The sequence below is a fragment of the Acidovorax sp. IB03 genome, from assembly GCF_016406015.1.
Taxonomy (GTDB): Bacteria; Pseudomonadota; Gammaproteobacteria; order Burkholderiales; family Burkholderiaceae_C; genus Acidovorax; species Acidovorax temperans.
On record NZ_JAEFCH010000004.1, the window covers coordinates 18,003 to 72,548 of the forward strand.

General features: G+C 63.6%; 62 protein-coding genes, 1 tRNA gene and 2 pseudogenes (1 of these 65 cut by a window edge). 46 read left to right on the forward strand and 19 right to left on the reverse strand.

Features of this window, described 5'->3' with window-relative positions; genetic code table 11:
* Positions 1 to 316 (forward strand): annotated as a pseudogene (locus tag IHV84_RS03240) (hypothetical protein); the annotation flags it as partial.
* Between the two features lie 136 nt (positions 317 to 452).
* On the opposite strand, the gene IHV84_RS03245 reads toward IHV84_RS03240, so the two are convergent.
* From IHV84_RS03245 to IHV84_RS03300, 13 genes and pseudogenes are all read right to left on the reverse strand, one after another.
* Positions 453 to 1,349, reverse strand: coding sequence for a carbohydrate kinase family protein (locus IHV84_RS03245; RefSeq protein WP_198845787.1), 897 nt, complete (start codon positions 1,347 to 1,349; stop codon positions 453 to 455).
* Between the two features lie 25 nt (positions 1,350 to 1,374).
* Positions 1,375 to 2,412 carry a DUF3426 domain-containing protein gene (locus tag IHV84_RS20285; protein WP_370541182.1) on the reverse strand — a complete coding sequence of 346 codons (1,038 nt, stop codon included), beginning with the start codon at positions 2,410 to 2,412 and terminating at the stop codon, positions 1,375 to 1,377.
* Positions 2,413 to 2,886: 474 nt separating this feature from the next.
* Positions 2,887 to 2,991, reverse strand: a pseudogene (locus IHV84_RS20590) (zinc-ribbon domain-containing protein); the annotation flags it as partial.
* 52 nt (positions 2,992 to 3,043) lie between these two features.
* Entirely contained in the window at positions 3,044 to 3,946 is a 903-nt protein-coding gene (prmA, locus tag IHV84_RS03255) for a 50S ribosomal protein L11 methyltransferase (protein ID WP_198845789.1), read from the reverse strand.
* A 227-nt stretch (positions 3,947 to 4,173) separates the two neighbouring features.
* On the reverse strand, positions 4,174 to 5,523 hold the full coding sequence (gene accC, locus IHV84_RS03260; RefSeq protein WP_044401556.1) for an acetyl-CoA carboxylase biotin carboxylase subunit: 1,350 nt from the start codon (positions 5,521 to 5,523) through the stop codon (positions 4,174 to 4,176).
* 7 nt (positions 5,524 to 5,530) lie between these two features.
* Positions 5,531 to 5,983, reverse strand: a complete 453-nt coding sequence (accB, locus tag IHV84_RS03265; protein ID WP_066782614.1) for an acetyl-CoA carboxylase biotin carboxyl carrier protein — start codon at positions 5,981 to 5,983, stop codon at positions 5,531 to 5,533.
* A 146-nt stretch (positions 5,984 to 6,129) separates the two neighbouring features.
* Positions 6,130 to 6,720 carry a TlpA disulfide reductase family protein gene (locus IHV84_RS03270; RefSeq protein WP_198845790.1) on the reverse strand — a complete coding sequence of 197 codons (591 nt, stop codon included), beginning with the start codon at positions 6,718 to 6,720 and terminating at the stop codon, positions 6,130 to 6,132.
* Positions 6,717 to 7,319 carry a hypothetical protein gene (locus IHV84_RS03275; protein WP_198845791.1) on the reverse strand — a complete coding sequence of 201 codons (603 nt, stop codon included), beginning with the start codon at positions 7,317 to 7,319 and terminating at the stop codon, positions 6,717 to 6,719. The genes IHV84_RS03270 and IHV84_RS03275 overlap by 4 nt, the downstream gene beginning before the upstream one ends.
* 208 nt (positions 7,320 to 7,527) lie before the next feature.
* Positions 7,528 to 8,529 carry a tripartite tricarboxylate transporter substrate binding protein gene (locus IHV84_RS03280; protein ID WP_198845792.1) on the reverse strand — a complete coding sequence of 334 codons (1,002 nt, stop codon included), beginning with the start codon at positions 8,527 to 8,529 and terminating at the stop codon, positions 7,528 to 7,530.
* A 193-nt stretch (positions 8,530 to 8,722) separates the two neighbouring features.
* Positions 8,723 to 9,457: an SDR family NAD(P)-dependent oxidoreductase gene (locus tag IHV84_RS03285; protein WP_370541173.1), complete on the reverse strand. Its 735-nt coding sequence runs from the start codon at positions 9,455 to 9,457 to the stop codon at positions 8,723 to 8,725.
* Between the two features lie 2 nt (positions 9,458 to 9,459).
* Positions 9,460 to 10,689 (reverse strand): 3-oxoadipyl-CoA thiolase, encoded by a 1,230-nt coding sequence (gene pcaF / locus IHV84_RS03290; protein ID WP_198845794.1) that lies wholly within the window; start codon positions 10,687 to 10,689, stop codon positions 9,460 to 9,462.
* A 35-nt stretch (positions 10,690 to 10,724) separates the two neighbouring features.
* Entirely contained in the window at positions 10,725 to 11,375 is a 651-nt protein-coding gene (locus IHV84_RS03295) for a 3-oxoacid CoA-transferase subunit B (protein WP_198845795.1), read from the reverse strand.
* A gap of 29 nt (positions 11,376 to 11,404) precedes the next feature.
* Positions 11,405 to 12,121, reverse strand: a complete 717-nt coding sequence (locus tag IHV84_RS03300; protein WP_066782606.1) for a 3-oxoacid CoA-transferase subunit A — start codon at positions 12,119 to 12,121, stop codon at positions 11,405 to 11,407.
* A gap of 131 nt (positions 12,122 to 12,252) precedes the next feature.
* Here IHV84_RS03300 and IHV84_RS03305 point away from each other — a divergent pair, with 131 nt between their 5' ends.
* The 4 genes from IHV84_RS03305 (at position 12,253) to IHV84_RS03320 (ending at position 15,598) form a co-directional block, all read left to right on the forward strand.
* Positions 12,253 to 13,080 carry an IclR family transcriptional regulator C-terminal domain-containing protein gene (locus tag IHV84_RS03305; protein WP_198845796.1) on the forward strand — a complete coding sequence of 276 codons (828 nt, stop codon included), beginning with the start codon at positions 12,253 to 12,255 and terminating at the stop codon, positions 13,078 to 13,080.
* 62 nt (positions 13,081 to 13,142) lie between these two features.
* Positions 13,143 to 13,577 (forward strand): DUF1841 family protein, encoded by a 435-nt coding sequence (locus tag IHV84_RS03310; protein ID WP_044401590.1) that lies wholly within the window; start codon positions 13,143 to 13,145, stop codon positions 13,575 to 13,577.
* Positions 13,578 to 13,770: 193 nt separating this feature from the next.
* Complete coding sequence (locus tag IHV84_RS03315; RefSeq protein ID WP_198845797.1) at positions 13,771 to 14,253, forward strand: DUF3429 domain-containing protein; 483 nt, start codon at positions 13,771 to 13,773, stop codon at positions 14,251 to 14,253.
* The gene (locus IHV84_RS03320; protein ID WP_198845798.1) at positions 14,246 to 15,598 is read left to right on the forward strand and encodes an AarF/ABC1/UbiB kinase family protein; all 1,353 of its coding nucleotides are present in this window, start codon (positions 14,246 to 14,248) and stop codon (positions 15,596 to 15,598) included. Before IHV84_RS03315 ends, IHV84_RS03320 begins: the two co-directional genes overlap by 8 nt.
* Before the next feature lie 91 nt (positions 15,599 to 15,689).
* Here IHV84_RS03320 and IHV84_RS03325 read toward each other — a convergent pair whose 3' ends face one another.
* The gene (locus IHV84_RS03325; protein WP_044401599.1) at positions 15,690 to 16,355 is read right to left on the reverse strand and encodes a cytochrome c; all 666 of its coding nucleotides are present in this window, start codon (positions 16,353 to 16,355) and stop codon (positions 15,690 to 15,692) included.
* A gap of 111 nt (positions 16,356 to 16,466) precedes the next feature.
* Between IHV84_RS03325 and IHV84_RS03330 the strand changes: the two genes are divergently transcribed.
* The 8 genes from IHV84_RS03330 to IHV84_RS03365 all read left to right on the forward strand — a co-directional run bounded on the left by IHV84_RS03330 (position 16,467) and on the right by IHV84_RS03365 (position 26,720).
* On the forward strand, positions 16,467 to 17,321 hold the full coding sequence (locus IHV84_RS03330) for a MoxR family ATPase (protein WP_044401602.1): 855 nt from the start codon (positions 16,467 to 16,469) through the stop codon (positions 17,319 to 17,321).
* Positions 17,322 to 17,564 carry a hypothetical protein gene (locus IHV84_RS03335; protein ID WP_044401604.1) on the forward strand — a complete coding sequence of 81 codons (243 nt, stop codon included), beginning with the start codon at positions 17,322 to 17,324 and terminating at the stop codon, positions 17,562 to 17,564. It begins immediately after the preceding gene.
* A 4-nt stretch (positions 17,565 to 17,568) separates the two neighbouring features.
* Positions 17,569 to 18,168 carry a GNAT family N-acetyltransferase gene (locus IHV84_RS03340; RefSeq protein WP_198845799.1) on the forward strand — a complete coding sequence of 200 codons (600 nt, stop codon included), beginning with the start codon at positions 17,569 to 17,571 and terminating at the stop codon, positions 18,166 to 18,168.
* A 21-nt stretch (positions 18,169 to 18,189) separates the two neighbouring features.
* Positions 18,190 to 19,377, forward strand: coding sequence for a VWA domain-containing protein (locus IHV84_RS03345; RefSeq protein ID WP_142081789.1), 1,188 nt, complete (start codon positions 18,190 to 18,192; stop codon positions 19,375 to 19,377).
* Positions 19,378 to 19,611: 234 nt separating this feature from the next.
* A complete protein-coding gene (locus IHV84_RS03350) occupies positions 19,612 to 21,417 on the forward strand; it encodes an autotransporter assembly complex family protein (protein WP_233099682.1) in 1,806 nt (601 codons plus the stop codon).
* Positions 21,417 to 25,865: a translocation/assembly module TamB domain-containing protein gene (locus tag IHV84_RS03355; protein ID WP_198845801.1), complete on the forward strand. Its 4,449-nt coding sequence runs from the start codon at positions 21,417 to 21,419 to the stop codon at positions 25,863 to 25,865. The genes IHV84_RS03350 and IHV84_RS03355 overlap by 1 nt, the downstream gene beginning before the upstream one ends.
* Before the next feature lie 54 nt (positions 25,866 to 25,919).
* Positions 25,920 to 25,994 (forward strand) — tRNA-Arg (locus IHV84_RS03360).
* A 486-nt stretch (positions 25,995 to 26,480) separates the two neighbouring features.
* Entirely contained in the window at positions 26,481 to 26,720 is a 240-nt protein-coding gene (locus tag IHV84_RS03365; protein WP_198845802.1) for a hypothetical protein, read from the forward strand.
* Between the two features lie 46 nt (positions 26,721 to 26,766).
* Here the strand turns inward: IHV84_RS03365 and IHV84_RS03370 are convergent, their stop codons facing one another.
* Entirely contained in the window at positions 26,767 to 27,804 is a 1,038-nt protein-coding gene (locus tag IHV84_RS03370; RefSeq protein WP_233099683.1) for a phage portal protein, read from the reverse strand.
* A 50-nt stretch (positions 27,805 to 27,854) separates the two neighbouring features.
* On the reverse strand, positions 27,855 to 29,648 hold the full coding sequence (locus IHV84_RS03375) for a terminase ATPase subunit family protein (RefSeq protein ID WP_233099684.1): 1,794 nt from the start codon (positions 29,646 to 29,648) through the stop codon (positions 27,855 to 27,857).
* 156 nt (positions 29,649 to 29,804) lie between these two features.
* Between IHV84_RS03375 and IHV84_RS03380 the strand changes: the two genes are divergently transcribed.
* From IHV84_RS03380 to IHV84_RS03540, 33 genes are all read left to right on the forward strand, one after another.
* Positions 29,805 to 30,632: a GPO family capsid scaffolding protein gene (locus IHV84_RS03380; RefSeq protein WP_198845805.1), complete on the forward strand. Its 828-nt coding sequence runs from the start codon at positions 29,805 to 29,807 to the stop codon at positions 30,630 to 30,632.
* 61 nt (positions 30,633 to 30,693) lie between these two features.
* On the forward strand, positions 30,694 to 31,704 hold the full coding sequence (locus IHV84_RS03385; RefSeq protein ID WP_198845806.1) for a phage major capsid protein, P2 family: 1,011 nt from the start codon (positions 30,694 to 30,696) through the stop codon (positions 31,702 to 31,704).
* A gap of 17 nt (positions 31,705 to 31,721) precedes the next feature.
* Complete coding sequence (gene gpM, locus IHV84_RS03390; RefSeq protein ID WP_198845807.1) at positions 31,722 to 32,423, forward strand: phage terminase small subunit; 702 nt, start codon at positions 31,722 to 31,724, stop codon at positions 32,421 to 32,423.
* Between the two features lie 108 nt (positions 32,424 to 32,531).
* Positions 32,532 to 32,996: a head completion/stabilization protein gene (locus IHV84_RS03395; protein ID WP_198845808.1), complete on the forward strand. Its 465-nt coding sequence runs from the start codon at positions 32,532 to 32,534 to the stop codon at positions 32,994 to 32,996.
* Positions 32,996 to 33,205, forward strand: coding sequence for a tail protein X (locus IHV84_RS03400; RefSeq protein WP_198845809.1), 210 nt, complete (start codon positions 32,996 to 32,998; stop codon positions 33,203 to 33,205). The genes IHV84_RS03395 and IHV84_RS03400 overlap by 1 nt, the downstream gene beginning before the upstream one ends.
* Positions 33,206 to 33,207: 2 nt before the next feature.
* Complete coding sequence (locus IHV84_RS03405) at positions 33,208 to 33,435, forward strand: hypothetical protein (RefSeq protein WP_233099685.1); 228 nt, start codon at positions 33,208 to 33,210, stop codon at positions 33,433 to 33,435.
* Positions 33,432 to 33,998, forward strand: a complete 567-nt coding sequence (locus IHV84_RS03410) for a lysozyme (protein ID WP_198845810.1) — start codon at positions 33,432 to 33,434, stop codon at positions 33,996 to 33,998. The genes IHV84_RS03405 and IHV84_RS03410 overlap by 4 nt, the downstream gene beginning before the upstream one ends.
* 101 nt (positions 33,999 to 34,099) lie before the next feature.
* Positions 34,100 to 34,252 (forward strand): hypothetical protein, encoded by a 153-nt coding sequence (locus IHV84_RS03415; protein ID WP_198845811.1) that lies wholly within the window; start codon positions 34,100 to 34,102, stop codon positions 34,250 to 34,252.
* A 71-nt stretch (positions 34,253 to 34,323) separates the two neighbouring features.
* Positions 34,324 to 34,803 (forward strand): DUF2514 family protein, encoded by a 480-nt coding sequence (locus IHV84_RS03420; RefSeq protein ID WP_233099696.1) that lies wholly within the window; start codon positions 34,324 to 34,326, stop codon positions 34,801 to 34,803.
* On the forward strand, positions 34,787 to 35,278 hold the full coding sequence (locus IHV84_RS03425; RefSeq protein WP_198845813.1) for a phage tail protein: 492 nt from the start codon (positions 34,787 to 34,789) through the stop codon (positions 35,276 to 35,278). Before IHV84_RS03420 ends, IHV84_RS03425 begins: the two co-directional genes overlap by 17 nt.
* 1 nt (position 35,279) lies before the next feature.
* Entirely contained in the window at positions 35,280 to 35,744 is a 465-nt protein-coding gene (locus tag IHV84_RS03430) for a phage virion morphogenesis protein (protein ID WP_198845814.1), read from the forward strand.
* 55 nt (positions 35,745 to 35,799) lie between these two features.
* Positions 35,800 to 36,267 carry a phage baseplate assembly protein V gene (locus IHV84_RS03435; protein WP_370541174.1) on the forward strand — a complete coding sequence of 156 codons (468 nt, stop codon included), beginning with the start codon at positions 35,800 to 35,802 and terminating at the stop codon, positions 36,265 to 36,267.
* Positions 36,264 to 36,686: a hypothetical protein gene (locus tag IHV84_RS03440; protein WP_198845815.1), complete on the forward strand. Its 423-nt coding sequence runs from the start codon at positions 36,264 to 36,266 to the stop codon at positions 36,684 to 36,686. Before IHV84_RS03435 ends, IHV84_RS03440 begins: the two co-directional genes overlap by 4 nt.
* Positions 36,674 to 36,958, forward strand: a complete 285-nt coding sequence (locus tag IHV84_RS03445; protein WP_198845816.1) for a PaaR repeat-containing protein — start codon at positions 36,674 to 36,676, stop codon at positions 36,956 to 36,958. The genes IHV84_RS03440 and IHV84_RS03445 overlap by 13 nt, the downstream gene beginning before the upstream one ends.
* A 10-nt stretch (positions 36,959 to 36,968) precedes the next feature.
* The gene (locus tag IHV84_RS03450; protein WP_233099686.1) at positions 36,969 to 37,313 is read left to right on the forward strand and encodes a GPW/gp25 family protein; all 345 of its coding nucleotides are present in this window, start codon (positions 36,969 to 36,971) and stop codon (positions 37,311 to 37,313) included.
* Complete coding sequence (locus IHV84_RS03455; RefSeq protein ID WP_198845818.1) at positions 37,310 to 38,245, forward strand: baseplate J/gp47 family protein; 936 nt, start codon at positions 37,310 to 37,312, stop codon at positions 38,243 to 38,245. The genes IHV84_RS03450 and IHV84_RS03455 overlap by 4 nt, the downstream gene beginning before the upstream one ends.
* Complete coding sequence (locus IHV84_RS03460; RefSeq protein WP_198845819.1) at positions 38,238 to 39,449, forward strand: phage tail protein I; 1,212 nt, start codon at positions 38,238 to 38,240, stop codon at positions 39,447 to 39,449. Before IHV84_RS03455 ends, IHV84_RS03460 begins: the two co-directional genes overlap by 8 nt.
* A 10-nt stretch (positions 39,450 to 39,459) precedes the next feature.
* Complete coding sequence (locus IHV84_RS03465) at positions 39,460 to 41,628, forward strand: hypothetical protein (RefSeq protein ID WP_198845820.1); 2,169 nt, start codon at positions 39,460 to 39,462, stop codon at positions 41,626 to 41,628.
* 11 nt (positions 41,629 to 41,639) lie between these two features.
* Complete coding sequence (locus IHV84_RS03470) at positions 41,640 to 41,804, forward strand: hypothetical protein (protein ID WP_198845821.1); 165 nt, start codon at positions 41,640 to 41,642, stop codon at positions 41,802 to 41,804.
* Positions 41,788 to 42,480, forward strand: a complete 693-nt coding sequence (locus tag IHV84_RS03475; RefSeq protein WP_198845822.1) for a hypothetical protein — start codon at positions 41,788 to 41,790, stop codon at positions 42,478 to 42,480. Before IHV84_RS03470 ends, IHV84_RS03475 begins: the two co-directional genes overlap by 17 nt.
* Complete coding sequence (locus IHV84_RS03480; protein WP_198845823.1) at positions 42,477 to 44,006, forward strand: sialidase family protein; 1,530 nt, start codon at positions 42,477 to 42,479, stop codon at positions 44,004 to 44,006. The genes IHV84_RS03475 and IHV84_RS03480 overlap by 4 nt, the downstream gene beginning before the upstream one ends.
* Positions 44,007 to 44,016: 10 nt before the next feature.
* Positions 44,017 to 44,580 carry a hypothetical protein gene (locus tag IHV84_RS03485; protein ID WP_198845824.1) on the forward strand — a complete coding sequence of 188 codons (564 nt, stop codon included), beginning with the start codon at positions 44,017 to 44,019 and terminating at the stop codon, positions 44,578 to 44,580.
* Between the two features lie 52 nt (positions 44,581 to 44,632).
* Entirely contained in the window at positions 44,633 to 45,829 is a 1,197-nt protein-coding gene (locus tag IHV84_RS03490) for a phage tail sheath protein (RefSeq protein WP_198845825.1), read from the forward strand.
* Between the two features lie 37 nt (positions 45,830 to 45,866).
* Positions 45,867 to 46,376 carry a phage major tail tube protein gene (locus IHV84_RS03495; protein ID WP_198845826.1) on the forward strand — a complete coding sequence of 170 codons (510 nt, stop codon included), beginning with the start codon at positions 45,867 to 45,869 and terminating at the stop codon, positions 46,374 to 46,376.
* Between the two features lie 78 nt (positions 46,377 to 46,454).
* Positions 46,455 to 46,829, forward strand: coding sequence for a phage tail assembly protein (locus tag IHV84_RS03500; protein WP_198845827.1), 375 nt, complete (start codon positions 46,455 to 46,457; stop codon positions 46,827 to 46,829).
* Between the two features lie 8 nt (positions 46,830 to 46,837).
* Positions 46,838 to 46,954: a GpE family phage tail protein gene (locus IHV84_RS03505; protein WP_198845828.1), complete on the forward strand. Its 117-nt coding sequence runs from the start codon at positions 46,838 to 46,840 to the stop codon at positions 46,952 to 46,954.
* A 54-nt stretch (positions 46,955 to 47,008) separates the two neighbouring features.
* The gene (locus IHV84_RS03510; RefSeq protein ID WP_198845829.1) at positions 47,009 to 47,173 is read left to right on the forward strand and encodes a hypothetical protein; all 165 of its coding nucleotides are present in this window, start codon (positions 47,009 to 47,011) and stop codon (positions 47,171 to 47,173) included.
* A 42-nt stretch (positions 47,174 to 47,215) separates the two neighbouring features.
* The gene (locus tag IHV84_RS03515; protein WP_198845830.1) at positions 47,216 to 49,888 is read left to right on the forward strand and encodes a phage tail tape measure protein; all 2,673 of its coding nucleotides are present in this window, start codon (positions 47,216 to 47,218) and stop codon (positions 49,886 to 49,888) included.
* A gap of 14 nt (positions 49,889 to 49,902) precedes the next feature.
* A complete protein-coding gene (locus IHV84_RS03520; RefSeq protein WP_198845831.1) occupies positions 49,903 to 50,346 on the forward strand; it encodes a phage tail protein in 444 nt (147 codons plus the stop codon).
* A complete protein-coding gene (locus IHV84_RS03525) occupies positions 50,343 to 51,344 on the forward strand; it encodes a phage late control D family protein (protein WP_198845832.1) in 1,002 nt (333 codons plus the stop codon). Before IHV84_RS03520 ends, IHV84_RS03525 begins: the two co-directional genes overlap by 4 nt.
* Positions 51,345 to 51,407: 63 nt before the next feature.
* Positions 51,408 to 52,127, forward strand: coding sequence for a hypothetical protein (locus IHV84_RS03530; RefSeq protein ID WP_198845833.1), 720 nt, complete (start codon positions 51,408 to 51,410; stop codon positions 52,125 to 52,127).
* On the forward strand, positions 52,124 to 52,708 hold the full coding sequence (locus IHV84_RS03535; protein ID WP_198845834.1) for a hypothetical protein: 585 nt from the start codon (positions 52,124 to 52,126) through the stop codon (positions 52,706 to 52,708). Before IHV84_RS03530 ends, IHV84_RS03535 begins: the two co-directional genes overlap by 4 nt.
* Position 52,709: 1 nt before the next feature.
* Positions 52,710 to 53,369: a hypothetical protein gene (locus IHV84_RS03540; protein ID WP_198845835.1), complete on the forward strand. Its 660-nt coding sequence runs from the start codon at positions 52,710 to 52,712 to the stop codon at positions 53,367 to 53,369.
* An 8-nt stretch (positions 53,370 to 53,377) separates the two neighbouring features.
* Here IHV84_RS03540 and IHV84_RS20720 read toward each other — a convergent pair whose 3' ends face one another.
* The 3 genes from IHV84_RS20720 to IHV84_RS03555 all read right to left on the reverse strand — a co-directional run.
* Positions 53,378 to 53,569, reverse strand: coding sequence for a DUF1496 domain-containing protein (locus IHV84_RS20720; RefSeq protein ID WP_198845836.1), 192 nt, complete (start codon positions 53,567 to 53,569; stop codon positions 53,378 to 53,380).
* 209 nt (positions 53,570 to 53,778) lie between these two features.
* Entirely contained in the window at positions 53,779 to 54,318 is a 540-nt protein-coding gene (locus tag IHV84_RS03550; RefSeq protein ID WP_198845837.1) for a zinc ribbon domain-containing protein, read from the reverse strand.
* 25 nt (positions 54,319 to 54,343) lie between these two features.
* Positions 54,344 to 54,546 carry the end of a helix-turn-helix domain-containing protein gene (locus IHV84_RS03555; RefSeq protein ID WP_198845838.1) on the reverse strand. 247 nt of this gene lie beyond the right edge of the window, so the window shows 203 of its 450 coding nt (coding positions 248-450); its start codon lies off the right edge, out of view; the stop codon is at positions 54,344 to 54,346.

Below are 54,546 nucleotides of genomic sequence, written 5' to 3' on the forward strand. Positions count from 1 at the left end.
TCCAGCCAAGAAGGCTGCTGCTCCAGCCAAGAAGGCTGCTGCTCCAGCCAAGAAGGCCGCTGCTCCAGCGAAGAAGGCTGCTGCTCCAGCGAAGAAGGCTGCTGCTCCAGCCAAGAAGGCCGCTGCTCCAGCCAAGAAGGCCGCTGCCCCAGCGAAGAAAGCTGCTGCTCCAGCGAAGAAGGCTGCTGCTCCAGCCAAGAAGGCCGCTGCTGCAAAGAAAGTGGTGAAGGCTCCTACAGCCCCTGCCGCTCCCGCTGCTCAGACCACGCTGAACCCCCAGGCTGCCTGGCCGTTTCCTACAGGCACCAAGCCCTGAGGAAGCCCAGCTTTCCAAGCCCAACCCGGTGCCCTGCACCGGGTTTTTTTATGCCTGTACGGGGAGAGCCTTGAGCACAGTGTCGAAGGCCCGCCCTGGATGGCAGGCCAAGCCTCTCAGTCCCATCACGCTCCTATCACGCGGGGGTGAAATCCAGGACATAGTTCTGTGGGCCGCGCTGCGCAATCTTCAGTGCACCCACCTTGTTGCCCAGCTCAGCACACCGCGCCAAAGGCCAGCCCTGCTCCAGACCAAACAACATGGCCCCACGCCAAGCGTCACCGCAGCCTGTTGGGTCCACCACAGCCGCTGGCTGCACAGCTTGCACTCGCTCACGCTCACCATTCACCCACACATCACAACCTTCACCGCCCAAAGTCACTACCAGGCCCTTCACCTTGCGCGAGATGTCTGCCAGGCTCAAGCCGGTGCGGTCGCACAGCATCTTGCCTTCGTAGTCGTTCACCGTCACCCAGGTGGCTTGCTCAATGAATTGGGTCAACTCAGCGCCATTGAACATGGGCAAGCCCTGGCCCGGATCGAACACGAAAGGGATGCCAGCCGCCACGAACTGCGCTGCATGTTCCAGCATGGCATCGCGCCCATCTGGCGAGATGATGCCCAGCTTGATATCAGGATGGGGTTCGATGCGGGTGATGTGCGCCTGCATCATGGCCCCTGGGTGGAACGCCGTGATCTGGTTGTTGTCACGGTCGGTCATGATCATGGCCTGCGCCGTGTAAGTGCCGTCCACCTGCTTCACATAGCGGTCACTGATAGCCAGCGCAGCCAGGCGCTGCAGGTACTCGCCACCATCTGTTCCCAGCGTGGCCATAGGCAGGGGCTCGCCACCCAGCAACTTGAGGCTGTAGGCGATGTTGCCTGCGCAGCCACCAAAATCACGGCGCAACGATGGCACCAGAAAGGACACGTTGAGGATGTGCAATTGATCCGGGAGGATCTGCTCGGCAAACCGCCCCTCAAAATTCATGATGGTGTCGAACGCCAGAGAACCACAGATAAGAGCGGCCATAAAAAAGCAATCAATAAAAGAAGAATCAGGGATAAAACGCCAGCAGGCGATAGCCCGCCACGCGAGCGCCGCCAGTGGTCACCAGCACCGACACGGAAGCACTCCATTCGCCGCCCGCGGCAAGTTCCTGCGGAGCGCCCATTTCAGCAGGCAGCAATACACGGCGCAAAACGGGTTGGTCCTGCGCATCGGTCAGCGTCAACTCCACCGCCGGCATCTCCAGCGCCACGGTGGAACGGCTCTTCATCGTGACGGCGAGCACATAGCTGTCGCCCCGCGCCTTGTTGAAGGAAGAGCTGTCGATGACCACCTCTGCAATTTGCCGCAGAGGCGCCAGTTCACACCCCAGCGGCTCGCATAAGGCCAGCAAGAGGGGGCGAAGCTGTGGTGCCACAGCAGCCAGGCGGTTGCGCTCATGCACAGCCACCTGCGCTGCGAGTGCAGTCGCCAACCCCAAGCCCAGCACAACCAGTCCACTGCGCACCAGGGGCTTGCGCCAAAACGCCCGTCGGCGGGCTGCTTTGACGAAGCTGACATCCTCCGCCGCGTCAGGCTCCTCATCGTCTTCGGCCTCGCTGCTTTGGTCTGCGCGCGGATCTGGTGTTGCCAGCTTCGCTTCCTTCACACCAGTGGCTTCGTCGATCGAAGGAAACTCCACCGATGGCAAAGAGGGCATTACAGACTCGTCGGCATCGGCCAGAGACTGCACTTCGGCAGCAGGAAGTGCGGGCAAGGATGCCAGAACATCCATGCCATCAGCAGTCATGCCCTCCACGCCGCCGTCGGTCACCACATCTGCCGGCAGCGGCTGGGTAGACGCTGCCTGCTCTGTACTGGTCGCGGTATCACCGTCCACCTGCGAAGCGGTTGGCAAAGGCTGTGCATCAGACTCCAACGTCAGCGGAGTGTCTGCAAAGTCTTCAGCGTAGGGCAGCTCGTACCCTCCGGGCTGCGGCACCGGTGCTGCAGGCGTCTGCGCCACGGCTTCCGAAGAAACCGCCAAGGGATGCGTCGCACGAAGAGGCTCCTGCAGCACCAGCTCCAGCATGTCTGGCGACAACACCCGGCTTTCCTGCCGCCCTGCAAACTCGGGCGGAGGTGGCGAAAGTGGCGATGGAGGGGGGGGGGCAACCGGAGCCTTGGGCGGCACACTCGGGGCATCTGCCCCCTTCCAGGCAAAGGTAGCAGCAGGCTCAAAAATGGGAGGCGGCTCTGTACCGACCAGTGGAGGCTCCGCAGTTAGGAGGGCAGGCGGTACGGGATCGGGCACCGACAAGACTTCGGCGGGGGGAGCGAAAGGTGCCTCAGCCAAAACCCCGGCACCCAACGGGGCTGGCGCAATCCCTGACGGCGCGTCAGGCTCCACAATAACCCGAGAGAAAGCTTTTTGGACAGGCGCCGGAGGAGCCCCCCATGCGCGCAAAGAATCATCCGCCCGCGCCACTGGCATAGGCGGTGGTCGCACGTCGGTCAGCGATACGTCGGGCAAAAGCGCTGGTGGGGATGCGGGCACGAGCGATTCGGACGCATCAAACACCTCGGCGCAGTGACCGCAGCGCACCCATCCATCAGAAATGCGCAACTGGTCCGCGACCACCTTGAATTGGGTCGAACAGGCAGGGCAGCGTGTGATCTGGCTCATCTGCAATGGATTGTAGAGCGCAGGCCCCACGGCCCGCGGGGCCTCGCAAGGCTCAACGGCTGGCGGTCATCAAAATCCAGCCGTCTTCCGAATCGGCCACTTGCAGTGGCAGCCAAGGTGCGTAGGCCTCCTTCAGCTCATCTGCCTGCCGCTCCAGAATGCCGGCCAGCACCAGGTGCCCGCCAGCCGCTACATGGCTGCACAGCAAGGGGGCCAGCACGCGCAGTGGCGTCGCCAGGATGTTGGCCAGCACCGTCTGGTATTCACCCTGGGCCTTGTCGGGCAGGCCCGCCTTGAGCTGCACGCCATTGGCCTGCGCGTTTTGAATGGTGGACTCCACCGCTGCGGGGTCGATATCCACCGCATCAATATCCACCGCACCGAACTTGGCCGCGCCAATCGCCAGAATGCCCGAGCCGCAGCCGTAGTCCAGCACACGCCCGAGGGCGCTGGAGCCATCGGCGGCCACCGTGCCGTTGCGAGCAATCCAGCGCAGGCACATACGGGTCGTGGGGTGCGTGCCAGTGCCAAAGGCCAGGCCTGGGTCCAGGCGAATGCTGCGCACAGCCTGCGGTGGCAACTCATGCCAGGTCGGCACGATCCAGAAATCGGGGGTGATGTCCACTGGCGCAAATTGCGATTGGGTCAGCCGCACCCAGTCTTGCTCAGGCACTTCGGTCACACCCAGCACCTGGCAGCCTTCAAAAAAGTCTTGCACGGTCAGCAGTTGCTGCGCCTCTTGGGCAGCATCGGCCGTGGGGAACAGCGCCACCACGCGACTGCGCTGCCATCCATCCTTGGGCGGGGGCATGCCGGGCTCGCCAAACAGGGCCTGCTCGGCATCGGTCTGCGCATCGGCGTCTTCCACCGAGACGCTCAAGGCGTCCAGCGCATCCAGCGCGTCGCTCACCGCTTCAATGCGGTCTTCAGGGCACATCAGGCTCAGCTCAAACATGAAAAACGCCTCTTTGCAAAAATGAAATGCTGGCACCCGTTTCCGGGAGCCAGCATGTGAACCCACTGTGGCCGCACCAGCCCAAGACTGGAATCAGCCTAACAAACACCCAACGCCCGCAGCCCCCCGCAAGCCACCGCCGCGCTGGCGGTGTCTCCCTTCCCGAATGGCGCAGCCATTCGAGAAAAGGGGGAAGGCGCGAAGCGCCTCAGGGGTTTGTACGCAGCCTAGCGTTTGTGTTGCGACAGCCACTCTTCCAGATAGTGGATGTTGGTGCCGCCCGCCATGAACTTGGCATCCACCATCAGCTCGCGGTGCAGCGGCACATTGGTGTTGATGCCTTCGATCACCGTCTCGGACAGCGCCGTGCGCATGCGGGCCAGGGCCTGCTCGCGCGTGTCGCCGTGCACAATGATCTTGCCGATCATCGAGTCGTAGTTGGGCGGCACGAAGTAGTTGGTGTAAGCGTGCGAATCCACACGCACACCGGGGCCGCCTGGCGCGTGCCAGGTGGTGATGCGACCGGGTGACGGAATGAACTTGTAAGGGTCTTCCGCATTCACCCGGCACTCGATGGCGTGGCCACGGATCTCGATCTGGCGCTGGGTGAAGGGCAGCTTTTCGCCAGCCGCCACCATGATCTGCGTCTTCACGATGTCCACGCCCGTGATCAACTCGGTCACAGGGTGCTCCACCTGCACGCGGGTGTTCATTTCAATGAAATAGAACTCGCCGTTTTCGTACAGAAACTCGAACGTGCCCGCACCGCGGTAGCCGATCTTCTTGCAGGCCGCAACGCAGCGCTCGCCGATCTTCTCGATCAGCTTGCGCGGAATGCCGGGCGCTGGCGCCTCTTCGATGACCTTCTGGTGGCGGCGCTGCATGGAGCAGTCGCGCTCGCCCAGGTACACCGCGTTGCGGTGCTTGTCGGCCAGCACCTGAATTTCGATATGGCGAGGGTTCTGGAGGAATTTCTCCATGTACACCGCAGGATTGCCAAACGCGGCACCCGCTTCGGCCTTGGTCATCTGCACCGCATTGACCAGCGCCGCCTCGGTGTGCACCACGCGCATGCCGCGGCCACCGCCGCCGCCAGCGGCCTTGATGATGACCGGATAGCCGATGGCCTTGGCGATGCGGCGGATCTGCACCGGATCGTCGGGCAACTCGCCTTCAGAGCCAGGCACGCAGGGCACGCCGGCACGGATCATGGCCTGCTTGGCCGACACCTTGTCGCCCATGATGCGGATGGACTCGGGCGTGGGGCCAATGAACTGGAACCCGCTCTTTTCCACGCGCTCGGCGAAGTCGGCGTTTTCGCTCAAGAACCCATAGCCAGGGTGGATAGCTTCAGCATCGGTCACCTCGGCGGCCGAGATGATGGCCGGCATGTTGAGGTAGCTCAGGGGCGACGGGGCGGGCCCGATGCACACGGCCTCTTCGGCCAGCTTGACGTATTTCGCATCGCGGTCGGCTTCGGAATAGACCATGACGGCCTTGACTCCCAGCTCGCGGCATGCGCGTTGGATACGCAGAGCGATCTCTCCGCGGTTCGCAACCAGAATTTTCTTGAACATGAGCGCCTTATTCGATGACGAACAGCGGCTGTCCGTATTCCACGGCCTGGCCGTTTTCGCCCAGGATACGGGTCACGGTGCCCGACTTGTCGGCCTCGATCTCGTTGAGGATCTTCATGGCCTCGATGATGCAGAGGGTCTCGCCTTCTTTGACCTGGCTGCCCACTTCCACGAAGGGCTTGGCGCCGGGGCTGGACGAACGGTAGAACGTGCCCACCATGGGCGACTTGACCACATGGCCCGTGGGGGCTGCGGCGGCAGGGCTGGGCAGCTCGGCCACAGGGGCCGCAACGGGCGCTGGCGCCACGGGGGCTTGCATGGGCGCTGCCACATATTGCTGAACCACGGCGCCGCCGCTCTTGACGATACGGACTTTGCCTTCGGCCTCGGTGATTTCGAGTTCGGAAACGTTTGACTCGGAGACGAGGTCGATCAAGGTTTTGAGTTTTCGCAGATCCATGGAAGCTCCAACGGCTATAAAACTAAATAGGGCGCGAATTTACTCTAATTTCGGACTACCTCAGCGATTGAGAGGTAATTTTCATCAACATCGAGGCTGACGGAGCGTCATCAAACGCTGAAAAAAGCCCCATGAAGGGGCTTGGCTTACCGCAGATGGACCCATTGCTTAAGGTCATCGGGCGTCACTTGCCCCATTTTACGATGCAGCACCCGGCCCCCCTGCCCCAGCACCACGGTGAAAGGCAGGCCGCCGGTGAGGTTACCCAAAGACCGGCCCAGCTCCGTGCCACCCAGGCCCGCCAGCCCCACAGGAAAGTCCAGCGGCAGCCGGTCCAGAAACTTGCGCACCGACGAAGGCTGGTCGATCGCCAGGCCCACCACCTGCCAGCCCTTGGACGCGTTTTCCCGGTAAAACGCGTTCAGCATGGGCAACTCTTCCACGCAGGGCGGGCACCAGGTGGCCCAAAAATTCAGCAGCACAGGGCGGCCCTGCAGGGCTTTCATGGCCAGCGGGGCACCGCCTGTGGGGGTGTCAAACTCCATGCTCCACAAAGCTGCCTCGGCACCATCCTGCATGGCGTGGGGCTGAAAACGCCACCAAGCCAACCCTGCCCCGCCCAGCGCGGCAGCGCCGGCCACGGCGCCGTAAAGCCAGCGCCTGCGCGATGTGGGGGCAGGCTGGGCGGCGGGTTCAGCAACGCTGGCGCTGCGGGAAACGTCGGGCGGCAAACTCATGGGGCAGTCTCTTCCAGAACACGGCGCACGGCCGTCACATCGCCACGGGGAGTGCGCCCCTTGGCATCGGGTTTCAAGGCGCCGCGCAAATCATCCAGGTCGTAAATCATCAGGTGCACGCCGATCATCTCCTGGAGCTCAGGGCACTTGCTGCCCAGACTCAGGGCCTCGACCGATTCGCCATGAAAACCCGTCACCGTGCGCGGCTCGTAGTCCACATGGTGGTCGATCAGGGCGATCTCTGCCGACTTGGGGTCATCGCAGAACAGCTGGATATAGATATCAGACAGGCGCGTGGCCGTGCCGTGCCATACCGAGCCCGCCAGGTGCGGCCGAAACTCGGCCATGCGCACCATCCACACCAGCGCGAGCTGGCGCAGGGCGCGCAGCTCGCGCGGCTGGGTATCGGCACAAAAAATATCGAGGTATTCGCGCACCGCGTCTTCCACCTGGTCGTTGTCAGGCAGCGGGGTGCGGGCGGGCAGGCCCATTTCGCGCACGGCGCGGCGCTTGGCGGGGCCCCATTCGAGCCCCTCTTCCACAACGATGCGGGCCGTGGTGGCGGCAAGTTCGGCAGTCAGGGGGTTGGAAACAGGCATGGAGGAACCCTCGCGGCGTCGGCAGCCGACATTGTCGCGTGAACGCAAACAGGCACCGCCCGCGCGCCCGCATGGCACCGAGGGTTTCTCAGGCTCTCAGCGTTTGCTATTTTTATGATAGCTGCTGGCGCTTACCCAGTAAGCGCTAGCATGCTTTTTTCCTTATACCCAGGCATTCACATGGGTCACGCCCGGCAGGCGGGGGAAATCAGTCCAGGCTGGCGCCGGACTCTTTCACCACCTTGCCCCACTTCACGCTTTCGGCCTGGATGAAGGCAGCGAACTGCTCGGGCGTTTCGCTGTGGACCTCGGCGCCCTGCTCGTTGATCTTCTTCTTCACATCAGGCTGGGCCAGCACCTTGACGATGGCGGCGTTCAGCTTGGCCAGCACGGGTGCGGGCGTGCCTGCGGGGGCAAGCATGCCAAACCACGACGTGGCCTCGTAACCGGGCACGCCGGCTTCGGCGATGGTGGGCACGTTGGGCAGCTCGGGCGAGCGCTTGACCGTGGTCACCGCCAGGGGCACCAGGCTGCCGCTGCGCACATGCTGGATGGCCGATGGCATGTTGTCAAACATGATGTCGATCTGGTTGCCCAGCAGGTCCGTCACCGCAGGGGCGCTGCCCTTGTAGGGAGCGTGCTGCATATCCACCTTGGCCAGGCTCTTGAACAGCTCGCCCGACAAGTGGATGGAGCTGCCGTTGCCCGAAGAACCAAAGTTCACTTTGCCGGGGTTGGCCTTGGCGTAGGCGATGAGGTCCTTCACGCTCTTGTAGGGCTGGGCGGGGTTGGCCACCAGCAGGTTGGGCACATTGGCCACGCGGGTCAGCGGTGCGAAGTCCTTCACGGGGTCGAAAGGCATCTTCTTGTACAGGCTGGCGTTGATGGCGTGGGTGCCCACAGTGCCCATGAACAGGGTGTGGCCGTCGGGCGTGGCCTTGGCGGCCGCCTGGCCACCGATGTTGCCGCCTGCGCCCACGCGGTTGTCCACCACGACGGATTGGCCCAGCTCAGCCGTCAGCGCCTGGCCGATGATGCGGGCCAGGATGTCGGTGGTGCCGCCTGCGGCGAAGGGCACGATGATGGTGACGGGCTTGGTGGGGTAAGCCTGGGCCAGGGCGGACGTACCGCCGAGCAGACCAGCGCCCAAAACGACGGCCGAAGCGATGGAACCCAGGGCGAAGCGGCGGGTGGCGTGGGAATGTGGCATGGAGGTCTCCTTCAAAGAAGCTGGTGGACAAAAATAGCGTTTGGTGGGCCACGTCCCAATCGCCACAGCGTTTGAGACTGGCACGGCGCAGGCACGGGACGCCGAGGAAGGGCTGCCCCCTTCCCGAATGGCGAAGCCGTTCGAGATAAGAGGGAAGAGGGAAGGAGCGAAGCGACTCAGGGGGGGTGTCACTTCACACTGGCGCCAAGCCCAGCGTGGTGCCCCCGCAGACGTACAGCACCTGGCCGGTGATGAAGCCGTTGTCGGGCGAGAGGAAGAACATCGCCGTGCGCGCCACGTCTTCGGGCGTTCCCATGCGGCCCACGGCAATGCTCTTGAGGATGCGTTCGGTCTGCGGGGCGCCTTCGGGGTTGCTCTGGCGGAACAGCTCGGTGGCGATGGGGCCAGGGCCGATGGCGTTGACGGTGATACCGTCGCGGCCCAGTTCCATGGCCAGCGTGCGTGTCATGCCGATCATTCCGGCCTTGGTGGCCGAATAGACGATGCGCTCGCCCTTGCCCAGTGCGGCACGCGAAGACATGTTCACGATGCGGCCCTGGCCGCACGCGCGCAGCGTGGGTAGGAAGGCCTGCACCAGCAGCATGGGCGCACGCAGGTGCAAGCCCACCACATCATCCAGCTGCTGCGTGGTGGCGGTGTCGATGGTGCCGGGGCGGGTGGCGCCCGCGTTGTTCACCAATGCTGTCACGTTGTGCTGGGCAGCGATCTCGGCCGCGCGTTCGCGGGTGGAGACCTCGTCCGTCAGGTCGCCCTGGTACGAGGTGAGCAGCGGGTGGCTCCAGGTGGGCAGCACGTAATCGAGATTGACCACGGCCCGCCCCTGGGCCAGCACGGCTTCAGCAATCGCACGGCCAATGCCGTTGCTGGCGCCGGTAACGACGGTGACTGGGGTGCGGGTATCAGCCACGCTCACACCCGCTCGATGATCAAGGCAATGCCCTGGCCCACGCCAATGCACATGGTGCACAGCGCGTACTGGCCCGCGTGCTCATGCAGGCGGTTCACGGCCGTGGTGACCAGACGCGCGCCGCTGGCGCCCAGCGGGTGGCCCAGTGCAATGGCGCCGCCCCAGGCGTTCACGCGCGCGTCGTCGTCCTTCAGGCCCAGGGCGCGCAGCACGGCCAGGCCTTGCGCGGCGAAGGCTTCGTTCAGCTCGATCACGTCCATGTGGTCCAGGGTCAGGCCGGTTTGCGCCAGCACCTTCAAGGTGGCAGGCGTCGGGCCAAAGCCCATGATGCGCGGGGCCACGCCAGCGGTGGCCATGCCCACCACGCGGGCGCGGGGCTTGAGGCCGTACTTGGCGGCGTGGGCTTCGTCGGCCAGCAGCAAGGCGCAAGCGCCATCGTTCACGCCCGACGCGTTGCCAGCCGTCACCGTGCCGTCAGGCCGCACCACGCCCTTGAGCTTGGCCAGCGCTTCCAGACTGGTTTCACGGGGGTGCTCGTCCTGGCTGACGATGATGGCGTCGCCCTCGCTACCGGAGGGGCCTTTCTTCTTCTGCGGGATGGTGACGGGCACGATTTCGCGCGCCAGGTGGCCGGCCTTGATGGCGGCCACGGCGTTGAGCTGGCTGCGCAGGGCCATCTGGTCTTGCGCCTCGCGCTCGATCTGGAAGTCCACCGCCACGTTTTCGGCGGTTTCGGGCATGGAGTCCACGCCGTACTTTTCCTTCATCAGCTTGTTGATGAAGCGCCAGCCGATGGTGGTGTCATACACCGCATTGTTGCGGCTGAAGGCGGTTTCGGCCTTGGGCATGACGAAGGGGGCACGGCTCATGCTTTCCACACCACCGGCAATCATCAGGCCGGCTTCGCCGGACTTGATGGCGCGCGCGGCGCTGCCCACGGCGTCCAGGCCGGAGCCGCACAGGCGGTTGATGGTGGCGCCGGGCACTTCAACGGGCAGGCCCGCGAGCAGGCTGCTCATGTGGGCCACGTTGCGGTTGTCTTCGCCAGCCTGGTTGGCGCAGCCATAGAGCACATCGGTCACGGCGGCCCAGTCCACACCGGGGTTGCGCTCCATCAGGGCTTTGATGGGCACCGCGCCCAGGTCGTCAGCGCGCACGCTGGAGAGGGCGCCGCCGTAGCGGCCGAAGGGGGTGCGGATGGCGTCGCAGATGTAGGCTTGGGATTGGCTCATGAAAGATGTCTCCTTGTTAGCGGCTCAGGGTTCAGTCAGGCTGCGGGGCGGATGGGCAGGCCCACCAGCTGTTCCAGCTCGGGCAGGGTCAGGCCGGGCACCAGGTCGATGAGCTGCAGCCCGGTGGGCGTGCAGGCCAGCGTGCACAGGTCGGTATAGATGCGCTTGACGCAGCCCACGCCAGTCAGTGGGTAAGTGCACTGCTGCACCACCTTGCTGGCGCCTTGCTTGGTCAGCAAATCCATCATCACCCAGGTCTGCTTGGCACCAATGGCCAGGTCCATCGCACCGCCCACGGCGGGAATGGCGCCGGGCTCGCCCGTGCTCCAGTTGGCCAGGTCGCCCGTGGCCGACACCTGGAAGGCGCCCAGCACACAAATATCCAGATGGCCGCCGCGCATCATGGCGAAGCTGTCGGCGTGGTGGAAATACGCGCCACCGGGCAGCAGCGTCACGGGCTGCTTGCCAGCGTTGATCAGGTCGTAGTCTTCATTGCCTGCAGCCGGTGCGGGGCCCATGCCCAGAATGCCGTTCTCGCTTTGCAGGATGACTTCGCGCCCCGCAGGGATGTGGTTGGCCACCAGGGTGGGCTGGCCGATGCCCAGGTTCACGTAGGCACCGTCGTGGATGTCCTGAGCCACGCGGCGGGCCAGTTCGTCTTTGCTTCGTTTTTGATAGCTGCTCACGCTTGTTCCTTCTGCGCTAAGGGCGCTTTTTATGCAGACTTCTTGAAACCACCGGCCTGGGTGGCGGTGCGCTCGATCTTCACCACATGGCTCACGTAGATGCCGGGGGTGACGATGGCTTCGGGGTCGAGTGCGCCCAGTTCCACCACGTCGTGCACGGTGGCGATGGTGGTCTTGGCAGCGGTGGCCATCACGGGGCCAAAGTTGCGGGCCGACATGCGATAGGTGAGGTTGCCCCAGCGGTCGCCTTTCTCGGCCTTGATGAGGGCCACGTCGCCGTAGATGGGGTACTCCAGCACGTACTGCTTGCCGTTGATTTCGCGGGTTTCCTTGGGCGAGCCGTCGGCGTTGAGCGCCAGTTCGGTGCCGTAACCCGTGGGGCAGAAGAAGGCGCCAATGCCCGCACCGGCAGCGCGCAGGCGCTCGGCCAGGTTGCCCTGGGGCACCAGTTCCAGCTCGACCTTGCCGCTGCGGTACAGCTCGTCAAACACGTAGCTGTCCACCTGGCGTGGAAAGCTGCAGATGATCTTGCGCACCTGCCCGGCCTTGAGCAGCGCGGCCAGGCCGTGGTCGGCATTGCCAGCGTTGTTGTTCACCACCGTCAGGTCGCGCGCGCCCTGCGCAATCAGCGCGTCAATCAGTTCGCCAGGAATACCCGCGGTACCAAAGCCCCCGATGAGCACCGTGGCGCCATCGCGCACACCGGCCATCGCCTGGGCCGCCGAGTCAGCTATCTTGTTGATCATGAAACTGTGTCCCCACAAAAAAGAACTTCAGGAATGGGCCAAAACACGAACCCGAAGCCGCACCCGGCAAAGCCCGAGATTTGTTCGTATAGCGAACTTTTGTTCGTATAATGAATTATAAAGAAGTCCCAATGACGACGCCTGAAAACCACGAAGCCCCCTCGGGCGTGCCCGCTCCTGCCTCCACCCCCAAGCCGGGCGACAGCTATGTGCAGTCGTTCGCGCGTGGGCTGGAAGTGATCCGCTCCTTCAGCGCCAGCGCACCGCAGCAAACCTTGAGCGAGGTGGCCGCGCACACTGGCCTGACCCGCGCCGGGGCGCGCCGCATCCTGCTCACGCTGCAAACGCTGGGTTATGTGGAAAGTGACGGCAAGCTCTTTCGCCTCACGCCGCGCATCCTCGACCTGGGCTTTGCCTACCTGTCATCGCTGCCGCTGTGGAACCTGGCCGAGCCGCTGATGGAAGACCTGGTGGAAGAAGTGCGCGAATCGTCTTCGGCCGCCGTGCTCGATGGCCTGGACATCGTCTACGTGCTGCGCGTGCCCACCCACAAGATCATGCGCACCAGCCTGGGCGTGGGCTCGCGCCTGCCTGCAGCCTGGACTTCAATGGGCCGCGTGCTGCTGGCCAGCCTGCCCGACGACGAACTGCAAAGCCGCCTGGCCACACTGCCCCTGCAGCGCCACACCGCCCACACCGCCACCGACCTGCCCACCCTGCTGGAACGCATTCGCCAGGCGCGCACGCAGGGCTGGTGCCTGGTGAACCAGGAGCTGGAAGAAGGCCTCATCTCCATCGCCGCACCGCTCACCAACCGCCTGGGGCAAACCGTGGCCGCCCTCAACATCAGCGGCCAGGCCAACCGCACCAGCGCCGAGCTGATGCAGCAAACCCTGCTGCCCCCGCTGCTGCGCGCGGCGCAAACCATCTCGCGGCTGATGGGCGCACCGCGCCGCTGAACCAGCGCCATCCAAGCCCCCGGCCCCGCCAGGGCTGGGCGTGCGTGCTACCCTCCCGCCCCATGTTCAACCCTACCCAAGCCGATGTGCGCCGCTTTCTGTGCGGCGTGCACGCCAAAGCCCAAAGCGGCGCGCCCATGGAAGCCATCGAAACGCTGGCCAGCCTGTGGATTGCCGAGCACCCCGAATACCACGCCGACCTGGCGGACGTAGATGCCGCCATCGCCCGCAACTACGACGAAACGCCCGCGCAGACCAACCCCTTCCTGCACCTGTCAATGCACCTGTCGATCAGCGAGCAATGCAGCATTGACCAGCCGCGCGGCATCCGCCAGGCGGTCGAATTGCTTGCCAAACGGCTCGATTCGCTGCACGACGCCCACCACGCCGCCATGGAATGCCTGGGCGAGATGCTGTGGGAAAGCCAGCGCTCCGGCCGCCCGCCCGACGGCAATGCCTACATCGCCGCCGTGCAGCGCCGCGCTACGCGGGACTGATTTCGCGCAGCGCATCGTGCCATGAATTCGCGCTATGAATAAATGAGCACCTTGCGCTTATTACAAAAGCGCTAGCGGCATATTTGGCTTAAATACTGACACCACTGCACAGGCTGCAACTGCGCCACACAAGCATGCAGCCCACTCGGGAGTCGTGCTTTCCCGACAATGGCCCCATTGACCTGGAGGCCCCATGCAAAGCACCCACCCCACCCCATCGTCTTCACCTGCCTCGCCCACAGCGCTGCCCATCTCCGTGGCCTGGCTGGGCTATTGCGGGCTACTGCCGTTCGTTGCGCTGGCGGGCATCGGGTGGTGGGCACCGGGCACACCGCTGTGGGGCACGGCGCTGCTGGCCTACGGCGCGGTCATTCTGAGTTTTGTGGGCGCGCTGCACTGGGGCTTTGCCATGGCGCTGGGCGGGTTGAGCGACCGCGAACGCACGCACCGCTTTGTGTGGAGCGTGGTGCCATCGCTGCTGGCCTGGCCTGCCGTGCTGCTGCCCATGGCAGGCGGGGCGGCCTTGCTCATCGTGGGGTTTGCGGCGCACCTGGTGCAAGACCTGCGCCTGGCATCCCGCGCGGCACTGCCCGCCTGGTACCTGCCGCTGCGCTGGCGCCTCACCGTCACCGCCTGCGTTTGCCTAGCCCTGGGCGCGGTGGCAGCCCATGGATGAACGCCCAGACCCACAGCCCGCCGCTGCCCCGCCCAGCGCCACAGCATCCGTGCCCAGCGGCCGCTGGAGTCGCATGGCGCGCATGGGCACCCTGGCCACCGGGCTGGCCGGCGGCATGCTGGCTGAAGGCGCGCGCCAATGGGCGCAAGGCAAGCGCCCCAGCGCCCGCGACCTGCTGCTCACCCCTGCCAACGCCCGCCGCGTAGCCGACCAGCTTGCACAGTTGCGCGGCGCGGCCATGAAAGTGGGGCAACTGCTGTCAATGGATGCGGGCGAGTTGCTGCCGCCCGAGCTGGGCGAGATCCTGGCGCGCCTGCGCTCGGACGCCAAACCCATGCCCATTGGGCAGATGGACGATGTGCTGACGGCCGCCTGGGGCGCGGGCTGGGATGCACGCTTTGCGCAGTTCGGCTTCACCCCCATCGCCGCGGCCTCCATCGGCCAGGTGCACCGCGCCACCACCAAAGACGGGCGGCCACTGGCCATCAAGGTGCAGTACCCCGGCATACGCCAGAGCATTGCCAGCGACGTGGACAACGTGGGCACGCTGCTGCGCGTGTCGGGCCTGCTGCCCGCCCACCTGGATGTGGCGCCGCTCTTGGCCGAGGCCAAGAGGCAGCTGCACGAAGAAGCCGACTATCTGCGCGAAGCCCGCTGCCAGGAGCAGTTTGCAGCCCTGCTGGCCGGTACGCCAAACCTGCGCATTCCCGCCGTGCACGGCGACTGGACCACCGAGAACGTGCTGGCCATGGACTACGTGGAATGCGTGCCCATCGAATCCCTGCAACGCGCGCCCCAGGCGCAGCGCGATGAAGTAGCCAGCACCCTGATGGGCCTGTTGTTCCGGGAGCTGTTCGAATTCCGCCTGGTGCAGACCGACCCCAACTTCGCCAACTACCGCTACGACAAGGCCAGCGGCCGCACGGTGCTGCTCGACTTTGGCGCCACCCGCGCCTACGGCAGTGAAGTGGTGGAAGCCTACCGGCGGCTCATGCGCGCTGCCATGCACGGCCACCGCGAGGGCATGGACGAAGCGGCCCAGGCCATTGGCTACTTCGGCCACCACATCCAGCCACACCAGCGCAACGCGGTGATTGATCTGTTCGCGCTGGCCTGCGAGCCCCTGCGCCATGCCGATGGCTACGACTTTGGCACCAGCGACCTGGCCCAGCGCATCCGCACGGCGGGCATGGCGCTGAGCACCGAAAAAGACTTCTGGCACACCCCACCAGCCGATGCGCTGTTCTTGCACCGCAAGCTGGGCGGGCTGTACCTGCTGGCCGCCAGGCTCAAGGCCCAGGTACCGGTGCAGGCGCTGGCACGGCCGTATCTGGAGCAAGGCTGAGCCGCGACATCAGCGTTTCGCCTCCAACCACCAACCTGCCAGACAACAAAAAGCCCGCCGAAGCGGGCTTCTTGGTGAACCGAAGAATGGCTCAGCGAAAGCGCGACTGGGGCACCACCTGCAGATCACCTTCCACAGAAGCCAGGTAGTTGGCCAGGGCCTTGAGTTCGGCGTTCGAGAACTGCTTGGCAATGCCGCCCATGATGGCGTTGTTGCGGCCCACGTTGGCGTTGCGTGCGTCAGCCTTGTAGGACTTCAGCGCTACAAAGAGGTAGTCGGCGTGCTGACCAGCGATCTTGGGATAAGAAGGATCGATGGGCTTGGCGAAGTTGTCGCCGTGGCAGGACACGCAAGCGCCCTTCTTCAGCAGCTCAGCCACTTGCACGCTGGGTTCGCGGCCGGGCTTGGCGGGCAGCTCGGTGCCCTTCTTGCCGTGTTGTTCGTAGTAGGCCGACACGTCAGCGATGTCTTGTTCAGACAGCGAATCGGCAATGCCGCGCATGGTGGGGTGCTTGCGGTCGCCCTTCTTGTAGGCATCAAGTGCCGAGGCGATGTACTTGCCGCTCTGGCCCGAAATCATGGGCACCTTGTGCACTTCAGGGAAGCTGGATTGGTAGCCCGGAATGCCGTGGCAGCCAATGCACATGGCGATTTTCTTTTCGCCGGCCTTCACGTCTCCCTTGGCTTCCTGGGCGTGAGAAAAAGCGGTCACAGAAGCGACAGCCAAGGCAAATATCGTGGTCAACGTCTTGTTCATTTTGCGCGCACAATCTCGTGGAGGTTCAGCTTCAGCTCTGGGCCCAGATCAGCGGCTGATTATAGCCAGCGCTTGTCAAGCCCATTCATCAACGATTCGGTGATTTCCCTTATGAAATTTCGCGGTTCCCAGAATTACGTCGCTACCCAAGATTTGATGTTGGCGGTGAATGCAGCCATCACCCTGCAGCGGCCGCTGCTCATCAAGGGCGAACCCGGCACCGGCAAGACCATGCTGGCCGAAGAAGTGGCCCAGGCGTTGGGCATGCCGCTGTTGCAGTGGCACATCAAGTCCACCACCAAGGCGCAGCAGGGCCTGTATGAATATGACGCCGTGAGCCGCCTGCGCGACAGCCAGTTGAACGATGGCGACAGCGCCGAGCGGGTCAAGGACATCCGCAACTACATCGTGCAGGGCGTGCTGTGGCAGGCCTTCACCGCCGACCAGCCCGTGGCGCTGCTGATCGACGAGATTGACAAGGCCGACATTGAATTCCCGAACGACCTGCTGCGCGAAATCGACCGCATGGAGTTTTACTGCTACGAAACGCGCGAACTCATCCGTGCTAAGCACCGGCCGCTGGTGTTCATCACCTCCAACAACGAAAAAGAGCTGCCCGACGCGTTCTTGCGCCGCTGCTTCTTCCACTTCATCAAGTTCCCTGAAGCCGACACGATGCGCCAGATCGTGAACGTGCACTTCCCCACGCTCAAGAGCGAACTGCTCACCGTGGCGATGAAGACGTTCTACGACGTGCGCAACCTGCCGGGCCTGAAGAAGAAGCCTTCCACCAGCGAGCTGATCGACTGGCTCAAGCTGCTGGTGGCTGAAGACATTCCGCTCGAAGCCCTGCAAAGCGCCGACAACAAGGTGGCAGTGCCGCCGCTGGTGGGCGCGCTGCTCAAGAACGAGCAGGACGTGAGCCTGTTCGAAAAGCTGGTCTTCATGAACCAGAGGAACCGCTAAGTGAGCGACAACACCACCGGAAAACTGCTGGCCAACGGCGTGGCCGATGCCGTTGGCTTTGTGGGCGGGGCACTGCTGGGCTTTTGGGCCGGCCAGTGGCTGGGCGTGGACATTTTTGCGCCCGGCTACGGCACCGGCAGCCTGATTGGCATTGCCCTCGTGGGCCTGGGCGGCGGCCTGGGCCTGCACGCAGCGCGGCGCTGGCAAACGCGCCGCCAAGACAAAGCCGCAGCCAAGGAGTAGCGCAATGGCTTTTGTGGAACCCGTGACCCTGCGCGAGCGCGGCGTGCGCCTGGAACCGCTGGACGCATCGCACGAGGCGGGCCTGCGCGCGGCCGCCGCCGATGGCGAGCTGTGGAAGCTGCGCATCACCTCGGTGCCCGAGCCCGAAAACACTGCCAAATACATCGACGATGCCCTGCGCATGCGCGCCGACGGCAACCGCTTTGCCTTTGCCGTGGTGGACGACACCACCGGCACGGTGCTGGGCACCACCAGCTACCACGACATCCTGCCCACCGTGAAGCGTGTGGAAATTGGCTACACCTGGTATGCCAAGAGCGTGCAGCGCACCCATGTGAACACCACTGCCAAGCTCTTGATGATGGGCCACGCCTTCGACACCCTGGGCTGCCATGTGGTGGGCTGGCGCACCGACAACTTCAACTTCGCATCGCAGCGCGCCATCGAGCGGCTGGGGGCCAAGAAAGACGGCGTGATTCGTGGCCACGCGCTGCGCCGCGACGGCACCATCCGCGACACGGTGATGTACAGCATGCGCGCGGGCGAATGGCCCGAGGCCAAAGCACAATTGCTATACCTTTTAGAGCGGCACGCGCTTGCCTAGCAAGCGCTGGAGGGCAAAATCATGTTGATTGACTTTTTCTACACCCTGCGCGCGGCCAAGCTGCCCGTGTCTGTGAAGGAATACCTCACCCTGCTCGAAGCCCTGCAAGCCGGTGTGGTGGGCCCCAAGTCAGACGACGCCTGGGCGCTGGACGATTTCTACAACCTCTCGCGCCTGACCTTGGTGAAGGACGAGAAGCACTACGACAAGTTTGACCGCGCCTTTGGTGCGTACTTCAAAGGCGTCGAATTGGTGGCCGACTTCACCAAGGAGATCCCCGCCGACTGGCTGCGCAAGATTCTGGAAAACGAACTCACGCCCGAGCAGAAGGCCGCCATCGAGAAGATGGGCTGGGACGAGTTGATGGAGACGCTGAAAAAGCGCCTCGAAGAACAGAAAGAGCGCCACGAAGGCGGCAACAAGTGGATTGGCACCGGCGGCACCAGCCCGTTTGGCCACGGCGGCTACAACCCGCAAGGCGTGCGCATTGGCGGCGCGGGCAAGAACAAGAGCGCCGTGAAGGTGTGGGAACAGCGCGCCTACCGCGACTACGACGACACGCAAGAGCTGGGCACGCGCAACATCAAGGTGGCGCTGCGCCGCCTGCGCAAGTTTGCGCGCGAAGGGCATGAACTGGAGCTGGACCTGCCCGACACCATCCGCAGCACGGCGGCCAACGCGGGCTACCTCGACATCAAGATGGTGCCCGAGCGCCACAACAACGTGAAGGTGCTGCTGCTGATGGACGTGGGCGGCACGATGGACGAGCACATCCAGCGGGTGGAGGAACTCTTCAGCGCCGTGAAGACGGAGTTCAAGCACTTGGAGTTCTACTACTTCCACAACTGTGTGTACGACTTCATGTGGAAGAACAACCGCCGCCGCTTTGCCGAGAAGTTTCCAACCTGGGACATCATCCGCAAGTACAACAAAGACTACAAACTGATCTTTGTGGGCGATGCGACCATGAGCCCGTACGAGATTCTGCAGCCCGGTGGCAGCGTGGAATACAACAACGAGGAGCCGGGGGCAGAGTGGATTCAGCGCCTCACCCACGCATTCCCGAAGTTTGCGTGGATCAACCCCGAGCCCCAGGGCGTGTGGCAATACCGCCAGAGCATCAGCATCATCCAGCAGCTCATCGGCAACCGCATGTTCCCGCTGTCACTCAAGGGGCTGGAAGACACCATGCGCCTGCTGTCGAAGTAGCGCTGCGCCAGCGCGTGCTGCCACGGCCGCGCGGCCGAAGCTGTCCTACACCGGGCGCCTGTTTTTGCAGGCATAGTGCGGGCCAGTTGCCGCCATACTTGCGCATTGCTGCGGCATTGCCACCGTTTCATGATTTCTTCTTCGTCCGTTTCTGCTTCTCGCGTGCATGTTCCGTGCAAGGCGCAGCCTCATCCAACGCCGACTCTGTGGTCGGCGTTGCTGCTTTGTGGAGCGATGGTTTTGCAGGGGTGCAGTGTGCTGTCGCCCCGGCCAGGGGCTGAACCAGCCGCTGCGGTCACCACCGAAGACCAGCCCGCCTTCAGCCTGGAAGTGAAGGCCCCCGACTCGGTGCGCGACACCCTGGAGCGCCACCTGGAACTGCAGCGCTTTCGCCTGTTGCCCGATCTGCAAAACGAAGAACTGCGCCGCCTGTTGCACGCCGCCGACGCCAACGCCCGCGAACTGCTGGGCACGCTGGGGTACTTCGCGCCCACCATTGCGATTGAGCTGCGCGAAGCCGCAGCGCCACAGCCGCCGTACGCCGTCACCATCACCGTGGAGCCCGGCCCGCAGACGCGCGTCACGCAGGCCGACATCCGCATGACCGAAGGGGCTGAAACCGAGCCCGGTGCCCGCGTGCGCCAATTGCAACGGGTTGAAAGCAACTGGGCGCTGCCCGCAGGCAGCCCCTTCACGCAAGGCGCCTGGTCAGGCGCGAAAAGCAGCGGTCTGCGCCAACTGCAAGTGCGCCGCTACCCCACTGCCAGCATTGCCAGCAGCCGCGCCGAGGTGAATGCCGACACCCACGAAGCCAAGCTGGCCGTAACCTACGACCCCGGCCCGCCCTACCGCTTTGGCCCGCTGCAAGTGCGCGGCAGCCAGCGCTACGACCCCGATGGCGCGCGCCGCCTGGCCCGCCTGCCCACTGGCAGCGTGTATGACGAAGCAGAAATGCTCGATGCACAGCAACGCCTGGCCAACAGCGGCTACTACGACGCGGTGTTCCTCACGCTGGACACCGAGAGCCCCGACCCGCAGGCAGCTCCCGTGATTGCCCAGGTGCGCGAAGCCAAGCTGCAAAAGCTGGTGTTTGGTGCTGGCCTGTCTACCGACAGCGGGCCGCGCCTGTCGGTGGACCACAGCCACAACCAGTGGCCCACGCACGGCTGGCGCGCGGTGAACAAACTGTCGCTCGACAAGAATGCACAGCAACTGGGCACGGGCTGGACCGCCCTGCCCAACGACAACGGCTGGCGCTGGTTCACATCGGCCCTAGCACAGCGCCAGCAGACGGGCGACTACGACGTCAACAGCGTGGAGGTGCTGGGCGGGCGCAGCAAAAGCACCAAGAACATCGACCGCACCTACTTTCTGCGCTACGACGCCACCCGCCCCCAGGGGCTGAACGCCCCCGCCGACAGCGCTGCGCTGAGCGCCAACTATGGCTGGACGGGACGCTATTTCAACAGCAACACGGCACCCACCCGCGGCTGGGGCATTGCCGTGGAACTGGGCGCTGGCATGACCTTGCGGCCCGAACGCAACCCGTTCACGCGCACCCTGGTGCGCTGGCAGTCGTTCTTCCCCGCAGGGCGGGTGGAGGCAGACGACGGCGTGGCCCGCGCCGCGCGCATTTCGGTGCGCACGGAGGTGGGCGCCGTGCTGGCGCGTGACAGCGCAGAAATCCCGGTCACACAACTGTTCCTGACCGGTGGGGACACCACCGTGCGGGGCTACAGCTACCGCAGCATCGGTGCGCGCACGCAAAACAACCAGCTCTACGGTGGCCGCTACATGGGCGTGGCCAGCGTGGAATGGCAACGCCCCATCACCTACCGCGGCAACATGACCGATTGGGAAAACACCCTGTTTGTGGATGCAGGGGCCGTGGCCGACCGCGCCGGAGACCTGGACCCGCGCGTAGGCGTGGGCACCGGCGTGCGTTGGCGCAGCCCCGTGGGGCCGCTGCAGGCCGACCTGGCCTGGGGCGTGCAATCCAAACAACTGCGGCTGCACTTGCGCCTGGGGTTCACTTTCTGATGCCAACGTTCAACGAGCCCACTGGTCCGGGTAGCCCGCCCAGCCCCACCGAGCCTGCCCGCACCGCTGCACCGCCACCGCGCCGCCGCAGTGCGCTGCGTTGGCTGGGGTGGGCGGTTGCCGCACTGCTCTTGGCCATTGCGCTCGCAGGCGCAGGGCTGTGGTGGTGGGGTGGCCAGGCCACTTCACTGGCCACGGTGCTGCAGAGGGTAGCGCAGTGGCTGCCCGCCGGGCAAAGCTTGCAAAGCCGCGATGTGACAGGGTCGCTGCGCAGCGGCGGGCGCATTGGCTGGCTGCGCTGGAGCAGCCCAAGCCTGGTGGTAGACGTGACCGACGCCCAGGTGGGCTGGCAACTGCCACTGCTGCTGCAGCGCCGGCTGGAGCTGCGCGACATCCGCGCGGCCCGCATCCAAATCACCCCCCTGGAACATGACCAGCCCGCCGCCCCACCCCAGCCGCTGCAAGAACTGGTGCTGCCGCTGACGGTGGAGCTGGGCTTCCAGGTAGACCAATTGCAGTGGGGCGACAACCCGGCCTTGCAAGCCCAGGGGCTGGCGGGCACCTACCGCTTTGACGGGCAGGACCACCGGCTGACCATCAGCAACCTGGCGCTGGCACAAGGCCGCTACACCGCCAGCGCCGTGCTGCAAGCCCGCGCCCCCATGGCCCTGCAGGCCACGGTGGACGGTACCGTCACCACGCCCCTACCGGGCCGCACGGAGGCATTCACCGCTGCTGCACAGGTGCGTGCCGATGGCACCCTGGCCACCGAGGCTGCGCGGCTGAACCTGGAAGCCAACCTGCAGCCAGAGGGCGCCACGCCAGCCCCAGGCACCGCCCCCAAAGCGCGCGTCCTGGCCGTCACCCCGGCAGCCATGCGCGCCACGGCCCAGGCCACCGTGCGGCCCTGGGCCCCACAGCCGCTGGAGCAAGCGCGTGCCACTCTGCAAGCCGTGAACCTGGCGGCCCTGTGGCCCCAGGCGCCCACCACCGATCTGCACGGCACGCTGACGGCAGGGCCCGATGCCGCGGCGGATGCCAGCAGCACCACCCAAGCCCCGGCCCAGGCGGGCGCCTGGAACCTGACCGCAGACCTCACCAACCGCGCGCCCGGCCCCTGGGATACCCAACGCCTGCCGCTGGCAGGGCTGCAGGCCCAGGCCCGCTACGCAGCGGGCGGCTGGACGGTGAACCAGGCCACGGCCACCGTGGGCCAAGCGCCCCGCACGGGCAGTCTGGACCTGCAAGGCAGCTTTGCGCCCGCCAGCGGGGCCTTGCAAGGCTCGATCCGCCTGCGCAACCTGTCGCCCGCCGCCCTGCACTCTGCGCTGGCGGCGTCGCCCCTGTCGGGCAGCGTGCAGGCCCAAATGCCGTCGCAGGCCAGCCCACTGACCAGCACAGTGGTGCGCTTGACGGCAGACATTCGATCAGCAGCGCGCACTGGCACCGCACCGGCGAGTGCGACAGACCTGCGCATTGACGCCTTCACCGCCCAGGGCCAATGGAACCCCGATGACAACGGGGGCACGGTGCACATCGAACAGCTGGCGCTGGATGCGTTGCGCGCCCGGTTGCAGGCAACGGATCTGCGCATCAGCCGTGGCGCGCCACCCGGTGCGACACCTGCCGCCAGCAATCCAGCCGTAGCCGTCTCAGGCCAGGGGCTGGTGCAGCTCACCCTTCCCGGCTCGCAAGTACGCGTGCAGGGCAATATCGCCCCCCGCACTGGCCAGGGCGAAGGCAGCTGGAGCCTGACCGATGCCGACCAAACCCTGCGCTGGCTAGGCCGCTTGCCCTGGCTGGGCAAAGAGCTGCAAGGCACGCTGCGCACCGCCTCGGCCAAAGGCCAGGCACAGCTGCAACTGCAATGGAAGGGCGGCTGGGGCACGCTGCAGCAGCAACTGCACACGGCAGCCCAGGGCCTACCCCCCAGTGCTGACGCCAAAGCTACGCCCTTTCAGCTGCAGACCTCACTGACCAGCCCGCAATTGGACCTGGTGCTCCCCCCCCAGGCCAGCGGCACCGCAGACGCCACCAACGTGGCGACATTGTTGCAACTGCGCGCCCTGAAAGCGGAGCTGAACGGGCAACTGACGCAAGCCACGCTGCGCCTGGAAGGCGAAGCACGCACAGGCACCCAACGCCTGTCGCTGCAGGCCCAAGCCACCGGCGGGCTCAGCGGCGCTGGGCAATGGCAGGCCCAGTGGAGCCAACTGCGCGCACAGTGGCAAGACACGCGCCGCCCTGGGGTGTGGACGGCTCAACTCACGCAGCCCTGGGCCATGTCGCTGCGCACCGGGGCCAGCCCTGCCACCGCCGTGGCGCCGCCTGGGCGCGCCTCATCTGCAACAAGCGTTTCCCCCACCGGCAAACCCCAGGGGCTCACCCTGCAAGCCAGCGCCGGGCAGGCGCAAATCACCGGGCCCGTGCCGGGCACCGTGGCGCTGCGCTGGCAGCCCGTGCGGCTGACCACGGTGGCGGGCGGCCTGCCACGCCTGCAAACACAAGGCACGCTGCAAGGCCTGCCCCTGGCCTGGGTGGATGCGTTCGGCATGGACGCCGCCCCCACGGCCGCACCCAGCACCGCCGTCCCCGGTGCCGCCTCCACATCGCCCACCGCGCCCACGCTGGCACCGCAACCCCTGCTGGCCCGCCTGGGGCTGGCCACCGATCTGCTGCTGGAAGGCCAGTGGAACGTGGACACCACCGAATCCCTGCGCGCCACGGCCAGCCTGCGCCGCACCCAGGGCGACTTGCGCATCTTGAGTGCAGAGCCACCAGCAGAGACCACCAGCGTCAGCACCGGCCAGGGACTGGGGCCGGGCAGCGTGACCACCATCACGCCAGCATCCACCGCTGCCACCAGCCGGGGCACCCCGGCCGGTGTGCGGCAGGCAGAGCTGAGCGTGCAGCTGGACGCAGACAGCCTGAACGCCCGCCTGCAGTGGGCCAGTGCACGCGCTGGCGAGATTGACGCCACCGCCAGCACCCGCCTGCAGTGGGACGAAGGCGCTGCCCCCTGGCCTGCAGACGCACCGCTGGCTGGCAGCGTGCGCGCCCGTCTGCCCGACGTGGGTGTGTGGTCTGCCCTGGCACCCCCCGGCTGGCGCGTGCGCGGCACGCTGGATGCCAACGCCACCCTGTCGGGCACGCGCAATGCCCCCCGCTGGTCTGGCACGCTGGCGGCCGATGAGCTGGCCGTGCGCTCGCTCATCGATGGCGTGGACCTGCAAGGCGGCCGCCTGCGGGCCAGCCTGCGCGGCAACCAGCTGGATCTGACCGAATTCCAGCTGCAAGGCGGGCGCGGCAGCAAGGCCCGCATTGCCGGGCAAAGCGGCAACCGCACCCAGGCCCCCACCGACCGGGGCAGCCTCTCGGCCACGGGCCGCCTGACCTGGAGCGATGCCGACACCACCAGCGGCACCCCACCGCGCATTGCCATGGACCTGCAAGCCCAGGCCCAGGCGCTGCAGGTGCTGGTGCGGGCCGACCGGCAGGTGAGCGTGTCGGGCAACCTGCGGGCGCAGCTGCAAGAAGGCCAGTTCAGCCTGACCGGCAAACTCACCACCGACCGCGCCACCATCATCCTGCCCGACGAAACCGCCCCCACGCTGGACTCTGACGTGGTCATCCGCTCTGCCGCGCGCGACCGCGAAGCCCAGGCCCGCGCCCAGGCCGCCGCCCAAGCCCACCAAAAGGCCGAGCAAGCGCCCCAGCTGGTGCCCGCCAAGCCAGCGGTCATCGCCATCACGCTGAACCTGGGCAACGACTTTGCCCTGCAGGGCCGGGGCATCACCACCCGGCTCACGGGCGAGGTGGATGTGCGCAGCGCCGCCACCGCAGGCGCCCCACCCCGCGTGACGGGCGAGGTGCGCACCGACGAGGGACGCTACCGCGCCTGGGGCCAGGTGCTGGACGTGGAGACCGGGTTGATCCGCTTCAACGGGCCGTACAACAACCCCTCGCTCGACATCCTGGCGCTGCGCCCCAACATCAGCGTGCGGGCGGGGGTGCAGGTCAGCGGCTCAGCCCTGGCGCCGCGCGTGCGCCTGTATTCAGACCCCGAACTGCCTGACGCTGAAAAACTCGCCTGGGTGGTGCTGGGCCGCGATGCCACCGCCGGCGGTGCCGAGGCCGCCGTGCTGCAACAAGCCGCCCTGGTCCTGCTGGGCCGCCGCGGGCAATCGCCCACCGGCAACCTCGCCAGCCGCGTGGGTCTGGACGAAATCGGCTTCAAAGGCGCGGCCCCCGGCGAAGACGCCAACACCGCCGCCCTCACCTTCGGCAAGCGCATTTCCAAAGACCTGTACCTGACGTACGAACGCACGCTGTCGGGCACCCTGGGCGCGCTGTACATCTTCTACGACCTCTCGCGCAACCTCACCCTGCGGGGCCAGGCGGGCAGCAACAGCGCGGTGGATCTGATCTACACGATGAAGTACGACTGAGAACCTGTTCCAAGCCCCGCCCCCCCGCCCGCAGCCTCTACAATCCCGCCCTGTCTCCTCGTAGTTCAATGGATAGAACGAGTGCCTCCTAAGCGCTAGATACAGGTTCGATTCCTGTCGGGGGGACCAATAAGGCCTTGATTTATAAGGACTTTGCAAAAAACCGGGACAAGACCGGGACAAAACAGGCCTTCAAGCGGCCAAAAGTAGGCGCCCGTGGCCACCTTCGGGCCACGGTTTCGCTGGCGCGCCTGATGTGTTGTAAAAAGCCGTCATTTTTCGTAATTCGGGAAGCGCCAAAAACCGGCCGCGAGGCCGCACCAGGCCTAGCGATGCCCAGGGCCGACGGTGCCGTCAAAACAGGCCCATTTAGACCGGGGGCGAGGCGGGGTCTCGATTGCGCGCCGCGCCCTTGGGGCGGGAAGGCTGTGCGATAGCCCCTGCGGTGACGTGGCGAGCCTGTGCGGCTCTGGCGTGTGGGGTTGGTGACGTACTCAGGCCTGCGGCGCCCTATGGGCGAAAAAAAGCCACCGCATGGGTGGCCTTTTTGAAAAGTCACTGAAAAGCGTGCTTTTCAGGGGTGTTTTGCATGGTGTGCGGATGGAGACTGTACCCATGACCAAGACAACTCAAATTTTTGCGGGCGGAGAGGCTTTTGACCAACTGGAAGCAACGGCTGAAGAACTGGAAGCCACGGCAGCGGGGGTAGAGCTCCTTTCTTCTCTACTGCTCGAAGGGCAAAGGGCGGGAGTAGACCCATCGGTGGCCAAGTCAATAAGTGGACTGTTGCGCCCAATTCGAGCCGAAATGATCAAGCATGCAAAAGCCATTCGATCTGTGCTGCCTGCCGAATAACCTGTAATTCACTCCAAGCGCTTAACCAGCAAGCGCAAGCAGCTATTTATTTTGTAGCGCCATCCTCCCCGCCTTCGATGACATAGGGGACAAAGCGCACCAGTTCTTCCCCGAACCAATCGTTCAAGGCCTTGAAGCGCGCCTGCAGCGGCTCCAGCTCATTGCGCGCGAACACTTCGGCCGCCGGTTTAACGGCACCGAAGCCGCCGGTATTGCCTGGCACGATGCCCATCAGCTGGGGCGGAACCCGGTGGGCCGCCAGCACATCGTCCCGGCTCACGTTTTTGATGCTGGTGAAGTCGTCCTTTGCGGCCACTTCACTGATGGGCAACACCTGAATGCCGTCCTTCTTGCCGTTGGGCGAGTACATGAACAGGTTGCGAAAATTCCCGGGCCCCTTCGCGTTGCGCATGGCTTCGCGCAGCGCGTCCACATCGCCCTGGGCCTGGGCCGGGTCCGTCATATAGAGGATGAAGCCGGCGTGGCTCCCGTTGTTGTAATACTTGCGACGGAACAGGGTGGCCGATTCGTTCAGCCAGGCCGCCTGCAGCGTGGATAGGTATTCGGGCAACCCGTACACCTCCTGATTGATGTCCGGTTCAATCAGGTGAAACACGCTCCCCGGCTTGAATTCATGTTCCTTTCCGAAGCCCTGTACAAAGTAGTAGGTGTCCAGCGCCTGGCCCCTGCGCATGTACTTGGCCAGGCTGTGGCGCAAGCCCAGGTCACGGCCCAGCATGTTGGGTGTGCGCTCCAGATAGGCATTGCCGAACGTGAGAAAGTCCAGCGCCAATTTGCCGAAGGTGTCACGGCTCAAAAGCCGGTGGGGCACGAAGGTGGACGCCAGCACGTTGCGCTTGAAATACAGCGCGCTTGCGTGGTGCGTGGCCGCTCGAAACGACCGCGCCAGGCCTTCCCAGCTGATGGGTGGTTCGTACCACTTGCCATTCAGCCAGGCTTCGCAGTAATCCAGAATCTCGCGGCCGTCCAGCACCGGCACCGGGTCACCAAAGGTGAACGCCTGGGCGCCGGCCTGGGAGACATTGGACAAAGCCGAACCCGTGGCCGCAGCTGGTGCGGGCATGGTGTTGGAAAAGGCCGGCGCAGCTGCGCGGCGTGGTGTGCGCTTGGGCATCAGGAGAACTCCAGAACAGAGGTGGTGGCTTCGCTTGCGCCTTCCAGCGGCTCGAAGTCCATGGCGTGCATGCAGGCCCACGCCAAGTCGGCGTGGCCCGTTTCGTTGTTGCGGCCGGCGTCATAGGTGGCTTGGCGACCGCTGGTGGTAAGCACCTTTTTGATGGCCATGAAGGCCTGGGCAAGATCAACCGCGCCCGCGTCAAACTCCAGCCGGCCTTTGCTGATGACGCTTTTTGCTTTCAGCACCAGCCGGGTTTTCACGTCCACGCTGTACTGGTAGGCCCGCGCGGCCGGGAAAAACTGCTTCACCAGCTGGTACACGCCCTGGCCGATGCCGGTGGTGTCGATGCCGATGTGCTGTACGTTGTAGCGCTCCGTCACCTTCCTGATGGCTTCGGCCTGGGCCTCGAAGTCCAGCCCACGGAACTGGTGGCGCTCCAAAACGCGGAACTTCCCGCCAGGCTCTGCCGGCGGGGCCAGCACCACCAAGCCGGCGCTGTCGCCGGTGTGGCTGGGGTCATAGCCGACCCAAACCGGGCGCCAGCCGAACGGGCGCATGCCGAGCGGCTTCACATCGGCCCAGGCCTCCCAGCTGTCCACCATGCAGCGCTGCAGCTCTGCCAGCGGGAACACGCTGTAGCTGTCATCGAGAAACCCGCACATCAGCAGGTTCTCGAATTCCTCCGCGCTGTACTCCAGCCGCAGCTCGTCAATGTCGAACAGGTTGCAGCCGCCGCGCATGGCGTCAACGATGGTGACGATTTGCCGCCAAATCTTGTCTTCACCGGTGAAGCCGCCGGCCAGCCTGTCGTGCGAGAGGTCCAGCGTGATGCGCTCGTCCTTCGGCCGCTTCTTGTTGAAGCGGTCACCAGACCACAGCGCGAAGGCCTCGTGCTGGATGCTGGAGGGCGTGGAAAAGTAGGTTTTGCGCCAGTGCTTGTGCATGGCCATACCGCTGGCCACCTTGTTCAGCTCCGTAAATTTGCGCGTCCAGAAGCACTCGTCAAAATAGAAATTGCCGTGGTAGCCCTGGGCCGTCAGTGCATTGGTGCCTAGGAAATACAGCGTGGCGCCGTTGCTCAAAACGATGGGATCGCCCGACAGCTCCAAGTCGCAGGCCTCCTTTGCAAAGGCCACGATGTACTGTTTGAAAATGTGCGCCTGTGCCTTCGAGGCACTGAGAAAAATCTGATTGCGGCCCGTGGCGATGGCATCGGCCAGGGCTTCGCGGGCAAAGTACCAAGTGGCCCCAATCTGCCGCGACTTGAGAATGAAGCGCGTGCGCAGCTCACTATTGCGAAACCACACCTTCTGATAGTCGAACAGGGAATCACGGAACGCATCGAGCAACTTTTCGTGCTGTTCCTCCGTGAAGTGGTTGCGCTCGGGGCGGCGCTTGGGCTTGTCGTTGCGCGCCTTGATGGCCGGGTTCAGGTCCGATTCCTTGCCCGTTTCCCCGTACTTCTGCACACGGGCCAGGCGCTCAATCTGCCGGCCCAGCAGGTCAATTTCCTTGAAGTCGCCGCCGGTCTTGCCGTCCTTCATCACCAGCTGCACCAGCCGGGTTTCGAGCGCGGCTTCCACGCGCTGTGCTGGTTGCGCCTTGTCCCAGTCTTCGGCATCCTTCCAGCCCTGCACCGTGCTGCGCGGCTCACCGATGTATTCGGCAATGCTCGAAATGCGCCAGCCTTGCCAGTACAGATGCCGCGCCGCGCGGCGCTTGTCGGCGGCCAGGCCATCGGCAGGAACGGTGGAAAAGGGAAGCGCGGGCGCGAGCGTTGGGGAAGGCATGGGGCGAGTTTCGGCCCCTTGTCTGTGAACGAATACACGCTCCCTGGCCCTTTCAAATGTGCCTTTTGCGCACACAGGCGGCATTGATTGCTGGGCTCGCGCGACGGCGGGACGATGGCGGCTACTTCGACCACCACCGTTCAAGGAGCCGCACCCATGGCAACCAAATCCCGTTTTTTCCGTGTCGCCACCGAAGGCGCAACCACTGATGGCCGCGCCATCGAGAAGAAGTGGATTCAGCAGATGGCCAAGAACTTCGACCCCAAGAAGTACGGCGCCCGCATCTGGCTGGAGCACTACCGCGGCATCGCCCCCGATGGTCTGTTCAAAGCCTACGGCGACGTGCTGGCCCTCGAAGCCCGCGAGGTGGAAGGCGGCAAGCTGGCCCTGTTTGCGCAAATTGAACCGCTGCCCGAGCTGGTGGCCATGACCAAGGCAAAGCAAAAGATTTACACCAGCATCGAGGTGAACCCCAGCTTTGCCGACACCGGCGAGGCGTACATGACCGGCCTGGGCGTGACTGACAGCCCCGCCAGCCTTGGCACCGATGTGCTCACCTTCGCGGCGCAGAACCCAACGGCCAGCCCATTTGCCGGCCGCAAGGAAAACGCCGCCATCCTGTTCAGCGAAGCGGTAGAAGCCGAACTGCAGTTCGATGACAGCGACGACACCGACAACGCCGCCGGAAAGTTCTCCGAGGCGCTGAAAGGCCTGTTGGGCAAGTTCAAGAAAAAGGGCCAGACCGACGACGCGCGCTTTGAAGAAGTGCTGGCCGGCTTCGAGCAGTTCGCGCAGCTGGCAGAAACCCAGAGCGCAGCCCACGACGCCCTGGCAAAAGACCACGCCAAGCTGGCCAAAGACTTTGCAGCACTGCAGAGCAAGTACGACGAGCTGGTCAAGACCCTGGAAAACACGCCCAGCGGCAACCACACCCAGCGCCCGCCAGCTGGCGGCGGCAATGGCACCGCACTGACCGAGTTCTAAGCCCAAACGCCGACACCACCAGCCAGAAACCGCAACCCATCCAACTATCAGGAACACACAAATGCGCAACGAAACCCGCCTGGTATACAACGCCCTGCTCTCTCAAATCGCCCGACTCAACGGCGTGGCCGAAGTGGGCAAACAGTTCAACGTGGCTCCGACGATCCAGCAGCGCCTTGAATCCAAGATGCAAGAGTCCAGCGACTTCCTGGGCAAGATCAACATGACGCCCGTGGTGGAAGCCCAGGGCGCCAAGCTGGGCCTGGGTGTATCTGGCCCCGTAGCAAGCCGCACCAACACGGACAACGCAGACCGCCAAACGCGCGACGTGTCCACGCTGGACAACAAGGGCTACCAGTGCGTGCAAACCAACTTTGACACGCACCTGAAGTACCAAAAGCTGGACGCCTGGGCCAAGTTCCCCGACTTCCAGACCCGCGTGGCCCTGGCCATCCTGCGCCGCCAGGCCCTGGACCGCATCATGATCGGCTTCAACGGCACCAGCATTGCCGCCACCACCGACCTGGCCACCAACCCGCTGCTGCAGGACGTGAACAAGGGCTGGCTGCAGCACCTGCGCGAAGACGCACCCGAGAACGTGCTGGACGAGGGCGCAACCGCCGGAACCGTCAAGATCGGCGCCGCTGCAGGCTCTGACTACAAGAACCTCGACGCGGCCGTCTACGACGCCATCGGACTGCTGGCGCCCTGGTACCAGCACGATCCTGATTTGGTGGTCATCCTGGGCCGCGAGCTGCTGGCGGACAAGTATTTCCCCATGGTCAATGTGACCCAGGCGCCCAGCGAAACCCTGGCGGCCGATATCGTCATCAGCCAAAAGCGCGTGGGCGGCCTGCAGGCTGTCACCGTGCCCTACTTCCCAGCCAACGCCATGCTGGTGACGACATTCGACAACCTGTCGATCTACTGGCAAGAAGGCGCCCGCCGCCGCCGCGTGGATGAAAACCCCAAGCGCGACCGCGTGGAGAACTACGAAAGCTCGAACGACGCCTACGTGGTGGAAGACAACGACCGCGCAGCGCTGGTAGAAAACATCCAGCTGGTGGCCTGAGCCTGGAGCCCATCACCATGACCACACCGGCAAAGCGCCACAAGATGCGCGTGCTGGCCGAGCTGGCGGCCCTAGCCGCCGGCCCCGGCGACGAAGTGCGGGGCAGCGCCTACGAGCTGATGCTCGCGCAGCTGGCCGAGCACAAGCGCACCCTGAAAACCATCCAGAGCACCGAACGCAAGATCGAAGCCAAGCGCAAGATGCTGCCCGACTTCGAGGACTACGTGACCGGCGCGCTCGAAGGTGGCCAGGGCGCGCACGACATGGTGCTCACCACCGTGCTGGTGTGGCACCTCGACGCTGGCAACTGGGCGCGCGGGCTGGAGATTGCCGCCTATGCGCTCGCCCACGGCCTGGTGCTGCCCGACCAGTACAACCGCACCCTGCCCACGCTGCTGATTGACGAAACCGCCACCGCAGCAGCCAAGGGCCAGCTGGTGGGCGACGAGGCGCTGCGCGTGCTGGCCGAAGTGGACCAGCTCACCGCCGCGCACGACGCACCAGACCAAGCCCGCGCAAAGCTCTACAAGGCCATCGGCTACGCCCTGATCGGCAAGACCCCGACCAATGAGCCCGACTTCACCACGCTGGACGAAACCAAAGCCCGCCTGGCCATGGAGAAGCTGCAGCGCGCCCACGAACTGTTCGCGCAGGTGGGCGTGAAAAAAGACATGGAACGCCTGGAGCGCCGCATCAAAGCGGCCACCGGCACCGACTGAGCGTACCCCGCACCCCGGCGGCTCCGGGTGCCGCGACCAAGGGCGAAAGCCCATAGGCCAACGCACCCGGACCACCGCCGATCTATCAACTACGACTGAGCCACCCACGTGAGTTTCATCGCCACCGCCAACCCTCCGATTGCTGCAGACGACGCACAGGTCGAAAACGACCCGTGGTTCCCTGCCATCGACGCCAAGCGCGCTCGCGACGTGTGCAGGCTGGACGGAACAGTCACAGCCCCCAGATTGGCAAGCGCCATAGAAGCCGCCATCGACACCGTGAACGCTGAACTGCGGGACTATCAAGCCGCACAGCAGCACGCGGGCATTACCAAGCTGCAGGATGCAGGCGACGGCCGCCAGTTAGGCCGCTATCTGCGCGCGATCTATGCCCATGTGCTTGCCGATATGGCAGAGGCTTACCGGGACATGGACACAACGCCGAGTGGTGAAGGAAAAAGCGAGCGGGTGCGGGAACGTCTAGAGGCCAGGATTGACGAGCATCGCCGCGCATTGCGATGGGCCATAGCCGACATAAAAGGCCAGCGGCGCACCACGGTGGAGCTGATCTGATGCAAGTGCGTACCCACCAGAACGACACCGTAGACCAGCTGTGCTGGCGCCACCTGGGCAAGACAGAACGCGTGGTGGAGGCAACGCTGGAGCTAAACCCAGGACTGGCCGCCGCCGGCCCAATTCTGCCGGCCGGCATGGCCATCACCCTTCCAGACCACGCCACTATGCCCGCTGCCACCCGGCCCACCGTGAACCTGTGGGACTGACCATGACCATGAGCGATAAGATGAAAGAACTCTTGACCGAAGGCGCCAAATCATCGCCGCCCGTTGCGGTGTTAGCCCATCAGGCCGCCACAGGCTGGACGCTGAACCACACACTCACCGCGCTCACCATCCTCTACGTGGCCGCGCAGCTGGGCTACCTGCTGTGGAAGTGGCGCCACGAACGCGCGGAACGCAACGCCAAGCGCGACGCCTACGGGGCCGAGCCATGAACACCCGCCAGACCGCAGCCCGCGTGCTGGTGGCAACGCTCACGCTGTCTGCCGCAGGCTTTGCCAGCTGGCAGGCATCGGAAGGTGACGGCCCAACCAAAGTGCAGCCCGATGGGGTGGTGGTGCACCTTCCCTACGTACCCACCCAAGGCGACGTGCCCACCATTGGCCATGGTTCCACCCGCTACGAGGACGGCACGCCGGTGCGCATGACGGACCCTCCCATCACGCGCCAGCGCGCCGAACAGCTCGCCCGCAACCTGCACACCGAGGAGGAAGCCCGCTTCAAAGCCAGCCTGCCCGGTGTGTACCTGTACCCCGGCGAGTTCGACCTGTATACCGACTTTGTGGGGCAATACGGCAGCGGCAACTGGCGCAAGCCGCTATCGCCACGAACCTGGCTGCTACGGGGCGACCACGTGGGCGCGTGCAATGCGCTGCTGATCTGGCGCTTCCAAGACGGCCGCGACTGCAAGCTGCCGCAGAACTGGGGGCCGAAGGGCTGCAAGGGCGTGTGGACCCGGCAACAAAAGAGGCATGCGGACTGCATGGCGATGCAATGAGCAGGGCGCACGATTTCGACCAGCTCGCGCGATCACGCCGTGAAGTGTTCGTGACCTATTCGTATGCGGGACAGGCAGAGAAACCTACAGGACCGTGCAACGTGGAGATCTGGTTTCAGGCACTCGGAGCGAATCTGGTGATTTCCATGGGCGCGGAGGATGCCGAGGCTGTCGCAGAAGAGCTAGTGCACGTCGCGGCAATCGCCCGCGACATTGACGCGCGGCGAGGAAATGCGAAGGCGGAAAAATGCTGACCACCTTACGCGCCAATGCCTGGAAGTACGCCGCCATCGCCGCTACGCTGGGCCTGGGCTTCGCCCTGGTAATGCAAACCCTTCGCCTGGCCGAAGCCCAGCTGGAAACCGCCCACACCGTAGCCACGTTGCAGACCGAGCGCACGGCCGCCGCGCGGACCGCGCTCAAAACATCGGAACGCTACCGAACCCTGGAAGGAACCCACCGTGAACAAATCGCCAAAATCGACACCGCTGCACAAGCTGCCATTGCTGCTGCTGCTTCTGGGCGCGCCCACGCTGATGTGGCTCGCGACCGGATGCAGCGCGAGCTTGCCGAATACATCACCAGGCACCGTGCCGCCGCCCAAGCTCGCGCCGCTGCCGGCCAATGCGCGCCAGACACCGCCCCACTCCATCTGCTTGCCGAACTGCAGCGACGCGCTGACGAAAGAGCGGGAGAGCTGGCGCACATCGCTGACAACGCCAGAGCCAGGGGCCTTGCCTGTGAGCGGTCCTACGACAGCGCCAGCGCAATGATTGAGGCAGCACACCATGCTCAAGCCAGGTAGTCTGCGCAAGCACATCACCGCAGCTGTGCCAGAGCTAGCGCGCGACCCCGAACGACTGGTGGTGCTGGCACGCGCAGGCCGAATCATCACCACCGGAACCCCCGCTCTGTCGTTTGAATACGCCTATACGCTGCAGATGATCGTGCTGGACTACGCAGGCCACGCCGACGCAGTGATGGTGCCATTGGTGGCGTGGATCAAACGACACCAACCCGAGATCATGGACAACCCCGAACGACGCGAGAAGGCCATCCGCTTCGAGGTCGAATACCTCACTCCGACAACTATTGACCTGTCGATTGAGGTGGATCTCACCGAGCGCGTTCTGGTACGCCCGCGCGAAGGCACGCCAGGCGGTCTAAACGTGATTCATGTAGCAGAGCCACCGCATCCAGCCATCATTGAGCAAAAAGAGCACTGGACACTTTGGCTTAAAGACGAACTGATGGCCGAGTGGAACCACGACCCCCGCTAACATGGACGAGCTCCAACGGCTGGAAGACTGGGTGACGCCACTGCTGGGCAAATTGAGCGCGTCCGAACAGCGCGCCCTGGCCAGGACCATCGCCAGAGAACTGCGCGCGGATAACGCGCAGCAGATGCGCTCACAACAGGCACCCGACGGCACCAAGTGGGAGCCACGCAAGCCCAGCGGCCTGCGCAGCGGGCGCGGAGCCATCAAACGCAAGGCAAAACAGGCTCCCATGATGGAGAAGTTGCGCGCTGCGAAACACCTAAAAGCAAGCGCCACCGCCAGCGAGGCTGTTGTTGGCTTTGTCGGGCGGGCGGAGCGCATCGCCAGGGTTCATCACTTCGGCCTGCGTGACAAAGTAAAGCCGGGCGGCCCCGACTACACCTACCCTGCACGCCAACTGCTGGGCATCACCGACGCACAAATCGAGCGAGTACGCGAACTGCTCTTGAAGCACCTGTCGCTGTAAGTGTTAGGGCACTCAAAGTTCCGAATGTAAGAGGCGCGCACACAGGCGCCAACAAGTGCTTTTCCGCGCGCCTGCGGGCACCATCAACGGCATGGAATCGCCCATCGCTCAACCCGAATCACCGCTGGAAATCCTGCGCCGACTGGAGAACCTTGTACGGCTGGGAACCATCGCAGAAGTGCGGCACGCCAAGCCCGCACGCGTGCGTGTGAAGACCGGGGAACTGCTCACCACCTGGGTTCCGTGGATCGACCAGCGCGCGGGCGAAACCGCCCACTGGAGCCCACCCACAGCAGGCGAACAATGCCTGCTCCTGTCGCCCGGTGGCGACCTCACCCAGGCCGTGGCTCTGGCTGGAGTGTTCAGCGACAAGCACCCCCAAAACAGCGAAGACCCCAAGGAAGTGCGCACCACGTATGCCAACGGCGACACGATGGCGCACAACAGCGAAACCGGTTCCTTTGAGCTGCGCTGCACTGGGACCGTCACCATCATTGGCTCGCGGATCGACCTCAACCCATGAGCGCCGCCTGCCATCACCACCCCGGCGTCGAATGCGTGCTGCAGTTCGCCCCCATCGCGCTGCGCCTGCCTGGCCAGTTCGTGGCCATGCAGCCTTACCAGCCGGAGGAAATAACCGTCACCCAGCACAACGGCCACTGCATCGTGGCGGGCCGGTACGGATTCGAGCTTTTCAGCGGCAATGAGTTTGTGGTGACGGTGGACGGCCAGCCGCGCACGTTCACCCGCTTTGAAGACATTCCCCAGCGCATCGGCGCTGTGCTGCGCTTTAAGCCAGGCACGGTGGAGCACGAGATTGATTTCACGGTGCGCACCACCGAGGCCGAGCACACGCACCGCGTGCACTGCGAGCCATCGGGCTGGGTGCAGCGCCTGCAGGCCCTGGTGGCCCGCGAGAAGGGGGCACCATGCCAGCAGTAACCCGCGTGGGAGACGCCGACGTGAGCCACTGCAGCGCGATGACACGCGCCGAGGGCTCACCTAACGTGTTTGCAAACAGCCGCGCCGTGTCCCGCCAGGGCGACCACAACACCGGCCACCTCATGCCACCGAACCCCTGCATTGGGCACACGGCCGCCATCGTCATCGGTAGCCGCACAGTGTTTGCAAATGGGCGCGGCATTGGCCGGGTGGGCGATGCGACCTGCACCGCCGTGGCCGAAGGCTCCCCCAACGTTTTTGCGGGGGGCTGATATGCCAGGAATGAACAACCTTTCTGGCAAGCCTGTGGCAGACATCGCGCACCTGAGCCAGTCCATTGCCGACATCCTCACCACTCCGCTGGGTACGCGCCTGGAGCGCCGCACTTACGGCAGCCTTTTGCCCGAGCTGATCGACCACCCGGACAACGGCACCACCCGCGTGCGCATGTATGCCGCTGTCGGCACTGCGCTGATGCGCTGGGAACCGCGCGTGCGCCTGTCGCGCGTAGCCATCACCAGCGGCCCCCAGCCTGGCCAGGCCACCCTGGACTTGCAGGCGGAATACCTGCCCACCAGCCAGACCATCGGCCTGCAGCTGGCCCTGCAACTGAGGGCTTCCGTATGAGCATGATCGACCTGAGCACCGTTACCGCGCCCCAGGTGGTGGAGGCGCTGGACTTTGAAGCCATCTTCGCGCAGCTCAAGGCTGAACTGCTGGCCCGCCTGCCGGGAGTGGCCGACGTGCTGGAGCTGGAAAGCGAACCCCTCACCAAGCTGCTGCAGGTGGCCGCTTACCGCGAGGTGCTGCTGCGCCAGCGCGTGAATGAGGCCGCCCGTTCGATCATGCTGGCCTATGCCGTGGGCTCCGACCTCGACCAGATCGGCGCAAACTTCGACACCGCGCGCCTGCCCGGTGAATCGGACGCGCGTTTCCGCCAGCGCATCCAGCAGGCTTACAACCGCCTGGCCGCCGCTGGCCCGGCCAACGCCTACCGCCAGCACGCCCTGGCCGTGAGCGCCGACATTGCCGACGTGGACGTGTTCAGCGAAGCCGCCGGCCGTGTCACCGTCACCGTGCTGGCGCGCGAGCTGGTCAAAAAGGAGGACGCCGAGCCCGAGGCCGCCACCGTGGGCGCCGTGCTGTTCGGCCCTGCCCCGCTACCGACCCACGCCTACGTGATGCAGGGGAACGATGGCGCGCTGCTCAGGGCCGTGCTGGCCGCGCTCAATGCCGAGGACGTGCGCCCCCTCACCGACCATGTGGTGGTGCGCGCCCCGGCCGTGACGCTGTTCACCGTGCGCGCTGTGCTGGAGATCCTGCCCGGCCCCGATGCCACCGCTGTGCTGGCCCGCAGATCGGCAGCGCTGCAGACCTACCTCAAGGCCTGCCAGGTGCAACGCACGGACGTGACGCGCGCTGGCATCACCGCCGCGCTGATGGAGTCGGGTGTCAAAGATGTGCGCCTGGAGCTGCCCGCCGCTAATGTGGCCGCAGGCCAGGGGCAACTGGCGGTATGCACTGCCACCACGCTGACGCACGAGGTGGTCCATGCTTAATCGGGCATCCCTGCTTTTGCCGCCCAACCGCTCCGCGCTGGAATCGGCGGTGGTGGATGCGCTGCACACGCTGGAGCACCCAGAGCGCCTGCTCTCCACGCTCTACAACCCCGACGCTGTTGCAGCGCCGCTGCTGCCTTGGCTCGCCTGGGGGCGGGACGTGCTGGCCTGGCCGAGCGATGCCGACGAAACCCAGCGCCGGCAGCTCACCGCACGCTCTTGGCACCTGCACCGCCGCATGGGCACGCTGTCGGGCCTGCGCGAGCTGGCGGACGTGTTCGGCGGCACCATCACCAAGGCCATCACCCCGCCCGCCAAGCTGTACGCCGCGCCCGCGCTTACGGTTGCCGAGCGCAATGCGTTCGTGGCGCGCTACCCACAGCTGCGCATCTACCGCCACCGCGTAGAGGGGGTGCGCCAGGGCGCGATGCTGCAAGGCGAGTTCCTGGGCGCCGCTTTCCCTGCCGTCAGCGACGCAGTGCTGCGCGTGCTGCCGCGCGTGTACCGCTGGAATGCCGGCCAAGAGATGGAACTGACCGCCGTGGAGCGCACCACCACCAGCGCCACGGGCGAGGCCGTCACCATCACCGAAGTTCGCGAGGGTGGCCGGGCTGGCCACTTGGCATTCGTCGGCACCCGCCCACGCTTTCTGGCCACCAGCACCGCCGCCCAGCGCATGTACCGCCTGCGCCTCACACAGGACTACACGGCTTCGCGAGACACCGTGCACCGCACGCTGGCCCAGCCGGGCCTGGAGCCTATCGAAATGCGGTTCGATGACGTAGCCCAGGCCGGCCACGCTGCTGGCGTGTTCATGGGCTGCGCTCTGCGCGGTGCGCTGCGCAAGAGCACGGCGCGCGACCGGCTGTACCAGCGCCTGTACCTGTTCGACCCCGCCGTATCTGTGCTGGCCCGCACCGCCGGCCTGCACCTCAACCAGGGCCGCCTGGGGATGCCAGCCCACCACGCAGAGCTTGACCTGCGCGTGCGCGGCAAGGTCAACCCCAAGGCCGCAGGCAGGTTCGTGCAGGGCCACCTGCTGGCACAGCCGCAGGCGGTGCTGGCCAAGTGTCTGGAATCCATGCGCGCCGTGGCCAGGGCATCGGATCGCATCGCCATCAACACCACCGTCAGCCGCCAATCAACGGCTGGAGAACAGCACTTCGCCGGGGCCATCGTGGCCGGCGAGTGGACCCAAAACTAGGAGCCCATCAATGGAAAAGCAAGTCATCTTCCGCGACCGCCAAGAGCTGCAAAGCGCCGACCTCAACAACGGCCAGGCATACACCGCAGCCAGCCTGCAGCACCTGCGCCAGGATGCCGTGTCCGCAGGCCTGCACTACACGGGCGGCCTGGTGTCGGCCAAGAGCGCCACCGAAGTGGAAGTGGCCCCGCTGCGCTTCTACAACGACGGCAAGGTGTACGTGGCCGAGCAGTCCCAGCTGCTGAACCTGTTCCAGTATCTTCCCCTGGTGACGCGCAAGTGCGTGGCCGTGGTGCTGTGGGGGCAAGAGACTGAAACGCTGGTAGAGCCGCGCGACTTTCTCACCGACCTGACAACCGGCGCCACGCAGCCCCAGGCAGTGCCCATGCAGCAGCTCAACTTCTGCAACGTCAACCTGCTGCCCGGCTCCGAGTCGGTGGACCCGCAGCCGCCCGTGATTCAGACCAACACCCTGGCCCTTGCATTGGTGTACCTGACGCCCACCGGAATCGACCGCGTGGAAATGCAAGAGCGCGTGCGCCTGCCGCAGCTGCGCGAAACTGACGCGCGCGTTTTTGAGCTGGAAGCCTGGCGCACACAGGCCGAGCCGCGCATTGCCTCGATTGCCACCGACCTGTCGGCCCTGGCGAGCAAAACCACCGACCTGGCCAGCCGCTCCACTGTGGTGGAGCTGGCCAACGACGTGGCCCGCATGAAATCCAAGCTCAACCTGCCCACAAGCTACGCCAGCTATGACGCTGACTACTTTGGCGACCTGGCCAAGACCGACGAAGCAGCAGGCGGCTACACGGCGCAGATCAACAACGGGCTGCTGTTCCCCCTGGCGGCCAAGGCCCAGGCGGCCCTGGCACTGTTCAACCCCTACGACGCCGCCATCAGCCGCAGCGCCACCGATCTGGTCCTGCCGGCTCACACATCAGTGGCTCGCATCCAAACCACGGGCTACAGCGGCGATATTTCGGTAAGCCAGTACCAAGTGCAAACCCAGGTCATGCGCCAGTACACCACAACGGTGTGGGACTACCACTACGGCTACAACTGGAACTATTACGGCGGCTGGTACAACAGCTGGTACTGGAACTACTACGGCTACAACTACAGCTGGGCCACCTATTACGGCTACTACACCAGCCGCACCGAAACCCACTACCAGCTGGACACCGTGACCACCAGCTACAACGGCGCCCTGATTGGGCAGACCATGCTGGTGGCCAATGCCATGTGGCTCACCAAAGTGGGCCTGCAGTTCACGCAGATCGGATCGAACGGCGACGTGGTAGTGGCTGTCACTGAAACCGACGGCGGCAAGCCCGACCTGCAAAAGACGGTCACCCGCGTGACGGTGGCCCGCGCCGACCTCAAGAAGTACCCCACCGAGACTGCCATTGCCGTGCCACCGGTACTGCTGGAGGCTGGCAAGCGCTACGCGCTGGTCCTCATTACCCAGGGCGACCACCGCGTGGCCACGGTGTCGGGCAACAACTACACGCAAGGCACGCTGTTCTTTGGCACCGATGGCGACTACTTCACCGGCGACCTCACCAAAGACCTGATGTTCACGCTGTACGCGGCGCAGTTCCTGCAGCCCCGCGTGGAAGTGCAGCTCAACCCCGTGAGCCTGGCCGGCGGCATCACCGACCTGTCCATCAGTGCCCCTCAGATCGTGCCCAAGGGTTGCGAGCTGTCCTATGAAATCCAAGTGGGTGGCCGCTGGTTCAAGCTGGGTGACCCCGACAACCGCCTGGCCGGTGCCCCTGACATTGTTCCGCTGCGCGCCGTGCTGGTGGGCACCAGCGACCTGGCCCCCGCTTTCCAGCTCACAGGCCAGGCGTTCACCGCCAGCCGCGCCGCCACCGCCTTCTTGCACTGGTCCAAGCAGCGCAACCTAGCCGCCCCGACCAACAGTGTGCAGGTGCAAGTAGTGGTGGCCCAGTGGGATGACGCCCACCACTCGCTGGCCTGCACCTTGAAGGTGGGCAACGACCAGATTACGCCGGTAACCACCGTAACGCGCATCGAGCCAGACGGCCAGGCCCGCCGCGTGACGTTCACCTTTGCCCCCAACGCCGCCAACGCCTACCAGATCAAGCTGTCCGGTTCCCGTGCGGCGGGCTCTGCCCCGTTCGTGGTGGTTGAGCGCACAGACATTGCCAACTGAAAGCCATAGCCATGCCCATTCCCAAGAAGATCGACAACGACCAGCAGTACCGCGTGGAACTCAAGGAACGCGTGGAGCTGTTCGGCCAGGTGCTGCACCCAGGCCACGATGTGGTGCTGCGCGGCGACGTACTCAAGACCGTAGCCGATAAGGTGGAACATGCCGAGCCGGTTTGATGCCTACCGCATGAAGGATGGCGCCACGCCGCTGTCCGAGCGATTCTTTAACCCGGTTTTTCGGGACATTGATCTGCGCATTGCGGCCATCGAAGAACTGCGCATTGCGTGGGATGAAGTCGTGCGCACGGTCACTGACCTGGGCTTGGTGCGTATCAACGAAGTGCTGGCACCGGCCTTCACCGAAATGCAGGCCAACATGGAGCTGGCCGACCAGCAGCTGGCCTTGATCGAGAGCCACCGCGATGCAGCCACCCGGGCAGTGGCTGGCCTGGAGCTGGCCATAGCAACCTACCAAGGCAATGCAGCCGCAGAGATTGCGGCCTGGAAGGCCGATCTGCTGGCCGCCCTGGTGCCATGGAAGGCCGGCGTGATGGCCGACCTTGAAGCCTGGAAGCTGACCGTGGAGGCATGGAAAGCTGACCTGCAGAACGCTTACCTGCAAAACGTAGCCAAGCCCAGTGCTGTGACGATCACCTACGACGCACAGGGCCGCCCCCAATACATCAGCGAAGTGGTGGCGGGGCAAGCACGAGAGTCAGCCGTGACATTCAACGGAGACGGGACACCCGCGCGCATGGTCACGTCCTATCAGGGAATCACGCGCACTGAGGAATACCAATACAACGCTGCAGGCCTGATGGTGGGCCTCACGGCAACAGAGGGCGCGGCATGAGCACGTTTGACCCAGTGACCTATTCCATGGCCCGCGAGGCCAAGCTACCTGCCGGCGCACTTCTGGCCAGTATGTCCGCAGACCCTGCCCTGGTGGGATCGGGCTGGGCACACCTCGACGGCTCGCTGGTGTCTCGCGCGCAGTATCCAAACGCCCGCAACGTGCTTGGCGATGTGCGGTTCTTTGACGGCACGCCCGTGGAGACAGACCTAGTGCTCACCACGCCAGCAAACGCCAATGTGCAGGGTTCACAAGGCAAGGTGGTCATTGTGGGCAACACCATTCTGATGGTGCCTGCTCTGAACTATTCCCCCCCGGGCAAAACGCTGCGTGTATGGCGCTCTACCAACGGTGGCGAGACATGGAACACCACCGACCTGGCACAAGCAACCTCTATCACTGGAAACAGTGTCAATGCCGAGCTTCTGGAGTGGTTCGGCGGAGGGCGGCTGCTTTTGGTGGTGCGTATTTGGAACTCTGGCGCGAATACTAGCTACTTCGGCGTCACGGTATCGAGCGACCTGGGCGGCAACTGGACGCCGCTGGTGGACATAAACAATGGCTGGAATCTTTCGAACCTGCACGCATCGTCCGATGCGCAAATGGTTTCTTCTGGACAGGGCTACTACTACCTGGCCGGTGCACGTCTGACCTCACCCGCAACGGGGGATATTTGGGCCGTCCACCCGGTCACCGGGGCGGTTAAAACCGCCAACGCCGGCGGCGATGCTGCAGGCAATGGAAACTGCGAATTGCTGGGCGGCAGGGTGACGGCTGCGGGCGCCAGCGAGGTGCTGATTGCACGCGTTATCGGCGGCGTTATGCAAGCCGGACGTTTTGTGTTCGACGGCAACACTTTCACGCCAGCTGCCAGCGGCGTGGCCTACAACTCGAATTACTTTCGCAAGGCCCGCTTATGCCTGGTCCGTGGGGGTGATGGACAGGACTACGTTGCGGTGGCGGGATCGGCCACGGTGTATCGCATGCCGCCAAACTGGACGGGCACACCCGTACCGGTGCACACGGGGCTGAACGATACGGCAGGCCGCATGCTCACCAACACACTGAGCAACCCCCTCACCGGGCTGGGCTTCGACCTGACCACAGGCGCTGAGACCCGCCTTTCAGGTTTCAACGCTGGTGCCAACAAAATCGGCGCGCAATACGGAACCGCTGCAAAGGAATGGGCCCTTGCTGATGGCGTGACCGATAGAACACCTTCCACCGACCGCCATTTCCTGCAGATTTCGTCGCAGGCGGGATCGTTTGCAGTGCGCAGCCTGCGCTGCGCCAGCAACTTCATGGGCGCATTCCAAGGCACTGCCGATGCAGCGCGGTTTGCCACTTACAACACAACCCAACTGGCGCGCTTTTACGACGCGAACACCGGCGTCATGAAGGCGTTCTCTTTGGTGTCGCGCGCATCGACCTGCGACCTGCGCATTTCCACCTACGCCCCGGCGCAGGACTACTCCAACTACCTGCACCTGCCGTACCTGCCAGGCCTGGTGTGCCGCCTGCGCTGAAAGGAAAACCATGCTCACCTTGTTTCACATCGGCGCTGCTGGCTACTGGAGCGGGGCCACCATTCAAGCCGCAGACGATGCGGTGGTGCCATCGGGCTGGACGGCGCGCCCCGTGCCTGAGCTGCAGCCGGGCGAGTTCGCGCAGCTCACGGCAGAGGGCTGGCAGACCACCACCACGCCACCGCCCGCCCAAGTGGTGGCCACGCCACAGCAGCTGCCAGAGCTGGTGGTGACGGCCATCCAGCCCGACGCCGACCACGCGGCCGCCACGCAAGTGCACAGCCTGGCTGATGTGACGTGCCCGGTAGGGGCCGTGCTCCGCATGCGCGCCGAGCTACGCGGCGCATCCGGTGAACTGCTGCCACTGTCGGACAGCTTTCGCATGCCCATCCGTTCCAGAGATGGCCGCGAGCGTGTGCTGCTGGCCGTAATGACCGCCGGCGTCATGCATCTGGATGTGCCCATGCGGGAGTCAGGTGCATGGAGCGCCACGCAGGCTTCTGTCAACGAAGGCCTGCCGCCAGAGCTGCAGATGCGCTTTGCTGGTGTAACGGTCCACGCCTACGAGACCTGATTCCACCCACCCCACAAAACCGTTCAACTACCAACCACCGAGAGAAATCACCATGACTACTGAATATCACCACGGAGTTCGCGTCATCGAATTGACAGAGGGCATCCGGCCCATTCGCATGGTTTCCACCGCCATCATCGGCCTGGTGGCGACCAGTAGCGATGCAGACCCTGACACCTTCCCCTACGACAAGCCGGTGCTTGTGACCAACGTGCTCGCAGCCATTGGCAAGGCAGGCACGAAGGGCACCTTGGCGGCCTCTCTGGATGCCATCAGCCAGCAGGTGCGCCCCATCATCGTGGTGGTACGCGTGCCGGATGGTCTGGGGGAAACAGACGAGGAAAAAGCCGCAGACCTGACCAGCAATGTGATTGGCACCGTGCTGCCCAATGGGCAGTTCACCGGCATGAAGGCACTGTTGGCCGCGCCTGCGCAACTTGGAATCAAGCCACGCATCCTGGGCGCGCCGGGCTTGGACACACAGCCTGTGGCCACTGCGCTGGCCAGCCTGGCGCAGCAGCTGCGAGGCTTTGCCTATGTGGGCACCAACGGCGTGGAGAAGATCGAGCAGGCCACGGCGTACCGCAACCTGTTCGGCGCGCGCGAGCTGATGGTGATTCACCCCGACTTCCAGCGCTGGGACACAGTGAACAATGCCACGGTGAACGCGCCTGCCACGGCCTACGCGCTGGGCCTGCGCGCCAAGATCGATATGGAGATTGGCTGGCACAAGACAATTTCCAACATGCCGGTGAACGGCGTCACGGGCATCAGCCGCGACATTTACTGGGACTTGCAGAACCCGGCCACTGATGCAGGAGTGCTGAACGCCGCAGAAGTCACGACGCTGATTAACCGAGAAGGCTTCCGCTTCTGGGGTTCGCGCACCTGCTCCGAAGATCCACTGTTCGCGTTTGAATCGGCGGTGCGCACGGCCCAGGTGCTGGCAGACAGCATCGCGGAGGCGCACTTCTGGGCGGTGGACAAGCCGCTGCACCCTTCCATCGTGCGGGACATTCTGGAAGGCGTGAACGCCAAGTTCCGCGAGCTGCGCGCGGGCGGCTACATCATCGATGGCAGCGCCTGGTACGACGAAGAAATCAACACGACCGACACGCTCAAAACCGGAAAGCTGACCATCGACTACGACTACACGCCAATTCCGCCCATCGAGGACTTGACGTTCCGCCAGCGCATCACCGACCGCTACTTCACCGACTTTGCCGCCCGCGTGGCTGCGGGCCGCTGAGCGAATCCCCCATAGCAACTGAAAAAGGAATCACATCATGGGATTGCCACGCAAGATCAAGAACTTCGCGCTGTTCCACGACGGCGTGAGCTACGCCGGCCAGGTGGAAGAGGCCACGCTGCCAAAGCTGACCCGAAAAACCGAGGAATGGCGCTCCGGCGGCATGGGCGGCCCCATCAAGGCCGACATGGGTATGGATGGAATTGAAATGGAATGGACTGCAGGCGGCGTGCTGCGCGAAGTCCTGAACCAGTTCGGCACGCTCAAGCACGACGGGGTGATGCTGCGATTCGCTGGCGCATTGCAAGCCGATGACAGCGAGGAAATCCAGACATTGGAGGTGGTGGTGCGCGGGCGGCACACCGAGGTGGACTTCGGAAACACAAAGGCCGGCGACAAGACAGCCTTCAAGGTGAAAACGTCTGCCAGCTACTACAAGCTGAGCATCGACAACGAACCCGTGATCGAAATCGACTTTGTGAACATGGTCGAAGTGGTGAACGGCACCGACCGAATGGCCGCCGTGCGCGCGGCGCTGGGTATCTAGGTAAGCCATACCGCAAAGCCCTCAATGGAGGCCGCAAGCCGCCATCTCTGCATTGCCCTTGAATCTGAGAACTGAACCATGAACCACACCGACACCGTGACCACAACAGGAAACACCACTGCAACCGCCGATGCAAATGCGCAGGCCGAAGTAACCCAGAAGCGCGACCCAAACACGGTAACGCTGGACACGCCCATCAAACGCGGTAACGGTGAAATCACCGAAGTGACCCTGCGCAAGCCCAACTCGGGCGAACTGCGCGGCGTGTCGCTGGCCGAGCTACTGCAGATGAAGGTGGACGCCTTGCACACCGTGCTGCCCCGCATTACCACCCCCATCCTGCACAAGCAAGACATGGCCACGCTGGACCCTGCCGACCTGGTGAGCATGGCCACGGTGGTGGTGGGTTTTTTGCTGACGAAGGAAACGAAGCGGGACTTTGTGACCGAGTAGAGGATGCCATGGCAGACGTGGCGCTGGTGTTTCACTGGACGCCTGCAGACGTGGCCGACATGACCGTCACCGAGCTGATGGAGTGGCGCGAGCGGGCCCGCCAGCGCTACGAGCGCCAAGAGTGACAGCCGGGGCGCCCAGTGCGCCCCGCCCTTTTTGGGGATATGCAACAATGAACCATGATCTTCACAGCCCTGTCGTACCTGCTGATCGTTGCCTTGGCCATCGTGGCACTGGGCACGCTGCTGCTGCCCGTGTACGTGTGGGTACTGGCGCGCGACAAAGCGCAAGCGGCCGACCTGGCCGAAGCCCAGCAGATGCTGGGTGCCGACTTTCCCAACTGAATAGCCCAGTAGCCACTGGCGCCCCAGTCCAAGGGGGCCGCCATGGCTGACAACCTGCGCCTGCGCGTGGTGCTGGACTTGGCCGAGCGCGTGCTGGCCCCCATGAAGCGCATCAGCTCCAGCAGCAGCGATGCCGCCCGCGCCCTCAAGGCCGCCAAAGACCGGCTCAAGGAACTGAACGCGCAGCAAGCCCAGGTGGGCGAGTTCCGCACCCTCAAAACCAATCTGCAAGAAACCGCCGCCAAGCTGACCGAGGCCCAGGCCAAAGTCGGCACCCTGGCGCGCGCATTCACCCAGGCAGAGCAACCCACCCGCGCCATGGAGCGCGCCCTGGCCAGCGCTAAGCGTGAGGCGGCCGCCCTGGGCGTGCAGCACACCCAGCAGCAAGAGAAGCTGCAGCAGCTGCGCACGCGCCTAAGCGCTGCAGGCATCAGTACGCGCGAGCTGGGCACGCAATCGCAGCGGCTGCGGAGTGACATTGCGGCCACCAACGCGGCCATCACCGAACAAACGGCCAAGCTGCGGGCCAATGCCGAGCAGCAAAAACAGCTGGCCAAGCTGCGCGACCAGCACGCGAAAAGCATGGTGCACACCGGCATGGCCGCTGCAGGCAGCGCGGCCCTTATGGCCGGGGGCAACAAGCTGGCCGGGCCGCTGCGCTCTGTGGTGGGTGCGTTCGTGCCCGCTGAAAACTCCGAGACCCAGCTGCGCGCGTCCATGATGACGAACACGGGCGCGGTAGGGCCTGAGTACAAACAGGTTCTGGACCTGGCCACGCGCTTGGGGGATCGCCTGCCAGGCACCACCGCCGACTTCATCGACATGATGACGATGCTGCGCCGCCAGGGCATGACATCGCAGGCCATCCTGGGCGGCCTGGGAGAGTCGGCCGCATACCTGGGCATCCAGCTGCGCATGCCTGTCACGGCGGCCGCAGAGTTTGCGGCCAAGATGCAGGACGCAACCCAGACGGCAGAGCGCGACATGATGGGCCTGATGGACACCATCCAGCGTGCCTACTACCTGGGCGTGGACCCCACCAACATGCTGCAGGGCTTCAAGAACATGGGCGCCGTGATGCCCTACCTTGGAAAGAAGGGACTGGAAGCCAGCCAGCAGCTGGCGCCGCTGCTGGTCATGATGGACCAAGCAGGCATGGCTGGCGAGGCTGCAGGCAATGCCATTCGCAAGGTGGTGCAGCTGTCGCTGGATTCCGAGAAGCTGGCCAAAACCAACCGCATGCTGGCAGGGGAAGGCGTAGAGCTGAACTTTGCAACCAAGGGCGGGAAGTTCGCCGGGCTAGACAACCTTTTCGCGCAACTCGACAAACTCAAGGGCATTGACAGCGATGTGAAGCGCATCGCTGCAATGAAGAAGCTGTTCGGGGATGACTCGGAAACCCATCAGGTGTTGAACACCATGATGGAAAAGGGCCTCGACGGTTACCGCGAGGTGGTGGCCAAGATGCAGGCCCAGGCAGACCTGCGCAAGCGCGTGGACGAACAGCTCAAGACCGTGAGCGCAGCCGCAGAGGCGGCGCAGGGCAGCTTCACCAACATGCTCAAAGACATGGGTGCCACCATCGCGCCCGATCTGGTGCTGATCCTGAACAAGCTGGGAGAGCTGGCCAACAGCATCGGCGCATGGGCCAGAGAGAACCAGAACGTTGTGAAGTGGGGGCTGCGGGTAGTAGGGGTGTTGTCTGCCCTTGCTATAGGCGCTGGGGCCTTGGGGCTGGCATTGGCTTCTGTGTTGGGGCCAATGATGATTAGCAGATTCCTTTTAGCCCGACTGGTACTAAGCCTCGGGGCAACGCGCACAGCTGCTGCAACTGCAGCGCAATCCACGGGCCTACTAGCCAGAATGTGGGCGGCGCTGGGTAGTGCCTTGACGAAAGTGGGGCCTTGGCTGGTGCGCATGGGACCATGGCTGGCAGGCGCATCCAAGGGGGCGTGGGCATGGGGGGCAAAGTTGGCAACGGCTGTGCCTGTGGTGCTGCGCTTTGCTTTGGCACTGATGCGGCTGGTTCCTGTGTGGGGCTGGCTGGCCACAGCGGCCGTGATGTGGTTCCAGAACTGGGAGGGCATCAAAGGCGGGTGGTTCCTACTATGGGAGGATCTTTCTCAAAGCGCCAGCAATAGCATCAGAGGTCTGGTGCAAGGGTTGGGATGGGTAAAAGACCAGTTCTTTGCCATTGGCGGTAACCTGATGGAAGGCATGGCTGCAGGCATCGCGGCTGGCGTAGGGGCCGTGGCCAACGCGATCAACGGGGTGGCCGAATCAACGATGGCCTGGTTCCGCGAGAAGCTGGGCATTGCCTCACCGTCCAAGGTGTTCATGCAGTACGGCGGCTGGATAAGCGAGGGGGCAGCGCTGGGCATTCAAGGCGGCCAGGGGGCGGTGCGCACTGCAGCGCTGGCCATGGCCACGGCGGCCACCAGCGCAGTGCCCATGGCGGCCGGGGCCGCTGCCCTAGGACCAGATGGACAGCCCACGATGCAGCCTCAGGCCATGCGCATAGACACGCGCCCCCCACTCTCAGCGCCAGCGATGGGAGCGGGGCAAGGCGTTGGCGGCAGCACCTACAACATCACGATCAACGCAGCGCCAGGCATGGACCCAAAGGAACTGGGGCGGTTGATTTCTGCAGAGCTGGACCGCCGCGAGCGCTCCAAGAAGTCGCAGGTGCTTTCTGCCTTTTCTGATATTGACTGAGCAAAGGATCAATCATGCTGATGGCTTTGGGAATGTTCGTTTTCAGCATTTCAAACCTGGCGTTCCATGAACTGCAGCGGCAGACCAGCTGGCGCCATCCATCAAACAGCCGCGTGGGGGCCAGCCCCGCGCACCAGTACGTCGGCCAAGGTGATGACACCATCACCATGTCGGGCGTGCTGGTGCCGGAAACCGTCGGCCGCCCTCAATCGCTCAAGGAACTGCGCGAAATGGGCGACACAGGCAAGGCCTGGGTACTTGCGGCCGGCACCGGGGAAATCTTCGGCGCGTTCGCAATTGAAAGCCTGAACGAAACCGGCTCCATGCACATCGACAACGGGGCACCGCGCCGTGTGGATTTTCAGCTGCAGCTGCGGCGTGTGGATGACCGCAAAAGCGGGGCCAGGGTTGCCGTGGGCAACCTGGGCGACTTCAACGCGCAGGGGATGTTTGGATGACTGCAGAACATTCAGGCTACCCGGCCCCAGCCTTTCGCATGGTTGTGGATGGGCGCGACATTACCCCCACTGTGGATGCCCGGCTTATCAGCATGACGTTGACAGAAGCGCGCAGCGGCGAAGCGGACCAACTGGACATTGAACTATCAGACCATGATGGGGCCCTGGCTATTCCGAGCAAAGACGCTTTGATTACGCTGGCACTGGGGTGGAAGGGGCAGGCCCTGGTGGACAAAGGATCGTTTGTAGTGGACGAGGTGGAACACAGCGGGGCACCAGACCGTCTGTCCATCAAGGCCCGCAGCGCCGACATGCAGCGCGATATGCGCAAGCGTGTGGAAAAAAGCTGGCACGACACCACCCTGGGCGCAGTGGTGGGCGAGATTGCAGCCAAACACGGGCTGACGCCGCGCATTGGCGCAGAGCTGGCAGGGGTGAAGGTTGACCACATTGACCAGACCCATGAAAGCGATCTGCACTTTCTCACCCGGCTGGCCCGCCAGCATGACGCTACTGCCAACGTAAAAGCCAAGCACCTGGTAGTGCTGCCCATCAACAGCGCCACCACGGCTGGGGGCAAGGCGCTGGCCAGTGCCAGCATACAAAGGGAGGATGGCGACCAGCACCGCTACCACTCTGCAGACCGCAACGCATACACGGGCGTGCGGGCGAACTGGCAAGACCCGCAGACAGCCGAGAAGCGCAGCGTATTGGTGGGCGGGGAAGAACGCGAGAAGCGGCTAAAAGACACCTACGGGAGCGAGGCCGACGCGCTGGCCGCCGCACGTTCAGAGCGCCAGCGCGTTGAGCGCGGAAAAGCCACTTTTGAACTGACGCTGGCATACGGGCGGCCCGAGCTGATGCCGCAGACAGCGGTGGTAGTGAGCGGTTTCAAACCTGAGATTGATTCCACTCCATGGCAGGTGGTGAAGGTAACGCACAGCCTGGGCGACCAGGGATTCACCACCCGGCTGGAGATGGAAACCCGCACTGGTTGACACGTAACGTGTAGCCGTATACTCGCGCGAAACCCCGCACTGCGGTCACTCCTGTATAGATTCATGACTAACACCACCAAAAATTGGAAAGCTGACCACCTCCGTGTATCGATCTTCTCCACACGGATTATTCAGGAGTCTGTGGAGTCAATTTATGAAACTGTCACTGGCGTGTTGCCAGCAGACATTAATCAGAAGCCAGCGACTGGGGAAAGTATAGCAACAGGTATATTTGACGAGCTGAGATTCGAAGTAAGGCGCTCTTTTAACAGAGTCGATTTTATTATTCAGCCGATACCACTACCAACATTACAGGTCAGCCTGATAAGCGATCTGGAATCTTGTATAAAGAAGTTAAAACAAACAACATACAAGTACATCGGCAATAAGGATGACCTCATAAGAATTGCATTCGGAGGAAATCATCTTTATGAAGTAGAAAATCCAGTCGAAGCATACAAAAAATTAAGCAGCCTGACTGGGCAGAATTTTATTTTCGGAAAACACAAAGATGTTATTTTTCAGATAAATATACCATCAAAATCTACTGCAAAACCTGGACTATCAATCAATCGATTGACTAACTGGGTTTCACCAACGATAACCATCAATCAGATTTCAGAATCAACCGCTTCAAAGACACATTTCTTCTGCGGATGTGTGGCAGATTTCAATACAGATGCCGAGAATAAATCAACTTTCGAACCAAAATACCTAGAACCCATTATTGAAGAACTAGCATTAGAAATGCTTACATTCGTTCAAAGCGGAGTGTCTCTATGACTGTTTTTGGTAGAGCCAGCACATCGTCGTCGCAAAGTGATACATCGCTGGCTCTAGAATATGATTGCGATATGGCAGCTCGGTTATTCGCAACGCATTTTGAGAAAACGGGATGCCCTAATTCGACCGTTGAATATACTGGTGATTTCATGAGAAAAGTCGCCACGGTACGAATTACAAAGGCAGTGGAATGCTCAGCCACCTTCAGCATCGAGGCGAGTGTTATTCAGTCATCCTCTGCAATTGAGGCTGGGGTTAGGCTTGCAAACGCTGCACTGAAGTTGACGTATGCGCTTGAAGAGGTTGGGAGACCCCGTGAAGCTGCACGTGAGGTTATGCGTGTAATTGAAGACCATTTGCACGTGACCAACCTAAGTGTTGCAAACAATATACTCGCGGACGCTGAAGTACAAAAACTCAGCAGCAGGAGTTTGATAGGATTAATAAGATCAAGCTCCAGAGCGCGGCAAGTATTGCCAGCCTGGGATTCAGCGTATCAAAAATCATGGAAAGAGGTGAAGCGAAAGAATAAGAATCCAGAAGCACTCTTTGTTGGTTTGCCCCGTCCAAAGGAGATCTAGCTTGCTGAAAAGGCCTGATGAAGCTCCATTGACAGATGATTGTTCGCTCGCTTTTGGGATTTTTTCAACCCATCATGGGCAAAACCATGTAGCCCTGATCTACAAGTGCGAAGATTCCGGAACGATGCTCCTGCATCATGCTTGGCATCGAGATACGCGTAACCATGAGTGGGATGGCAAGTATTATTCAGCTCAATTTAAAAATCTTGATATTGAACTGCAAGAGACTTTGGCAGACTGGGCAGTCGATGTGGCAGGAAGACTGACGGACAACGCGATTCCTTATGGAGTTTTTTATAATCTAAAAGCCAATTTTGGATCAGACGGCAAATATATCGACCGTGGGGACGCTAACGGGCACACGTGTGCGACGTTTCTGCTGGATATTTTCTGTTCTTACGGCTTACCACTTTTAGACCTTTGGTCTTGGCCACAAGATCGTGAAGGTGATCGCCAGTGGATACAGAAAATGTTAGGCTACATGGTCGATCACAACGTTCTCACGCCAGCCGAAGCTGGAGCTCAGTATTTTTCGAAAATACGAAGATTCCGACCAGAGGAAGTAGCGGCCGCGGCAACCTTGTATGTGGATGCGCCATTGAATTTTGAGGCGGTTCAGGAGCACTCCCAAGCAATTGCTGACCAGATACGCCTCCTCTGACTAAGCCATTAGCTTCGCAGCCAGCGATTGCTAAATCCATCGGTGCTACAAACCATTTCAACCCGGCCCATCAAGGCCAGGGCACCGTGGGTATACCGGCGCCCCTCGTAGTAGCAGGAATCTTCGACCGGCTGGAGCGTGCCGGCAACACACGCAAGCGTGACGCTTACGCCGAAAAAAAAGCCACCGCAAGCACGCACCGGCTGGGATGCGCTGCCACGTAATTTTCGATATGGGTCACGGCATTGCCAGCGACGACTTGGCCGGCATCCCGGCGAACTAACACCTTCCCTTGCACTGCGTCTCCCTAGGCTTCTGATAAATCTTGCAACAGATTTTTGCAGTTGCTTACAGAGCTATAAAAAGGAAAAGAGCCGATGTTTGAGCGCTGTTCAGAAGGGGGGGATCTCTACAAACGCCCCTCGCGAACGCGGACCGCTAAAAGCGTGGCCATGTCGGACGTCATGTCACATTCATAGACGACGTTCACATAGGCACCAAAGCCGTTTTGAAATTGGGCACGGTCGCCAAGGAACGTGATGGCGGTTTGATCCTTGTTAGCCCACCGGAACTTGCTGAACTTGGGCTCAAGCGTGCCATCCGTCCATTTCATCGAATTCTTGGCCAGCTTCTCTATCTCGCGCGGGCAGACGATGCCAGCACTGATAACGCCTTGATCGCCGGCGCACTGCAGGTCTTTGGCGCAGGCGGCTTTAGCTTCGGCAGCCTGCTTTGCAGCAGCGGCCTTTTCATCCTCACTGTCGGAACACATGGTGATGGCGCCAGCAATCAGCGCAAAGAAAATGCCGATGCCGATCAGCTTATCTTTCCGTGATGGCTCGCCGCCTGCTGTCGTCACTGGGGCCGGGTTATCAATGCCGCAATGAGGGCAGGTTTTTGCCTCGGTTGAAACTTGTTTTTTGCACTCGCGGCAAGGTTTCAGAGCCATCCACTCCCCCCAAAAAAGTCAGTTCTTACTTACGTTTACCAACCGAGATAGTCACCGGCGCGGTGATAGTTTGGTCCCCGTTCACCTGCTGGCCAACATCGCCGCCGATGGTCACAGCGTTCGCACTGCTGGTAGATCCAGCAGATCGAGCAGCCATAGCTGCCACGGATTCGAGCGCCTGGCGTGCAAGAGCATCCCCTTTTTTGTAGCTGGCCACCAGCTGGCGTT

Coding starts and splice junctions, on each gene's coding strand:
- IHV84_RS03300 (WP_066782606.1), bottom strand. CDS start 12,121: ATGATCAACAAGATAGCTGACTCGGCGGCCCAGGCGATGGCCGGTGTG.
- IHV84_RS03340 (WP_198845799.1), top strand. CDS start 17,569: ATGGCTTTTGTGGAACCCGTGACCCTGCGCGAGCGCGGCGTGCGCCTG.
- IHV84_RS03445 (WP_198845816.1), top strand. CDS start 36,674: ATGCCAGCAGTAACCCGCGTGGGAGACGCCGACGTGAGCCACTGCAGC.
- IHV84_RS03470 (WP_198845821.1), top strand. CDS start 41,640: ATGCCCATTCCCAAGAAGATCGACAACGACCAGCAGTACCGCGTGGAA.
- prmA (WP_198845789.1), bottom strand. CDS start 3,946: ATGTTTGAGCTGAGCCTGATGTGCCCTGAAGACCGCATTGAAGCGGTG.
- IHV84_RS03500 (WP_198845827.1), top strand. CDS start 46,455: ATGAACCACACCGACACCGTGACCACAACAGGAAACACCACTGCAACC.
- IHV84_RS03325 (WP_044401599.1), bottom strand. CDS start 16,355: ATGAACAAGACGTTGACCACGATATTTGCCTTGGCTGTCGCTTCTGTG.
- IHV84_RS03305 (WP_198845796.1), top strand. CDS start 12,253: ATGACGACGCCTGAAAACCACGAAGCCCCCTCGGGCGTGCCCGCTCCT.
- IHV84_RS03275 (WP_198845791.1), bottom strand. CDS start 7,319: ATGCCTGTTTCCAACCCCCTGACTGCCGAACTTGCCGCCACCACGGCC.
- IHV84_RS03490 (WP_198845825.1), top strand. CDS start 44,633: ATGACTACTGAATATCACCACGGAGTTCGCGTCATCGAATTGACAGAG.
- IHV84_RS03280 (WP_198845792.1), bottom strand. CDS start 8,529: ATGCCACATTCCCACGCCACCCGCCGCTTCGCCCTGGGTTCCATCGCT.
- IHV84_RS03245 (WP_198845787.1), bottom strand. CDS start 1,349: ATGGCCGCTCTTATCTGTGGTTCTCTGGCGTTCGACACCATCATGAAT.
- IHV84_RS03420 (WP_233099696.1), top strand. CDS start 34,324: ATGCAAACCCTTCGCCTGGCCGAAGCCCAGCTGGAAACCGCCCACACC.
- IHV84_RS03455 (WP_198845818.1), top strand. CDS start 37,310: ATGAGCATGATCGACCTGAGCACCGTTACCGCGCCCCAGGTGGTGGAG.
- IHV84_RS03430 (WP_198845814.1), top strand. CDS start 35,280: ATGGACGAGCTCCAACGGCTGGAAGACTGGGTGACGCCACTGCTGGGC.
- IHV84_RS03480 (WP_198845823.1), top strand. CDS start 42,477: ATGAGCACGTTTGACCCAGTGACCTATTCCATGGCCCGCGAGGCCAAG.
- IHV84_RS03320 (WP_198845798.1), top strand. CDS start 14,246: ATGGATGAACGCCCAGACCCACAGCCCGCCGCTGCCCCGCCCAGCGCC.
- IHV84_RS03450 (WP_233099686.1), top strand. CDS start 36,969: ATGAACAACCTTTCTGGCAAGCCTGTGGCAGACATCGCGCACCTGAGC.
- IHV84_RS03460 (WP_198845819.1), top strand. CDS start 38,238: ATGCTTAATCGGGCATCCCTGCTTTTGCCGCCCAACCGCTCCGCGCTG.
- IHV84_RS03345 (WP_142081789.1), top strand. CDS start 18,190: ATGTTGATTGACTTTTTCTACACCCTGCGCGCGGCCAAGCTGCCCGTG.
- IHV84_RS03520 (WP_198845831.1), top strand. CDS start 49,903: ATGCTGATGGCTTTGGGAATGTTCGTTTTCAGCATTTCAAACCTGGCG.
- IHV84_RS03400 (WP_198845809.1), top strand. CDS start 32,996: ATGCAAGTGCGTACCCACCAGAACGACACCGTAGACCAGCTGTGCTGG.
- IHV84_RS03465 (WP_198845820.1), top strand. CDS start 39,460: ATGGAAAAGCAAGTCATCTTCCGCGACCGCCAAGAGCTGCAAAGCGCC.
- IHV84_RS03375 (WP_233099684.1), bottom strand. CDS start 29,648: ATGCCTTCCCCAACGCTCGCGCCCGCGCTTCCCTTTTCCACCGTTCCT.
- IHV84_RS03485 (WP_198845824.1), top strand. CDS start 44,017: ATGCTCACCTTGTTTCACATCGGCGCTGCTGGCTACTGGAGCGGGGCC.
- IHV84_RS03315 (WP_198845797.1), top strand. CDS start 13,771: ATGCAAAGCACCCACCCCACCCCATCGTCTTCACCTGCCTCGCCCACA.
- IHV84_RS03475 (WP_198845822.1), top strand. CDS start 41,788: ATGCCGAGCCGGTTTGATGCCTACCGCATGAAGGATGGCGCCACGCCG.
- IHV84_RS03350 (WP_233099682.1), top strand. CDS start 19,612: ATGGTTTTGCAGGGGTGCAGTGTGCTGTCGCCCCGGCCAGGGGCTGAA.
- IHV84_RS03355 (WP_198845801.1), top strand. CDS start 21,417: ATGCCAACGTTCAACGAGCCCACTGGTCCGGGTAGCCCGCCCAGCCCC.
- IHV84_RS03440 (WP_198845815.1), top strand. CDS start 36,264: ATGAGCGCCGCCTGCCATCACCACCCCGGCGTCGAATGCGTGCTGCAG.
- IHV84_RS03385 (WP_198845806.1), top strand. CDS start 30,694: ATGCGCAACGAAACCCGCCTGGTATACAACGCCCTGCTCTCTCAAATC.
- IHV84_RS03330 (WP_044401602.1), top strand. CDS start 16,467: ATGAAATTTCGCGGTTCCCAGAATTACGTCGCTACCCAAGATTTGATG.
- IHV84_RS03495 (WP_198845826.1), top strand. CDS start 45,867: ATGGGATTGCCACGCAAGATCAAGAACTTCGCGCTGTTCCACGACGGC.
- IHV84_RS03310 (WP_044401590.1), top strand. CDS start 13,143: ATGTTCAACCCTACCCAAGCCGATGTGCGCCGCTTTCTGTGCGGCGTG.
- pcaF (WP_198845794.1), bottom strand. CDS start 10,689: ATGAGCCAATCCCAAGCCTACATCTGCGACGCCATCCGCACCCCCTTC.
- IHV84_RS03515 (WP_198845830.1), top strand. CDS start 47,216: ATGGCTGACAACCTGCGCCTGCGCGTGGTGCTGGACTTGGCCGAGCGC.
- IHV84_RS03530 (WP_198845833.1), top strand. CDS start 51,408: ATGACTAACACCACCAAAAATTGGAAAGCTGACCACCTCCGTGTATCG.
- IHV84_RS03270 (WP_198845790.1), bottom strand. CDS start 6,720: ATGAGTTTGCCGCCCGACGTTTCCCGCAGCGCCAGCGTTGCTGAACCC.
- IHV84_RS03535 (WP_198845834.1), top strand. CDS start 52,124: ATGACTGTTTTTGGTAGAGCCAGCACATCGTCGTCGCAAAGTGATACA.
- IHV84_RS03370 (WP_233099683.1), bottom strand. CDS start 27,804: ATGCCCGCACCAGCTGCGGCCACGGGTTCGGCTTTGTCCAATGTCTCC.
- IHV84_RS03550 (WP_198845837.1), bottom strand. CDS start 54,318: ATGGCTCTGAAACCTTGCCGCGAGTGCAAAAAACAAGTTTCAACCGAG.
- IHV84_RS03380 (WP_198845805.1), top strand. CDS start 29,805: ATGGCAACCAAATCCCGTTTTTTCCGTGTCGCCACCGAAGGCGCAACC.
- IHV84_RS03425 (WP_198845813.1), top strand. CDS start 34,787: ATGCTCAAGCCAGGTAGTCTGCGCAAGCACATCACCGCAGCTGTGCCA.
- accC (WP_044401556.1), bottom strand. CDS start 5,523: ATGTTCAAGAAAATTCTGGTTGCGAACCGCGGAGAGATCGCTCTGCGT.
- IHV84_RS03410 (WP_198845810.1), top strand. CDS start 33,432: ATGAACACCCGCCAGACCGCAGCCCGCGTGCTGGTGGCAACGCTCACG.
- gpM (WP_198845807.1), top strand. CDS start 31,722: ATGACCACACCGGCAAAGCGCCACAAGATGCGCGTGCTGGCCGAGCTG.
- accB (WP_066782614.1), bottom strand. CDS start 5,983: ATGGATCTGCGAAAACTCAAAACCTTGATCGACCTCGTCTCCGAGTCA.
- IHV84_RS03510 (WP_198845829.1), top strand. CDS start 47,009: ATGATCTTCACAGCCCTGTCGTACCTGCTGATCGTTGCCTTGGCCATC.
- IHV84_RS03405 (WP_233099685.1), top strand. CDS start 33,208: ATGACCATGAGCGATAAGATGAAAGAACTCTTGACCGAAGGCGCCAAA.
- IHV84_RS03505 (WP_198845828.1), top strand. CDS start 46,838: ATGGCAGACGTGGCGCTGGTGTTTCACTGGACGCCTGCAGACGTGGCC.
- IHV84_RS03365 (WP_198845802.1), top strand. CDS start 26,481: ATGACCAAGACAACTCAAATTTTTGCGGGCGGAGAGGCTTTTGACCAA.
- IHV84_RS03525 (WP_198845832.1), top strand. CDS start 50,343: ATGACTGCAGAACATTCAGGCTACCCGGCCCCAGCCTTTCGCATGGTT.